This window comes from Kordiimonas aquimaris (assembly GCF_025574485.1).
Taxonomy (GTDB): Bacteria; Pseudomonadota; Alphaproteobacteria; order Sphingomonadales; family Kordiimonadaceae; genus Kordiimonas; species Kordiimonas aquimaris.
In genome coordinates this window covers 927275-984945 of sequence record NZ_JAOBPO010000001.1, presented here as the reverse complement: position 1 = coordinate 984945, position 57671 = coordinate 927275, and the positions used below count along the sequence as shown (strand labels likewise).

Below are 57671 nucleotides of genomic sequence, written 5' to 3'. Positions count from 1 at the left end.
TCTTTCCAGTGTGATTATTGGTACAAAAGATGTTGGTGAACAGATGGTGGACGACCCTCGCATCGCACTTGTGTCTGCCACTGGCTCAACAAATATGGGGCGCGAGGTTGGGCCCCGTGTTGCTAAGCGCTTCGGGAAATGCCTGCTGGAGCTTGGCGGTAACAACGCTATTATCGTGGCCCCAAGCGCTGATCTGGAAATGGCTATCCCTGGCATCGTTTTCGGCGCTGTTGGAACGGCGGGTCAACGTTGCACATCAACACGGCGCCTTATGGTGCATAACAGTGTTTATGAAAACCTGGTACCTCGCCTTAAAAGTGCCTTTGCCAATGTAAAAGTGGGTGACCCACTGGAGAATCATACCCTTGTAGGACCGTTAATTGACGAAACGTCGTTTACCACTATGCAGCAAGCAATAGAAAAAGCGAGAGCCGAAGGCGGCACCGTTTCAGGCGGCGAACGTATCGAAGAATTTAACCTGCCTAACGCATATTATGTGCGACCTGCGATTGCTGAAATGCCAGCACAAACCACGGGTATGTGCGAGGAAACATTTGCGCCAATACTTTATATTGTAAAATACGAAGAATTTGACGAAGCAATAGCTATGCAAAATGCTGTTCCTCAAGGCCTTTCAAGCGCTATTTTCACAACAGACATACGTGAAGCTGAGGCGTTTGTCAGCGTTGCAGGTTCAGATTGCGGTATCGCCAATATCAACATTGGTACATCTGGCGCCGAAATCGGTGGTGCATTTGGCGGCGAGAAAGAAACCGGCGGCGGCAGAGAAAGTGGCTCGGATGCGTGGCGTTCCTATATGCGCCGTCAAACATCAACGGTTAATTACAGTCACGAATTACCATTGGCCCAAGGTATAAAGTTTGAGTTGGATTAATTAGAAGTAGCTTACTACTCTGTTGCTTCTATCAGTCGCCATCCACGCCTGATTTCAGCTCCCAAACCATTACCACCAGTGCCATTTGTGAGAACTACCAAGCCATTCCCGGTTGATAGTTGTCCCTCAATCCATGCTCTGTAACTATTATTTACCCCGCCATGCGTAAACCACATATTATCTCCCTCACCTTCAATACGAGGGCCGGCACCATGTTCACCTGGTGCAACACGTTGCATCATACGGCGCACAAGTTCATGAGGTAAGAAGCTAGCTTCTCCTCTATGGCTCTGGATTAATGCAGCCACAAGCTTACCCATATCATTTGCCGATGACCACAGGCCTGATGCTGCCATTTCAGGCATCGCCTCATAGCCGCGCGGCAGAGCAACAGGCCTGCCACGGCTATTATGAGCCTTCGCCACATTCTGCGTCTGCTCCGGCAAAGGGTTTACAAAACTGCTGCGTTGCATATCAAGCGGCGCGAAAAGCGCAGTCCGCGCCAATTCAGGGAAGTCCATTTGAGAAACGTCTGAGAGAACCAGTTGCGCCAACGTATAGCCGCCACCTGAGTATTGATAACGTTGACCTGGCACAGCAATAAAACGCAGCCGACCATGGCGCGCGGGACTGGTTCCATTAAGAGTATCATACACCGTTGGCAATGTTGCTCCAGGTTCAAAATCGGCAAAACCATGAATATTAAAGCCCGCTGTATGAGAGAAAATACGCCGTAAAGAGATCAGTTCATCTGGAGCATCATCAGGCAACTGCCAACTCTTCAGATATGGGCGAATATCTACATCCAACGACAACACGCCATCCGCTTGCATTCGGTGCGCCAGCACTGCCGTTGCAACCTTACTGACCGAACCCATGGAAAACAGAGTATCAGCGTTGACTTGTTGTGCGGCGCCTACCTGAAGCACTCCGAAACCAGTTGCCTCAACAAGCTTGCCATCCCTGATAACGGCTATCGCAACACCTGGCACACCATAATGTGCCATTCGGTTTTCTAAAGACATTGGCGCACCGACGCCTAAAACGCCATCACTGCGCAAGTTGCTTGTTATCGCATTTATCCAAGGGGTTTCATTGCCTGTTGCCGAAATAGTGGCGAAAACTACAGAGCAAAGGAAAGCGAAAATGGCTTTGAACCGAAACACAACGCACCTCCATATCATGCACACATACTATTACGCGGAGCCAAAGGCTGTTCAAGCCAACTCACAGCACATCAGGAACAGTTCACCTCAAAGCAGGATCAGACAAAAGAAAACCCTTCGAAGCGTTAACTTCAAAGGGTTTAAAATTCTCTATAGCTTAGCTTGCGAAGTGTTACTTCGAAACCAAACCATCACGCTCAAGGCGCTTGCGCTCTAGCTTGCGGGCACGACGTACTGCCGCAGCCTGCTCACGAGCCTTCTTTTCAGATGGCTTTTCGTAAAAGCGACGCATTTTCATTTCGCGGTAAACACCTTCGCGTTGAAGTTTTTTCTTCAAAGCACGTAGGGCTTGATCCACATTGTTATCACGAACGGAAACCTCCATGGGTTTCTCACTCCTCTCAAAGCCATAATTTACGAGCAACGAATCAATCGCATTTCGCAGGGCTGGCGCGGTATAGCAAAGCCTGCCGTATGACACAAGTTAAAATAAGACCTTATTACCGCCAGCATTAAAAACTGCAGATCAATAAGGTGTTTAGACCCATATATGTATCATAAAAGCCGTCTCTCGGCAAACCTGCGTCAGGATGCCTCTCGCACGGCATGCCAACACATGTTATGAATATTGTGAAAAAATATGACATGCACTAACCATGCGTGCCTTTGACGTTGGATGGAAAGGTAGAATTGTGGCTGCGCAACCTATTGCCGAAAAGACACCTGAAGAATTGCAAGAACCGCTATTGGCGGCAATGTTTAATCACATCCCTTTCGATGGTTGGAGCGACAAAGCACTAAAAGCCGCAGCCCTGGATATAGGCACAACGCCTGAAATGGCAGAACTTTCATTCCCGCGCGGTGCGATAGAGGCACTTGAATTACACCTGCTGCATGCAGACCAGCATCTTGCTGCAACGCTTGAAACGCTAGATTTGCCTTCAATGAAGATCCGTGATCGGATTACGCTCGCCGTTAGAACACGCCTGGAGCAAAACACGGGCAACCGCGAAATTGTAAGACGCGGCCTCACATTGTTATCGCTGCCGCAACACCTTGTTACTGGTAGCAAGATATTATGGCGCACTGCTGATACAATGTGGAAAGCTGCCGGAGACACATCGACTGACCATAACTGGTATACCAAACGTGCTACGCTAAGTGCTGTCTACAGTGCCGTTTTATTATTTTGGTTAAGCGACGATTCTGAAGGCCACGCCGAAACATGGGCATTCCTTGACCGGCGAATTGAAGATGTTATGAAAATTGAAACTGCGAAATTCAAAATGCGTAAAGCCAGCGCAAATATGCCATCTTTTTCTCGGTTTTTGGGACGTCTTCGTTATCCTGAGGTTTAGTTCGCGGTGAAGCAAGACACCACAGCCTCAGCTTTCAATGAAGCATCTCTCACTAACGTTCATGCAGACCTCTCTGCAATGATTAAGCGATGGCGTCGCTATCTTGAAACTGAACGGCGTATGTCGCAGCACACCCTTATTGCATATGGGCATGACCTTGGATCATTTCTGCGTTTCTTGAGTATATATAAAGGCGAAATGATTACGACAGCATTACTGGAAAGTTTGCAAGTTAGAGAATTTCGCGCTTTTCTTGCGGCACGCCGCGCGGATGGCCTGTCCGCTGCATCAACAGCGCGCACTTTATCATCCGTGCGCAATCTATACCGCTATCTAGCACGCGCTGAAAGTATAGAGAACGATGCCATTGATGCTGTACAGGCGCCAAAAGTGCCACACAGAATCCCGCGTCCTCTCACCGAAGAAGCAACAAAATCAGCGATAGAAACATTACCGGAACTTGTGACAGACGACTGGGTAGCAGCACGCAATGTGGCTGTCATCTCATTGCTATACGGTTGTGGCCTGCGAATCAGTGAAGCTTTGGCTCTGAGTGGTGACGACAGGCCCCGCGGTGATACAATGCGTATTATCGGTAAACGCGGCAAGGAACGGGTCGTTCCCGTATTACCCGTCGTTCAGGATGCAATTGAAACATACACGCAGCAATGTCCATTTGCTTTGAAGCCTGATGGCCCGCTTTTTGTCGGGAAACGTGGTGGTAGATTAAACCCACGCATTATCCAGTCCGCAATGCAAGATGTACGTGCAGCTCTTGCTCTACCCGAAACAGCAACACCTCATGCACTCAGGCATAGTTTCGCAACCCACCTTTTGTCTCGTGGCGGTGATTTACGCACCATTCAGGAACTACTTGGACACTCCGACCTTAAAGCAACACAAGTTTATACAGAAGTTGATAGCGCGCGCATCCGTGATGTGTATGATCAAGCCTTCAAACGAAACTAACGTAATTGACGCGATGACTGATCAAGAAGAAAAACAAAAGAACGAAACCAGAGGTCAACGAGATATTCGAAAATCGTTTGCGACCTTACATGGATGGTCGCTGACATTTTTATATATTTCACTGGTCGCATGGTCGGTAATGATTTCATATGCACTTGTGAGATTTGATATGCTGAAGCTCACAGATGGTGCATTTATGCCTTGGCTCGTATTACTTGGCTGCATCGCAACTTTTTCAACGAGCTTAAATGCCAGTAAACAGTTTTGGCACGCAATGCGCACCAAACAACCCATACCCCCCGTTGCACTAATGCCCTTCATGGCCATCGCACTCACGATAGCAATTGCAGGCGCTGCTTTCAGCGAGTTGTAATATACGCAAACACAAAAAGGTCCGAAAACAGCGAGCTTATTATGTGATGGTACGTTATGTTTAAACCATGAACGCACAGTCACACATTGCAGATCGTCACGTCCTGTATCAAGCGTTGCTTAAACGCGATAAACGATTTGATGGCACACTCTTTTTTGCTGTTGTCACCACCGGGATATATTGCAGGCCTATATGTCCTGCACGCAAACCAAAGCCAGAAAATGTTTTGTACTTTGCTGATGCAAACACCGCTGCCCTCGCAGGGTTTCGCGCTTGCAAGCGTTGCAGACCAGAAAGCCGGCCAGGCAGCCCCGCGTGGCAGGGCACAGGTGCAACTGTAAGCCGTGCGCTAAGGTTATTAGCACAAGGCGATGGACCAACAAGCAACACTGCACTGGCAGACAAACTTGGCATAACAGACCGACACCTAAGGCGACTGTTTAAAGAACACCTCGGTCGATCACCGATGGAAATTCGTACCGAGAACAGGCTTTCCATTGCAAAAACATTACTAAGCGGCGGTGATGCAACCATTGCCGATATTGCATTTGCAGCTGGGTTCCAGAGCCTGCGCCGCTTTAATGATGTGTTCAAGAAAACATATAACTGTACCCCGACAGAATGGAGACACCAATGCAACACCCCTTAGTTAGAACAGAAATACCGTCACCGATTGGTCCTGTGGCTCTGGTTCTGGACGGCGATACGGTTGTCATATGTGAATTTGCTGATCGTGCATCACGTGTTGAGCGGCAATTAAGTCGATTTTATGGAGGTAGAGAAGTGATAACGGGCAGCGCTCCACACGAAGTGGCAGAGGCCTTCAAAGCATACTTTGATGGTGACCGTGATGCTTTGGATATACTGAAAACAAACCCTGTTGGCACAGACTATGAGCGCACGGTTTGGAAAGCCCTGCGTACAATCCCTGGCGGCACAACTGACAGTTATGGTGCGCTTGCAAAACGCCTGAACTCCAGCCCGCGCGCTGTTGGGCGCGCCAACGGCCGCAATCCCGTAGGGCTTATTCACCCGTGCCACCGTATTATCGGCGCAGATGGATCGCTAACCGGTTACGCTGGCGGCCTTGAGCGCAAGGAATGGCTGCTCGTTCACGAAGGCGCCATTATGGATTTGAAACTGCAGGCATAAAAAAAGCCCCGGCAAATACCGAGGCTTTCAAAAATCTGATCACAGGTACAAACCCTACATATGGATTGTACGGCCGTGCACAGCAAGTGCGGCTTCTTTCATGGCTTCAGTTTCGGTTGGGTGCGCATGACACGTCAGAGCAATATCTTCCGCTGATGCGCCAAACTCCATCGCTGTGGCCGCCTGTGCAATCATGTTACCAGCGTCAGCGCCAATGATGTGCACACCAAGGACACGGTCCGTTGCTTTATCAGCCAGAATTTTCACAAACCCCTCAGTTGACTGGTTTGCTTTGGCGCGGCTGTTTGCTGTAAACGGAAACTTGCCAGCTGTGTATGCAACACCAGCTTCCTTCAATTCGTCTTCGGTCTTGCCAACGCTTGCCACTTCAGGGAAAGTATAAACAACACCCGGGATCACATCGTGGTTAACGTACCCTGTTAACCCAGCAATGTTTTCAGCGCATGCGACACCTTCATCTTCAGCTTTGTGCGCAAGCATAGGTCCGGCAACGACATCACCAATGGCCCACACACCCGGTACGTTTGTGCCGAAATCATGGCCAATCTTGATACGCGAGCGTTCATCCATTTCAACGCCGATTGTCTCTAAGCCAAGGCCGTCAGTGTATGGCCTGCGACCAACAGACACGAGCACACGGTCTGCTTTAATGGTTTGGGCATCACCGCCTTTGACAGGCTCGAATGTCACAGCCACATCTTTCTTCGTGGCTTTAACACCTGTAACCTTGCTGGACAGTTTCAGCTTCATGCCCTGTTTTTTCAACACACGGCCGAACGTTTTACGTACTTCCATGTCCATGCCTGGCAACACCTGATCCATGAACTCAACCACAGTTACTTCTGCACCTAGGCGTGCCCACACGGAACCCAGCTCAAGCCCGATAACACCGCCACCAATAACAACCAAATGCTTCGGTACTTCCGGCAACTCCAACGCACCCGTTGAGGATACAACACGGTCTTCATCAATTACAATACCTGGCAATGTCGCCACATCACTGCCCGTGGCAATGATTGTGTTTTTGGCCTTAACCGTTTGCGTGCCGCCGTCGTTCAGCTTCACTTCAATTGTGTCTTTCGCAGAAAAACGTCCTGCGCCCTTGATCCAATCAATTTTGTTTTTCTTGAATAGAAACTCGATACCACCAGTCAAGCCTGTAACGGTATCATCTTTGGCAGACATCATTTTCTTCAGATCGAAGCTAACGCCTTTAGCGGTAATGCCATGCTTTTCAAAATCATGAGATGCTTCATGGTACAAATGCGACGAATGCAGCAGCGCCTTTGATGGCATACACCCAACATTCAGGCATGTGCCGCCCAGTGTCTCGCGTTTTTCAATACACGCCGTCTTGAGGCCCAACTGCGCCGCACGAATAGCAGCCACATATCCACCAGGGCCGGAGCCGATCACAACAACATCATAACTATCAGACATAAACTCTACTCTTACATATCAAGGAGAAGGCGGGTTGGATCTTCAAGCGCTTCTTTAACGCGCACAAGGAATGTCACAGCCTCACGGCCATCAATCAAGCGATGATCGTATGATAAAGCCAGATACATCATTGGACGAATAACAACATTCCCGCCAATCGCCATCGGGCGTTCCTGAATTTTATGCATACCCAAAATTGCAGACTGCGGCGGGTTGATAATCGGACTAGACATCAATGAGCCAAAAATACCGCCATTGGAAATAGTGAACGTACCACCCTGCATATCATCAATAGTAAGCTTACCGTCACGTGCTTTGCGGCCGTAATTTGCAATCCCGAGCTCGGTATCGGCAAATGACATATCCTGTGCATCTTTCAACACAGGCACGACAAGGCCATTAGGTGCAGACACAGCAACGCCGACATTTGCATAATTGTGGTAAACGATTTCATCGCCTTCAATAGATGCGTTAACGGCAGGCACTTCCTTCAGTGCCAAGCAACATGCTTTCGTGAAGAAACTCATGAAACCAAGCTTAATACCATGCTTGGTCGCGAACATATCCTTGTATTTGGCGCGCGCTTCCATCACCGCTGTCATATCGACTTCATTGTAAGTCGTCAGCATAGCGGCAGTGTTTTGTGCGTCTTTCAAGCGTTCAGCGATACGCTTGCGCATCCGCGTCATTTTAATGCGTTCTTCACGCGGGCCTGTCGGCGCCGCAGCAGCAGAGGCAGGCGCACTGAGTGTGCGTGCACTGCCACTTTCAATCGCTTTCAGCACATCAGCTTTTGTCAAACGACCATCTTTGCCGGTACCTTTAATGGAAGCAGCATCCAGATGATAATCTTCAACCATACGGCGGACCGCTGGTGACATTGGCATCAGGTCTTTACTTTGTTCCGCTGCTGGTGTCGGCGTAGGCGTAGCAGCAGGCGCGGCGGCTGTCGGCGCCGCTTTTTCAGCGGCAGGCGCAGGCGCGGCAGCAGGTTTGGCTGCAGCGGCACCTTCAGTATCAACACGCGCGATGAGTGCACCAATTTCAACCGTGTCGCCTTCAGCAACCAATTGTTCAATCAATACACCAGCAACAGGGCTTGGAACTTCCATTGCCACCTTGTCGGTTTCAACCTCAACGATAGGTTCATCTGCTGCAACAGCATCACCAACCTGCTTTAGCCATGTTCCGATTGAGCCTTCGGCCACCGATTCACCCATTTGCGGGATTACGATATCTTCAATTGCCACCTTGTGTGCTCCTAGTTTCCAAAACTTCTATTCTCATAAAACTCTAAAATCTTAACCTTCAAGTGCATCCGTAACGAGTGCCTGCTGTTGCTCAAGATGCTTCGAGGCTAATCCTGTTGCCGTTGATGCACTAGCCAAACGACCTGCATAACGTGCACGTGTTACCGGCATTTTCATCGTAACGAGCAATTCTTCTAGTGGCTCGTTAATGGTGCCCCAAGACCCCATATTGCGCGGCTCTTCCTGACACCAGATAATGCTTTCAACATTTTTGAACCGTTTTAGCTCGGTCTCAATTGCATGCGCCGGGAACGGATATAATTGTTCAACGCGCAGCAGGTAAACATCTTTCAACCCGCGTGCATCGCGTTCTTCAAGCAAGTCGTAATAAATCTTACCGGAACACATCACGACACGCTTAATTTTGCTGTCCGCCGCAAGCTTCATATCTGAAATATTGTTGTCCAGATCAGCATCATCCCATAGTACCCGATGAAACTGTGATCCGGGGCCAAACTCGGACAACTGAGATATACACTTCTTATGACGCAACAAAGACTTTGGCGACATCACAATAAGCGGCTTACGGAATGACCGATGCATCTGACGGCGCAGCACATGGAAATAGTTTGCCGGTGTCGTGCAGTTCACAACTTGCCAGTTATCCTCTGCAGACAATTGCAAGTAACGCTCCAAGCGTGCAGACGAATGCTCTGGTCCTTGACCTTCATAGCCATGCGGCAACAACATCACCAGTCCGGACATACGCAGCCATTTTGCTTCGGCTGAACAGATAAACTGATCGATAATGATTTGTGCACCATTGGCGAAGTCACCAAACTGCGCTTCCCAAAGAGTGAGCGAGTTCGGATTAGCCGTTGAGAAACCATATTCAAAGCCAAGCACACCAAATTCTGAGAGATGACTGTCCAGAACTTCAAAATGAGCTTCAGGGTTCACCTCTTTCAAAGGAACATGACGGCTTTCATTTTTTTGATCTACAAAAACAGCATGACGGTGACTGAATGTACCACGGCCGCAATCCTGACCTGAAAGTCGAACGTCATATTTTTCTTTAAGCAGTGTACCAAAAGCAAGCGCCTCAGCTGTTGCCCAATCAAAACCCTGACCGGTCTCAAACATCTTGTGTTTGTTATCAAGCACCCGTTTCAATGTGCGGTGAATGTTGAATTTTTCAGGATAAGTTGTGATTTGCTCACCAACTTCACGCAGCATCATCTCGGAAACGCCGGTTTCTGCACGGCGTTTCTCGTGATCTTCGTCTGCTAGGCCAAGGCCTTCCCACTTACCTTCAAACCAATCGGCTTTATTAACCTTATACTCTTTCGCAGCTTCAAATTCGTCCTCAAGATATTGGACAAATTCTGTTTCCATCTGCGTAAACTGTTCATCGGTCAAGATGCCTTCAGCCTTAAGCTTGTCAGCATATAGCTTGTCGACACTTGGATGCTTCTTAATAGCTGCATACATTAGCGGTTGTGTAAACGCAGGTTCATCAGATTCATTGTGCCCAAAGCGACGGTAGCAGAACATATCAATAACGACGTCGCGTTTGAATTCCTGACGGAATTCTGTTGCAATTTTAGTCGCAAATACCACAGCTTCTGGATCGTCACCATTCACATGGAAAATCGGTGCTTGCACCATTTTAGCCACATCTGATGGATAAGGACTTGAGCGGGCAAATTGCGGGCTGGTTGTAAAACCAATTTGATTGTTAACAATAAAGTGGATCGTACCACCCGTGTTGTAACCACGCAGCCCTGACATACCAAAACACTCGGCAACAATGCCTTGTCCGGCAAATGCCGCATCACCGTGCAACAACAATGATAGCGTGTCATTGCGTTTCGTATCGCCCTTCATGTGCTGCTTGGCGCGTACTTTACCAATGACAACGGGGTTTACGGCCTCAAGGTGAGACGGATTCGCATTCAATGACAAATGCACTTTATTACCGTTAAATTCACGGTCAGCGCTGGTGCCAAGGTGATACTTCACATCACCAGACCCTTGCACATCATCCGGCGTAGATGCACCACCGCGGAATTCATTGAAAATAGCGCGGTATGGTTTCTGCATTACGTTGGCCAGCACGTTCAAACGGCCACGGTGCGGCATACCAAGTACAATCTCCTTCAGCCCCATTTGGCCACCAGTTTTCATGATGCCTTCAAGTGCTGGAACAGCAGCTTCACCACCGTCTAGTCCAAAACGTTTCGTACCAGTATATTTTCGGCCAAGAAAACGCTCAAACTGAACGGCCTCAATAACCTTATTCAAGATCGCAAGCTTGCCGCGATCTGTGAACTGAATTTCTTTGTCGCGGCCTTCAATTTTAAGCTGCAACCATGCTTTTTCTTCAGGGTCATTGATGTGCATAAACTCCACACCAATGTTAGAACAGTAAGTACGCTTAAGAATAACAATAATTTCGCGTATCGTTGCTGTGTCGAGACCAAGCACACCATCCATAAAGATAGGACGGTCCAGATCGTCTGAGCCAAACCCGTATGTTCCGGGCTCAAGCTCGGCATGCATCGGCCGGTCTTCAAGGCCTAACGGGTCAAGATTTGCCATCAAATGGCCACGCACACGGTATGTGCGCACCATCATCAAAGCGCGAATACTGTCGATGGTAGCGGCGCGCACCTCTTCGGCAGATACACCAGCACCCGCAGGCTTTTTATTTGCCCCTGCCTCGATGAACATATCAGACCCATCAAGACCTGTGGTCAGGTCATCGTTTGGGCGCAACGGCCAGTCTGAGCGTGCCCAGCTTGGCCCTGTAGCCTCAATGGCATTTTCAAGAGACTGAAAATACTCCTGCCAACCAGCATCGACCGAGCTTGGGTCAATGTTGTATTGCTCATAGAGCGATTCAACAAATTGCGGACTAACACCTTCCAGTGCGGCAATACGATCTAGATCTGCACCCATACGATACGGCGCGACGCTTCCGCCGCGCCCCCTCTATATAATTAACCGATTGCTTCTAGAAGCGTTGTACCAAGGCCAGCAGGGCTGTCAGACACAACGATACCAGCAGAGCGCATCGCTTCGATTTTATCTTCAGCACCACCTTGACCACCAGATACAATCGCACCGGCATGGCCCATCGTACGACCCGGAGGCGCTGTGCGGCCAGCGATGAAGCCTGCAACAGGTTTCTTCACTTTGCTTTGCTTCAGGAATTCAGCGGCTTCTTCTTCGGCAGAACCACCGATCTCACCAATCATAATGATTGAATGCGTGTCATCGTCACCGAGGAACATATCCAGACAATCAATAAAGTTAGTGCCATTTACCGGATCACCGCCAATACCAATACACGTGCTTTGGCCAAGGCCCGCAGCAGTTGTTTGCGCAACAGCTTCGTAGGTCAAGGTACCTGAACGCGATACGATGCCAACATTGCCCGGCTTGTGAATATGACCTGGCATAATACCGATTTTACATTCACCTGGCGTGATAACGCCCGGACAGTTCGGCCCTACAAGACGCGAACCTGAATTACGTAGTGCGCGTTTCACACGCACCATATCCAGAACCGGGATACCTTCAGTAATACAAACAATCAGTTCGATCTCGGCATCAATTGCCTCAAGAATTGAATCGGCAGCAAATGGTGGCGGTACGTAAATAACAGAAGCGTTAGCATCTGTTGCCGCGCGCGCATCGCCAACTGTATCAAACACAGGCAGGTCAAGGTGCGTCATACCGCCCTTGCCCGGTGTTACACCACCAACCATGTTTGTGCCGTATGCAATAGCTTGTTCAGAGTGGAAGGTGCCTTGCGCGCCCGTGAAACCCTGACAAATAACTTTAGTATTTCTTCCAACGAGTACAGACATTACGCGGCCTCCTTCACGGCCTTAACGACTTTCTCAGCCGCATCATTCAGGTCATCAGCAGAGATAATCGGCAAGCCGCTATCCGCCATGATTTGTTTACCAAGCTCAACGTTTGTTCCTTCAAGGCGCACAACAAGCGGCACAGACAGTGCAACCTCGCGCGCAGCAGATACAACGCCTTCTGCAATGACATCACAGCGCATGATACCGCCGAAAATGTTAACAAGAATACCTTCAACGTTATCGTCGGAGAGGATGATCTTGAACGCTTCAGTTACACGCTCTTTGGTTGCCCCGCCACCAACATCAAGGAAATTCGCAGGCGAGCCACCTTTCAATTTGATGATATCCATTGTCGCCATTGCAAGACCGGCACCGTTCACCATACAACCGATTGAACCATCAAGGCTGATGTAATTCAGGTCATACTTGGATGCTTCGATCTCTTTTGGATCTTCTTCGCTTTCATCACGAAGCTCGCGCACATCTGCGTGGCGGAAGAGTGCATTACCGTCGAATGACATCTTGGCATCCAGCACAACCATGTCGTCATCTTCTGTAAGCACCAGAGGGTTAACCTCAAGCATCGATGCATCAAGCTCCGTGTAGGCTTTATAAAGTGAAGCCACAACTTTTTGACACTCTTTGGCAGCTTTGCCAGTAAGACCAAGACCAAACGCAACGCTGCGGCAATGGAAAGCCTGCAAGCCAGTTGCTGGTTCAATTGTTGTCGTTGTGATCTTCTCAGGTGTTGCCTCTGCAACTTCCTCAATATCCATGCCGCCTTCTGTAGAGGCCATGATAGCAAGCTGACCAGTTGCCCGATCAAGAAGGATAGCGAGGTAGAATTCGCTTTTAATGGCACAACCATCTTCAACGTACACACGCTTTACTTCTTTACCCTCTGGGCCAGTTTGGTGCGTTACGAGCGTTTTGCCGATAAGGTCTTTCGCTACAGCTTCAACGTCGTCTAGTGATTTAACCACTTTAACGCCGCCAGCTTTACCGCGACCACCTGCATGGATTTGCGCTTTCACAACCCAAACCGGGCCACCAAGTTTTTTTGCAGCGTCTACTGCTTCGGCTGCTGTGTATGCAACACCACCGCCAAGCACAGGCGCGCCGTATTGTTTCAACAGACCTTTCGCCTGATATTCATGAATATTCATATGTCCACTCGCTCTTTCATATCTGATTGGCTTTCATATCCGGTTATAAGTAAGAACCTAAGAAAAAGGATCGCTTAACCAAGCGATCCGTCAATTGCAGTACATGCTTCCATCAAGCCTTTAACGGCATCAACAGAATGGTCAAAGCCAGATTTCTCTTCGCCGATCAATTCAATTTCGACAACTTGCTCGATACCGTTCGCACCAATAATGACAGGTACACCGACATACATATCATTAAGGCCGTATTCACCGCTCAAGTATGCAGCACACGGCAGAAGGCGACGCTTGTCTTTAAGGTAGCTTTCAGCCATTTCAATGGCGCTTGTCGCTGGTGCATAAAAGGCAGAGCCTGTTTTCAACAAACCAACGATCTCGGCACCGCCATCACGCGTCCGCTGAACGATCTCGTCAATTTTTTCCTGCGTTGACCAACCCATCTTCACCAGGTCAGGAACAGGAATGCCTGCCACTGTTGAGTAACGCGTTAGCGGCACCATCGTATCGCCGTGACCGCCAAGAACAAACGTTGTTACATCTTCAATGGAAACATTAAATTCGTCAGCGAGGAAATGGCTAAAGCGCGAGCTATCAAGCACGCCTGCCATGCCGCACACTTTATGTGATGGCAAGCCAGAGAATTTTTGCAATGCCCATACCATTGCATCCAGCGGATTAGTGATACAGATAACAAATGCATCAGGTGCGTTTGCCGCAATACCCTCACCAACAGCTTTCATTACTTTCAGGTTGATACCCAGAAGGTCATCGCGGCTCATGCCTGGCTTGCGTGCAACACCCGCAGTTACGATAACAACATCAGCACCTGCAATTTCGGAGTAGTCATTGGCACCTTTCATAACGGCATTAAAACCCTCAACAGCAGACGACTGTGCCAGATCAAGTGTTTTACCTTGTGGTAACCCCTCAACGATGTCGAAAAGAACCACATCACCCATTTCTTTGAGGGCTGCGAGATGCGCCAGCGTGCCACCAATTTGACCGCCGCCGATTAGTGCTATTTTTTTACGTGCCATGAAATGCTCCAGCGAAATATTTAAGCGGCTATAAATCCGAATGCCGCAACTAAAACGAAAGAATAATATGCGAGGTAACTAGCGCGTTTATTCGGGGCAGACAACCCATCATTGCCCTAGCTTCCAACTGATTTATTGAGGAAACGTTACCTTAAGTAATTTTCACCCTTTTAAATGTATCTTTTTAGTCAATTCGCCATGTTTTTTGCGTATTTGCTCATATTTTCTAAATAAAAATACAGATTTTTTGCCAAAATCACTCCAAAAACATTACGTTTTTCTTCTAAAACTCATTATCCACACACGAAATCGTTACGCTTGCGACTCGAAAATGCCGTACATTTAACCTGATAGATTTTGACTATTGCCATCAAAATCATCACCTTCAGTGTTACCGACCTTACCGTGGCCACGCGCAAGATACTCCTCGGACTGCATTTCCATCAAGCGCGATACTGTACGCTCAAACTCAAATGAACCATCACCAGATGGATATAACTCATCCGGATACACTTCGGCAGAACACAGAAATTTAACGCCGTGTTCATACAGCGCATCGATAAATGTGACAAAGCGCTTTGCTTCATTACGTTTGTCTTTAGTTAACCGCGGTACGGCAACCATAATGACCGTGTGATAAGCGCGTGCTATAGTCAAATAATCTGCGGACCCTAACGGGTTTGCACATAAACGTTTGAATGAAAACACAGCCACGCCGCGGGCAGCTTTTGGTACAAAAAGCTTACGTCCTTGTACTGTTAGCGTTTCGGACGGTACTTTGTCAGCATCTTCAACATCGCGGTCAGTCAGCCGAAAAAAGGCATCTGACAATGCCTTAGTGCTTACTTCGTCAATGGGCGCATAATAAGTTTGCACCCCCTTAAGGCGATCATAACGATAATCAGTTTCACCGTTGAGCGTCCTCACATCAAAGGTATCTTTGATCATCTCGATAAATGGCAGGAAAAGCTGGCGGTTCAGCCCACCTTTATAGAGGTCCTCTGGTGGTCTATTTGAGGTGGATACAATAACAACACCACGCTCAAGCATTTCTTTAAACAAACGCCCCAGCACCATTGCGTCGGCAATATCTGTCACCTGAAGCTCATCAAAGCACAACAATGTAGCCTCGCGCGCAATTTGGCCAGCAACAGCAGGAATAGGATCATCTGAACTAGCGCGTCCACCAAGTGCCGCACGCTCCTTGCCTGACAATCCGCGCCACACCTTGATCCGCGCATGAATATCCAGCATAAATTCATGAAAATGCACACGGCGCTTGGCTTTAAGCGGTGCGACTTCATAGAATAAATCCATCAACATGGATTTGCCGCGGCCAACACCGCCGTATAAGTAAACACCTTTAGGCGGTGATTTGTCGCCGCCGGACCAGCGAAAAAAATGCGCCAAGCGCCAGCTTTTTATCGAAAGCCCCGCACGCCGATCACTTATTTCCGGATAATTAAGCAGCTCATCGTATAACCGGGCCAACCTGTCAACCACTCTTGCCTGATCAACATCAGGGCGTATCTCACCGTTCTGCTGGCACGCACGATAAACAGCCAGTAACGCATTTTCGTCGTCTGATTCCAAAGACTTCACTCAATTAACACTGCTTATTTTGTTCCTAACATGCTGACATACTATTCTCAAACATATCTGTAACTATTTGAACAAATGATCATGAGCGTTTGACTGCAGCACAGCGCACCCCACATCATGCAGGACATACATGACTAATAAACGGAGGCTCAATTGACGCATCAGCGGATTATCCAACTACCTGGTATAAAAAATTTCCGTGATATGGGTGGTTATACCAGCCATGATGGTCGCCCAATCAAATGGGGTCAGTTGTACCGATCTGGCCATTTCGCCGAAATGCAAGATGATGCAGTGTCACTTGTTGCCAAACGCAACATCTCTTCCGTCATTGATTTTCGCTCGCCGTCTGAGCTGGAACGCCAGCCCGCAATTTGGCCTGCCGCATGGCAACCCAATTATCATTCAACACCCATAGGGGGTAACGCAGCAGCTTGGGTACGTGAACTATATGAGCGCTTAGCAACAGCGCCGTTCCCCGCAACAGAGCTACGTGAACAATTTATTCTCGCATTTGAAACCATCCCGATTGCGAATGCTGACGGTATCAAGAAATTGTTCGATGTTCTTATTGATGAGCATGATGACAAGGCGGCTTTATTTCACTGCACCGCCGGCAAGGATCGTACAGGCATTGCTGGCGGATTAATTATGACTGCACTCAATATTGATGAAGATCAGATATTCGAGGATTTCATGCTAACCAATGACGCCGTTGATCTAGAGGCAACAACCACCCATTATGCCAAACTTATGAGTGAGAAAGCGGGCCGTGTTATCGCGGCGAAAGATGTGCACCCCCTTGTTGGTGTCGAGCCTGATTTCCTGCGTGCTGCACTTGCTATCATTTCCAAAGAATATGGTTCGGTTGACCAGTACCTTACAAATGCAATGGGACTAACACCTGAACGCAGGCTAAAACTACAAGCGCGGTTTTTGCAAGATTGAAGCTTATCGCCTGACACGTTATGACCATAGCGTGATCTAATAAAAAGGAGTTGGGCAGTGAAAGTAACTGTTTGCGAATTGAACCCCGGTGATGAAGCACGGGACGATAATCTGAAACGCCTGGCTGATCATATTGCGAAAGAAAACACTGACTTCCTTCTTTTACCAGAAATGGCTTTTTCCGATTGGCTCGCTGCAGATGAAACACGCAATGCCGCCAAGTGGGATGCTGCTGTCGACAGCCACACTCAATACATAAAGAGACTGAACACGCTCGGGTCAAAAGCTATTGTTAGCACACGCCCAGTTACCAAAGCGACCGGCAGTCCGCGAAACCAAGCCTATGTTTGGACAGAAAGTACTAGTGCTGTTGGATTTCATGAGAAAGTATTTTTACCTAATGAACCTGGTTATTGGGAACATAATTGGTATGATCGTGGTTCCAAAAACTTTGATACCGCGCACGCACTAGGTATGCGGATCGGCGTTCAGATATGTACTGAAATGTGGTTCTTCGAATGGGCGCGCCATTACAGCAAAGCAAAAGTTGACTTGCTCTGTGTACCACGAGCGACAACACATACATCCCTCGACAAATGGTTAGCTGGCGGCCAAGCAGCGGCCATATGCTCTGGTGCTTACTGCTTATCATCAAATTTGTGGCGACCGGTTGGAGACAAGGCTAATTGCGGCGGCATGGGTTGGATTATCGACCCAGACGGGAACGTATTGGCAACAACAAACAAAGACAACCCATTTACAACGTTAGAAATTGACCTTGAATTACCAAAAACCGCTAAAAACACATACCCGCGATACGTAGCTGAATCAGCTTGAATTACAGCTCAGGTCAAATTATCCGCCTGGGCCATATATGGCAAAAACTTCCGCACCTGTCATGTTTTTGGTATCTTCTGCAAACGTGTAATATGCTGGTTTTTCATCGATGAAAACCTGACGATCCATATTCACAAAAGCATCCTGCTCTTTGAACAAACCAGCGGCCATCATCAATTGTCCCGTTTCCTTGATGCGATAAAATACATGCGTGCCGCAACCTTGGCAAAACCCGCGCTCTGCCCATGTTGAAGACGAGAAAACCTTTATGTTTTCTTCACCACTAAATGATACGTCAGTGCCACAATCAACGGACATATACGCACCGCCACCCCATTGCCGGCACATATTGCAATGACACGCACCAACATGCGGGCTTGCCGACAATGTATGAATACCAACAGCGCCGCATACACACTTTCCAGACAATTCTATTTTGTCTTCAGCTCCAGTCATAATATTGCTTCTCCCCTTATGTCACCCGCGACCAGCTGTTACCTGCTGCCTTTAACAAACAAACGCTATCTACCGGAGTTGCGATCTCAGTAATAATTAAACATTCAATTGCGCAAAGATAGCGTATATAAACTGTTTGTTCTTCAAGAAACTGGAATACCGTGAACGATAACCCCAAGACGCCGCAAGAAGACGATACCCTTAATTTGGGTGAAACTGCTTTTGCAGGTGCCGCAATCATGATTGCAACGCGCTTTGTCGTGCGTTTGCTTGGGCTTGTTTCAGTTACTGTACTGGCTCGCCTACTTACACCTGAAGACTTCGGCCTCTTTGGAACAGCTGCACTTATTCTTGGCTTCTTTCTATTATTGAAAGAGACAGGCTTCAGTGAAGCTGTCGTTAAAGAAAAAAACCTAGAAAAACAGGATATTGATACACTTTGGACACTGCGCCTAATTCTGAGTGTCCTTATTGGTATTGCAGTATACTTTTTATCGCCTTTAATTGCCAACTTCTTAAAAGATGTGCGGGTCATACCATTACTACAAATAATGGCGATTATTCCCCTGATTGACGCTCTAGCTAGTCCCGCTGCTCCCATGCTACTACGAGAGCTAAAATTCAAAACGGCATTCATGTTAAAATCAGGCAATAAGGTTATTCAAGTAACAACTGTGATCATTGTTGCCATCATTCTCAAATCACATTGGGCACTGGTTTTCGGCGCAATACTGTCCTCGAGCTCAAATGTAGTAATTACGCACTTTATTCGACCATATAAACCACGCTTATCACTAAGCAGACTCAGCAAACACAGTAATTTTGCTTTCTGGACTTATGTAAGAAGTTTGGCTTCATATTTTTCAAATACGTCAGATGAGTATGTCATTCGCAGTACCGCCAGCACCGCCTTTTTTGGCATTTATCATATATCACGCGACTTAGCACGCGTACTGATAGCAGACATAATCGGCCCCGTGAGAGAAGCCATGTTACCTGCACTTTCTCGTATGAAAAACGACACAAAAAGACATGCTGCTGCAACAGCAAATATTTTTGGTGCCGCACTAATCATAGCCACTGGACTATCATTCGGCATTGCAATGACAGCCGATGAACTAGTACTGGTGCTGCTTGGGAACCAATGGACTGAAGCAGGGCCATTCCTAACATTGCTAGCGATTGGAACAGCGTGCCAATCTATAGGGGAAATAAATCAAAGCAGCTTTGCGACGGCAGGACTGCAAAAAAAAGCCGCTTTCTTCTGGGTTGGTCGCGGATGTAGCTATTTAATCGGTTGCGTTTTAGCTGGAATTTTATACGGACCAATCGCCGTAGCGATAACATATTCGTCCTTATCGTTTTTGGTGCTGATAATCGAAACGCGTTATCTTCTCAACAAACTAGATTCCAATATTAGCATATTTACATTGGGTTTACGGCCAATTATTGCAGGGCTCACTATGGTGGGTGCGTTGTATATACTACCTGCATTCGCAGAATGGCCCACATTAGCTGTTCTAGCCCTGAAGGTAGGCATTGGTAGTTCCGTTTATGGGGCAATGTTGCTGCTGTTATGGAAACTAAACAATTTTTCTGATGGCCCGGAAAATATCCTGTACATTAATTTACCTGCAAGGGTACAAAACTTGATCCCGTTGACTTTTCGAAAACAAATTCAGACGCACCCTCCACGTTGATATAGGCTCCCAAAAAATAAAAAGAGCGCTCACTTTGCAATGAACACTCTTTTCAACATCAACCCTTAGAGAAAATCAACCCTGACGCTCAACCATCATCTTCTTAATCTCTGCAATTGCCTTGGCCGGGTTAAGGCCTTTCGGGCACGCATTTGCACAGTTCATAATGGTGTGGCAACGATAGAGACGGAACGGATCTTCCAAGTCATCCAACCGTTCACCCGTTGCTTCATCACGGCTATCGATCAACCAACGGTATGATTGCAGCAACACGGCAGGACCCAGATATTTATCATCGTTCCACCAATAACTTGGGCAAGATGTTGAACAACACGCACACAGGATACACTCATATAGACCGTCCAGCTTTTCACGGTCTTCGTGGCTCTGCAGCCGCTCTTTCTCAGGTGTTGGTGACTGTGTCTGCATCCATGGCTTGATCGATGCATACTGCGCGTAAAAGTTGCTAAGATCCGGCACCAAGTCTTTCACGACCTCCTGATGCGGCAGCGGTGTAATAGCAACATCACCTTTGGCGTCTTCAATCGCCGTTGTACAAGCCAACCCGTTTTTGCCGTTGATATTCATGGCACATGAACCACAAACACCTTCGCGGCAAGACCGGCGGAACGTCACTGTGCTGTCCATCTCGTTTTTGATTTTGATCAACGCATCCAAAACCATTGGCCCGCAGTTATCCATATCTACCTCAAAGGTATCCATATGCGGATTTTCACCGTCATCAGGATTCCAACGATATACATGGAATGGACGTACATTGGTGGCACCGTCCGCTTTCACAGTTTTGCCTTTGCCAACCGTTGAGTTCTTGGGAAGTGTAAATTCAGCCATTGTCTTAATTCCTTCCCTTAATACACACGCGCTTTGGGTTTGATATATTCGACTTCTTCACTGAAGGTATAATCATGCACAGGGCGTTCGCCGAGCTTCACGTCTTTACCATCATACCAGCACGCTGTGTGCTTCATCCAGTTTTTGTCGTCCCTATCAGGGTAATCTTCATGCATGTGCGCACCGCGGCTTTCCTTGCGCGCTGCCGCGCTGTGCATCGTCAGCACGGCTTGTCCCATCAGGTTATCCAGCTCAAGGGTTTCAATCAAATCACTGTTCCACACAAGAGAGCGATCCGTTGTTTTAATGTCACCGAGGCCAGCAGAAATTTCGTCAATTTGCTCAACGCCTTCGGCTAGCACTTCTTCTGTTCTGAACACTGCACAGTTATTTTGCATCGTGCGCTGCATTTTCAACCGCAGTTCTGCTGTGGAAATGCTGCCATCTGCATAGCGAGCCTTATCAAGGCGACCAAGCGCCATGTCAGCGTAACCTGCAGGTAATGGTTTCTGCGTTTCACCAGCCTTCACAAGCTCAGGTACACGCTTACCAACCGCACGGCCAAACACCACCAGATCAATCAATGAGTTCGAACCTAAACGGTTTGCACCATGGACAGACACACACGCGGCTTCACCAATCGCGAACAAGCCTGGCACAATATTGTCAGGATTACCCTTGGTCGGGTTGATCACTTCGCCGTGGTAGTTCGTCGGAATACCACCCATATTGTAGTGAACAGTTGGCAAGATCGGGATTGGTTCTTTGGTAACATCCACACCTGCGAAAATTTTTGCGCTTTCGGAAATACCTGGTAGTCGCTCATGCAGCACTGCAGGATCAAGATGATCAAGGTGCAGATACATATGATCCTTCATCGCGCCAACACCGCGACCTTCCCGAATTTCATTGGAGATCGAGCGTGACACCACATCACGGCTCGCCAAATCTTTAGCGGAAGGTGCATAACGCTCCATGAAACGCTCGCCTTCCGAATTGATCAGAATACCACCTTCACCGCGTGCACCTTCTGTGATCAACACACCTGCACCGTAAATACCGGTTGGATGGAACTGAACGAACTCAAGGTCTTGCAGGCTAAGGCCTGCACGCAGCACCATACCGCCGCCATCACCAGTACATGTATGGGCAGATGTGGCCGAGAAATAGGCACGGCCATAACCGCCTGTCGCCATCACGGTCGCTTTCGAGCGGAACGCATGCAGCGAGCCATCTTCCATGTTCATCGCAATCACACCGCGACACTCACCATCTTCCATGATCATATCGATCGCGAAATATTCGATGTAGAAATCACTGTCATACTTGAGCGACTGCTGATAAAGCGCGTGCAACATGGCATGGCCTGTTCGGTCAGCTGCGGCACATGTGCGCTGCGCTGCTGGCCCTTCACCAAATTCCGTGGTCATACCGCCAAAGGCACGTTGGTAAATCTTGCCTTCTTCTGTACGCGAGAAAGGCACACCATAGTGTTCCAGCTCATAAACGGCAGCGGGTGCTTCACGCACCATATATTCGATAGCGTCTTGATCACCAAGCCAGTCTGAGCCTTTAACAGTGTCATACATGTGCCACTGCCAAGTATCCTTGCCCATATTGCCAAGGCTGGCAGCAATACCCCCCTGCGCGGCAACAGTATGGGATCGTGTTGGAAAAACTTTAGTGATACATGCAGTTTTCAAGCCTGCTTCTGCAAGGCCCATAGTAGCACGAAGGCCAGAACCACCTGCGCCGACGACAACGGCGTCATAGGTGTGGAGTGTAATGGGATAGGCGTTCGACATAATAACTTATCCCCCAAACGCGATACGAAGAATTGAAAAAATACTAAGCGCACCAATCAGCACGCAAGCGAAAGTAATCAGGATCATACTGGCAAATTTGGTGCCATGGTCATGGACATAGTCCTCAATGACAACCTGCAAACCAAGGCGCATATGATAAACCAAATTAGCAACGAACAGGATCATAAGTACAGAAACAACAGGTTGTTTAAGCCAGGCAACCCATTCCGCATGGCCTTTACCGGCATTGCCTACAAAAGAAACCACAACGAACAAGATCAATGGAATATTTGCAATAGCTGTTACACGCTGGCTTAACCAGTGATGTGTGCCGTCTTTGGCAGAGCCAAGACCGCGCACTTTAGCGATAGGTGTTTTCATATCTGTCATCTCAAAGCACTCCCATCACTTTATAGGCAGCAAACCAAGTGCCCAGTGTCGCCAGTACGGAGAATATGAAGGTAAATCGCGCAGATGATGTATTGATTTTCAGGTCATACATTCTGCCTGTGTCCATAAAGAGATGGCGAATACCACCTGCCAAATGCTGCATCAGGCAAAAAGTCAGGCCAAATAATACAAGCCGTCCAATCATGGACCCAGCATAGCCTTGCACTGTTGCAAAATATTCGTGACCAGTTGCCATGGCAACAAACCACCATGCCAACAAAATAGTACCAACAGCGAGCGCAACACCTGTTGCACGGTTAATAATAGACGCAGCCATATGCCATCCCCAGCGATAAACCTGAAGATGCGGAGAAAGCGGGCGCTTCGCTTGTGCCATGTATTGTCCCCTGACAGAAATTAATACACCATATGTTTGCCGTTCAGCCCTGCAAACATATGGGCCCAGTTTCTTACTGGATTCGCCAATTTGTTTTAGACCTGTCCTTCCTGCCTTTCAAGCAGAGATGTAACATTTGTACGCTGGGGGCTCGTTTGTGGTTTTCTGAAAAATTTACAACTTTTGGGTGTTGATTTTGCACGTTTCCGGCGTTTATGTTTTCGACAGGGCTAATTATGACATTTCAGGGATACTATTTATGCAAACGCATTACCGTGCTTTCATTAGTGCCGCAGTAATAAACTTTAGTTATATTTTATCGTCGTTTTTGTTACCTGCACATGCGCAACCTTCATATGCTTCACCTGCGGACATCCCGGCTGAAGCATTTGCTGCACTGCCAGGCTTTGTTGATGCGAGGCTTTCACCATCAGGTAAAAAACTTGCCTATTTCGTTGAACTAGACGGAGAAAAAACATTCTTTGTCCAGAACACAAACGGCGACAACCCGATGCAAATGACACCACCAGAGAAAACGAGTTATCTAGATTTCGTTTGGGCCAACGATAACGTTGTACTTCTTCGTGCGATACTCACTCTGAACCGGCATGTTTTCAGAGGAAAAACAACGGAAACACGTATCTTTTCATTGGATTTCGAGAACATGCGCCTTGAATGGCTTGGAAAGCCAGACAAACGCGATTCTGGTGCCCGTACGTCTCAACATGAGAGAATAGTAGACATGTTGCCTGACGACCCTGATCATATACTCGTCCAGCTTGATTTCGAGTTAGACGGAAAGGCTGATGTCTATAGAGTAAATGTCAGAAACGGCCGTCGAAGATCAGCTAAAATTGGGAACGAAGGCATTCAAAACTGGTACGCAGATCAAAACTCTGAGATTAGGCTAGGTTACGGTTATCGAGGCAAAAAATGGACTGTGAAATTCAGACAGCCCGGAGGCAATTGGATTAATCTCAACAAAACTGAGTGGTTCCAAAAAGCCAATATAGAAGGATTTTCTGAGGACCCGAATACACTCTATGTAAGCGGCACCAGTGAATATGGTACTAAAGGGCTGTATAAACTTGATATACCTAGCGGCGAAGTCACAGAGCGCTTATTCGCTCATCCGGAAGTAGATATTGATGAAGTGGCACTACACCCGATAACAGGTCAAGTTGCTGGCGTGGTATACACAAACGATTACACTAGAGTGGAGTATTTTGATAAGGAGTTAAGAAAAGTACAACGCATAATTGATAAGGCGTTACCTGACACAATCAATACCATCATGAATTCAGTCGCTCAAAAAGATTGGTATTTAATTCGCGCAGAAAATGATCGTGACCCTGGTGTTTACTATATATTTGATCGCGCTAAAAAGCAGATTCATTTCATGACAACTGTGCGTCCGCAAATTGACCCAGAAATGATGGCAACTGTTAATAAAGTATCTATCCCCACACGTGATGGCGCAGAGATACCAGCTTATATGGTTTTACCCAAAGGCAAAGACCACAAAAATTTACCTACTATTGTACTGCCACATGGCGGCCCTTGGGCTCGAGACGATGCTTCATGGGATTATGAAGCACAGTTCTATGCCAGTCGAGGTTACCTTGTATTGAAGCCAAATTTTCGCGGGTCCGAAGGCTATGGCTATGCATTCGAAAACGCAGGTAACATGCAATGGGGCGGTTTAATGCAAGATGATGTCACTGACGCAACCAGGTGGCTAATCGATGAAGGCTATGCCGACCCTGATCGTATATGTATTGCAGGCTCGTCATATGGTGGATACGCATCCCTAATGGGCGTGATAAAAGAGCCAGGATTATATAAATGTGCCATATCGGTAAACGGCGTTACTAATTTGGTGAAGCTGAAAGTAGGTGATAAAAACACTATCGGTGGCCGAGTATGGATAACACGTATGGGACTAGAAGGCGCTAGTGACAAAGACGTCTCGCCTTATCACCGTGCCGAAGATATAAGTGCACCGGTTCTTTTAATGTCTGCTGTTGATGATGCTCGCGTTCCTTACAAGATGTCGCGTGACCTACACAAAAAGCTCAAGAAACTCAAAAAGACGAGCCAATATGTGAAAATAACAGAAGGTACACATTACATGGTGACCGCTCAATCACGCTTAACACAGTTAAAAGCATCAGAAGAATTCTTGGCAAAACATATTGGCCGGTAAACCATACGCCCATTGACAGGTGGTGTTAGTTTTCGTCTTTACTAAAGCATATGCTTTAGGTGCATAATTATGACCACAACAGCTTCATTAAAATGGAAACTGTTTCCATAGGGCGACAATTTCATGATCACACATGAGCGACTAACGGTATCTGGAGTACGACTACTAATTATTATTTTGGTAGTCGTAGCCGCACCGCATTCAAGAGCTAACGAAGCAGCGATTACACCTTCTGATATTCCTGTGGAAGCCTTTGCAGCACTACCAAGCTTCAGTAATGCCCGCATCTCACCAAATGGAGAGAAACTGGCTTTTTTCACTGAAAAGAATGGCCGTAGAAATTTGGTTATACAAGAATTAGACGGCGAAAACGCTTTTCAGGTACCGTCGCCTGCCATGGCAAGTTTCAGAACGTTTCGCTGGGCAAACAATAACTATATTCTCATTCAGAGTAGCATGACATTAGAACGGGAAATTTTTGATGGTAAAACATCAGAAACACGCTGGTTCAGCCTAAGTCTTGAAACACAGGAGTTCACCTGGCTCGGAAAACCAAAAGCATCACAGAAAGAATTGGTTTCCCAAAGCGAACGTATTGTCGACATGCTCCCCGACGACCCCGATCATATCTTGCTGGAACTGGATTTAAATCTGGATGGTCTCGCGGAAGTATACCTGACCAACTTAAAAGAAGGGCATCGCCGCCTTAAAAGGCATCCCATTAACGGCATACAAAATTGGTATACGGATAACAATTCCAGGATGCGTCTCGGCAATGGATACTTAAAATCCAGATGGGTCGTAAAATACATGCAGGATGGTGGGTTTTGGAAAGACTTAAAAAAAACAGAGTGGGGTGAAAAATACAATATTGAAGGATTTTCATCCAAGCCCAATACCTTATATGTCCGGGGCCCATCTCAACACGGCACGATGGGCATTTATGAGCTCAATCTGGAAACCGAGGAAATAACAGATACCGTTTTTGTGAATGAAAGTGTTGATATTAATGGAATTTTTGAAAACCCAGAAACAGGCCGCATTGAAGGTATTGTATTCACTAACAATTTCACAAGGGTTCAATACATTAGCGCAAATATGGCGACGATTCAGGCCACAATTGACCGCGCCCTACCAAGAAGTGTGAACACTATATTAAGCCATGTTAAGTCCAAAGACTGGTATACTATCTTGTCCAAGAACGACCGAAACCCAGGCGATTACTACATTTATGACCGACCCAATGGCGAATTGATGCTTTTGGGAAATTCGCGGGAAAAAATTGACCCCGCTTTGATGGCAACTGTTAAGCCAGTAAAAATTCCGGTACGAGATGGCAGCAAAATACCCGGATATATAGTGGTCCCTCAAGGCAAAGAACTCAAGAATTTGCCTACAATCGTAATGCCTCACGGTGGACCATTTGGTGTACGTGATACCGCCGAATGGGATTATGAAGCACAGTTTTATAGCAGCCGTGGCTATTTGGTTTTGAAACCAAACTTTAGAGGCTCCGGAGGATATGGTCCTGCATTTGAACAAGCGGGGCACAATCAATGGGGCGGTTTAATGCAAGATGATGTAACCGACGCAACTAAATGGTTGATCACAGAAGGTTACTCCGACCCAAATCGTATTTGCATTGCAGGCTCATCTTACGGAGGTTACGCTGCCATAATGGGTGTAATCAAAGAACCCGATATATATAGATGTGCTATATCAGTTAACGGTGTAATGAATCTGCCCAAACTCAAAAGCGGTGATCGCAAAAGCGCCATTGGCGGCCGCTCATGGACACAGCGCATGGGCTTGGAAGGCTCGAAAGACGCCGAAGTTTCACCATATCATCGCGCTAAAGATATTAATGTCCCTGTTTTGTTGATGTCATCCGTCGACGATGCACGAGTGCCCTGGGAAATGTCACAGGACATGCATAAGCGCCTGAGAAAACTCAATAAAGATAGTACCTTTGTTAAAATTACAGACGGCACTCACCATATGGTAACAGCTCAATCCAGGCTGACTGCATTAACGGAAGCAGCGCAATTCCTAAATAAACATATCGGGCAAAACCTGGAAGAGACTCGCTCCGGTGATATTACTAACTAGGCCCTGATAAGGGTTATCGCTCTTTAATTGCCTCGGCCATAGCAGTAACACGCCGCGCCTCAACAAGGTGCAACTCCTCAATCATGCGCCCATCCAGCACAGTAACGCCCTTGCCTTCTGCTTTAGCCGCTGTAAACGCCTCTATCATACGCTTTGCCTCATCAATCGCAGCAGCATCAGGCGCGAATATGCGATTAGCAGTGTCAACCTGGGCTGGGTGAATGAGTGTTTTACCATCAAAGCCCATAGCGCATGCCTGTTTGCATTCCGCAGCCAGACCAACATCGTCATTGAAATCGTTATAAACACCATCAAGCACTGTAAGGTTATGCGCACGCCCAGCCAGAAGGGCCATCCCAAGTGCTGTAATGACAGGTTCACGCCCTTTCGTATGCGAGGCGCGTAAATCTTTAACCAGATCATTTGTACCAATAACAAGCGTTGTCAGCCGCGGGTGCCCGCTCGCAATATCTGCTGCATTCAAAAAACCAAGCGGCGTTTCCATCATGACCCAAATCGCGGATGTATTATTTGGTGCATGCCGCGTAATTTCTGCAACAACATGAACGATCGTTTCCGGTGTTTCCACTTTAGGGACGACAATGGCTGATGGATTAGCCTTAGCAATTGCCGCAATGTCCTCCTGCCACCAATCTGTATCCGTGCCATTAATGCGAACAACACGCTCTCGGTGACCATAATCATCTGATGATAACGCAGTAAGCACCAATGAACGCGCATCCGACTTAGCTGAAGGAGCAACAGCATCTTCAAGATCAAAGACAATTGTGTCCGCATCAATTGTCTTTGCTTTTTCATGCGCACGAGCATTGGAGCCCGGCATAAACAAAACGCTTCGTCGCGGAGTAACCATTCCATCATCTCTCAATATTGTATTTACGTATATAGTTTCATCGAAGCAGAGGCCGTAACGCAATAAAAAAGCGGCAACACCTTGTGCAACCGCTTTAGCTTAATTCTTATAACTGCACATACCTAGTCAGCAGATAATAAGCCCTGATTCAGCATAGACTCTGCAATTTGGATCGCATTCAACGCTGCGCCTTTGCGCAAATTATCAGAAACAACCCAGATGTTAAGGCCATTTTTAAGCGTCGCATCTTTGCGAATGCGCGACACATAAGTGGCAAAATCACCGACACAATCGATAGGCGTGATATAACCACCATCTTCGCGTTTATCTACAACAAGACAACCCGGGGCATTGCGCAATGCTTCACGCGCTTCATCTTCACTAATCGGTTTTGCAAACTCAATATTAATTGCTTCAGCATGACCGATGAAAACCGGCACACGTACCGCTGTCGCTGAAACTTTGATGTCCGGGTCCAGCATTTTGTGTGTTTCCGCCATCAGCTTCCACTCTTCTTTGGTGTAGCCATCATCCATGAAGACATCGATATGAGGGATCACATTAAAAGCGATTTGCTTCGAGAAGTTTTCAACTTCAATGTTGTCATTTACAAACACAGCACGTGTCTGGCGAAACAACTCATCCATTGCAGCATTGCCCGCACCAGAAACAGATTGGTAGGTGGACACGACAATACGCTTGATTTTCGCGACATCATGAAGAGGCTTCAAAGCGACAAGCATTTGTGCCGTAGAACAGTTTGGGTTTGCTACGATGTTTTTCTTGGCAAACTTCTTCAGGTCTTCCGCGTTTACTTCAGGTACAACCAACGGTACGTCGGGGTCCATACGGTAAAGAGAGGAGTTATCAATAACGACAGCGCCTGCTGCGGCAGCTTTCGGCGCAAACTCTTTGGAAACGCTGGAACCAGCAGCAAAAAACGCAACATCAATATCTTTGAAGTCAAACGTATCCAGTGCAAGGATCTTCAGTTCCTTATCGCCGAAATCGACGATTTGGCCCATTGAGCGACGCGAAGCGATAGCAATCACTTCCGATGCCGGAAAATCACGCTCTGCAAGGATATTTAACATTTCACGACCGACGTTACCGGTCGCACCAACAACAGCGACACGAAAACCCATTTAATTTCTCCTAGAAGATAGCTTGGGGAGCTTGTTTGCGCCGTCTATAACCAATGGACGCACAAGAGTCAGTTAATATTTTTGTGTGAGCCAGATTAGCTTTTAAGTGCTGTCATAATGGCATCACCCATTTCATGTGTACCCACACGTCTTGTACCTTCGCTCCAGATATCCGGCGTGCGCGCGCCTGTCTCCAAAGTTTTGGCAATTGCCGCTTCAACTTGATCAGCCGCATCGCCCATATCAAGAGAATAACGCAGTGCCATTGCGAAACTGAGAACCGCCGCGATCGGGTTTGCAAGATTTTGGCCCGCAATATCAGGTGCAGATCCGTGAACGGGCTCATACAAACCTGGTCCGCCATTACCCAAAGACGCTGAAGGCAACATGCCAAGCGAACCAGTAAGCATAGCGGCAGCATCCGAAAGCAGATCACCAAAGAGGTTATCCGTTAGAATAACGTCAAACTGCTTCGGGGCTTTAACAAGCTGCATCACGCAGTTGTCTGCAAGAATATGCTCAAGTGCAACATCACTGTATTCAGCAGCATGAAGTTTGGTTACTTCTTCGCGCCACAACAGGCCGCTTTCCATCACGTTAGATTTTTCGGCACTATGAACACGGCCACTGCGTTTGCGCGCCATATCAAAAGCAACACGGGAAATTCGGATAATTTCTACATCAGTATATCGCTGTGTATTGATCCCTACACGACCGCCTCCCGGCAAATCCTCGATACCACGTGGCTCGCCAAAATAAACACCGCCTGCCAGCTCACGCACAAAAAGAATATCCAAGCCAGCGACAAGTTCATGTTTCAGGCTGGACGCATCCGCAAGTGCATCAAAGCACATAGCAGGGCGCAGGTTCGCGAACAAATCAAGCTCTTTTCGCAGACGCAGAAGGCCAGCCTCAGGACGTTTGGCATACTCAACTTTACCATCCCACTGCGGGCCGCCAACAGCGCCCATAAGAATAGCATCTGACGCGCGTGCGATACTCAGCGTGTTATCAGTCAAGGGCTCGCCGTGTTCCTCATATGAACAGCCCCCAATCAGGCCTTCGGTTACATTGAAAGATACGTCGAAAGCATATTCTACCCAGTTCATTACGCGGCGTACTTCACGCATGATTTCCGGGCCGATACCGTCGCCCGGCAAAATTGTAATCTTATGAGATGTCATATTATTGGTGCCTTTGGGGAGTTTCCAGGCCTCAGCGATACAGCCAAGGTGTCATCATTTTCTGTTTCGCTTCAAACGAGGTGATTGCTTTTTTTGCCGTTAATGTTTGTCCAATTTCATCAAGACCCTGCATCAACATATCCTTGTGCGTTGGGTTAAAGTCAAACCGGTACAAAGCATTTTCACAAGTGACTGTTTGTTCTTCAAGGTCAACGGTAATTTGATGCCCAGCTTCGGCCGCAACAACCAAAGCATCAACATCGCCTTGTGATAAAGTGACAGTGAGAATGCCATTTTTAATACAATTTCCAGCAAAAATATCGGCAAAACTAGGCGCTATAATACAGCGGTATCCAAGCTCGTTAATTGCCCACGGCGCATGCTCCCTGCTGGAACCACAGCCAAAATTATCGCCTGCAATCAGGATATTCGCACCACTATAGCGCTTGCTGTCAAAAACATTGCCTTCAACACGGCTTCCATCCGCGTTATAGCGCACGCTTTCAAAGGCATGTTCACCGAAGCCTGTACGCTTTATCGATTTCAAGTGCTGCGCTGGGATGATGATATCCGTATCTACATTCGCGCGTGGAAACGGTGTAGCAATTGATGTAATTTTGGTAAATTTTTCCATTCTCGCTACCCTTCACCCTGAAAATCGCGCACATCGACAAAATGGCCCGCAATACCTGCCGCAGCTGCCATTGCCGGGCTGACCAAATGCGTGCGCGCGCCTGGCCCTTGACGGCTAACAAAATTACGGTTGCTGGTTGATGCAACATGCTCACCTGCGCCTGCTTTGTCAGGGTTCATGGCAAGACACATGGAACACCCAGGCTCGCGCCACTCAAAACCAGCATCAATGAAGATTTGATCAAGGCCTTCTTCTTCTGCTTGTGCCTTCACCAGACCAGAACCCGGTACAACAAGTGCCTCAATGACGTTTGCTGCTTTCTTTCGGCCCTTAACAATTGCTGCCGCTTCGCGCATATCTTCAATACGGCTATTGGTACAGGAGCCAATAAATACGCGGTCAACATTAATATCCGTGATCGCCTGCCCCGCAGAAAGGCCCATATAGCTGAGCGCCTTCTCTGCTCCTTCTTGTTTGGATGGCTCATCAAATGTTTCAGGTGCCGGTACCTTGCCTGTTACTGGCACAACATCTTCCGGGCTTGTTCCCCATGTAACTTGCGGCACAATATCATCGCCCGATAGGAAAATCTCTTTGTCAAATAGCGCGTCGTCATCGCTGCTGAGTGAGCGCCAATGAGCAACAGCAGCGCTCCACTGTCCCGCTTTCGGCGCGTATGGTCTTCCCCTAAGGTAATCAAACGTCTTTTCGTCTGGTGCCACAAGGCCGGCACGTGCACCAGCCTCAATTGACATGTTACAAAGCGTCATACGGCCTTCCATAGACAAAGCTTCAATAACGGAACCCGCATATTCAATAATATGGCCTGTACCACCCGCTGTACCAACACGGCCAATGATTGCAAGGGCTACATCTTTTGCAGAACAGCCAATCGGCAAAACACCGTTAACGGTAACACGCATGTTTTTGGCTTTTTTCAACAACAACGTTTGTGTGGCAAGCACATGCTCCACCTCACTTGTACCAATACCGAAAGCAAGCGCACCGAATGCGCCGTGTGTGGACGTATGACTATCGCCGCAAACCATCGTAATACCTGGCTGAGTGAAGCCCTGCTCAGGTCCTATAACATGTACAATTCCTTGGCGTACATCATCGATTGGGATGTAATCCAGGCCGTAAGCTAATGCATTTGCTTCTAGCGCTTCCAGTTGCGCAATAGACATTGGATCCGGGTTTTTCAGGTAACGGTTTTTGGTGGGCACGTTATGATCAGGTACAGCAATAATAGAGTCGCGCCTGTGAATATCGCGCCCTGCAGCCTTCAAGCCATCAAACGCTTGCGGGCTTGTAACTTCATGCACCAGATGTCGGTCAATATAAATAAGCGCAACATCTTCACCACGATTCTCAACCAGATGATGTTTCCAGATTTTATCGTACATGGTTTGCGGCATGGTATTAGTCTCAAAATACAAAAAGGGAGTGAGATAAACTCTCAACACCGTCCTTATCTAGCTGATCAGGTTTACGCAATATATTAAAAGCAAAAAGTGTCAATTTGAAATATTATTACGCAAAATATAAGGCGTGTTGAGCAATTTGCTAAATAGGCTTTCGCATCTTTATTAGCGGCACTTTAACACCGTTCGAAGCAAGCGCATCTTCCTTTGTCACTGTTTCATAGCCACAACTTCGGTATAATGGTTCACCTGCCAGTGTCGCCATCAATTCACAGCTTGAAAACCCATGCTCTGCTGCTTTCGCCTCACAAAGGTCCATGATCAAACCACCAATACCGCGGCGAACATGACCTGGGTGCGTATACATTGCCCGAATACGCGCGGCATCACGGACTGGGTCTAAAAGAGTTCCGTCTCTACCTTTGGTACTGTTGTTTCCATAAAGCGTTGCGCGATTAGACCAACCGCCGCACCCAACAATATTGTCGCCTTCAAGTATCAGATAATACATACCGTCTTTGATAAGCTGTGTATCCAGACCCATGACTTCATGAGAAGCTTCCACCTGATCAGCGCTCAGGAAATCATTCATAAGCTCGGAAATGGCGGCTTCCATTACGGCAGTCACCGCAGGGATATCATCCATTTCAGCTTTGCGATAAGAAAAGTGAGATGTGTCTCTTCTGCTCATTGCATTCTCCTACAATGAACATATAGCAATAAAAAAAGAGACAGGAAATTATCCTGCCTCTTTTTATTCTCGCTCATTCCGGAACGCTTGTTTAAATAAGCACCGTATGGCTGCGGACGATTACTTACGTCCGAAATCTTTCTTTTCAGCGATACGTGCTGATTTACCAGTACGACCACGAAGGTAGTATAGCTTCGCACGACGTACTTTACCGCGGCGTACAACAGTGATGCTTTCAACAACAGGACCATAAAGCGGGAACACACGCTCCACACCTTCACCGTATGAAAGTTTGCGTACTGTAAAGTTTGAGCTGATACCTTTGTTGGCGCGTGCGATACACACACCTTCAAATGCCTGAATCCGCTCACGCTCGCCTTCGCGAATTTTAACTGCAATGCGTAGTGTATCACCCGCAGCAAATTCTGGAATTTCTTTACCTTCTGTGAGCTTCGCGATTTGCTCTTGCTCAAGCTTTTGAATTGTATTCATCGTATTAGACCTTTTCTTTCTTGTCCCGCACATAGGACGACCACATGTCTGGCCGGCGTATCCGGGTTATCTCTTCTGCTTTTGTCTGTCGCCATTCAGCGACTTTACCATGATGGCCGCTCGTCAAAACGTCCGGTATCTCTCGTCCTTCCCAAACCTGTGGTCTGGTATAGTGCGGGTATTCAAGAAGCCCGCTTTCAAAACTTTCCTCAACCAGTGTTTCGGCTGCACCCATAATACCGGGCAAAAGCCGCACAACTGCATCGAGCATAACAAGCGCTGCTGGCTCACCGCCAGACAACACAAAATCACCGATGCTTATCTCCTCAACATCGCGGGCCTCAAGAACGCGTTCATCAACACCTTCGAAGCGTCCGCACAAGAGCGTCACACCACCTGCCTGTTGCCACCTTTTCGCCTCGGCTTGATCGAATTTTCGACCGCGCGGCGACATATAAACAACTGGCCATTTAGGGTCTGCGCCTGCTTTCGCAGCATCAATCGCTTTACCCAAAATATCGGCTCGCATTACCATCCCCGGGCCACCGCCTGCGGGGGTATCGTCCACCGAGCGGTGCTTATCGCTCGAAAAATCTCGAATGTCCAGTGTTTTTAGTGCCCATTTTCCTGCCTCTAACCCGCGCCCAGCAAGCGATGCACCAAGTGGGCCCGGGAACATTTCCGGGAACAGGGTTAAAATTTGTGCTGTGAACAATGGATTCACGAGCTACCGCCTTGATCCATCTGGCTTTCTGCCTGTTTTCCGGTTTGTGTTTCCTGCCAATCAGTGAAAGCAACAGTAAGGAAGCCGCCCTTTATATCTACGGTCGGAACTAACAGCTTACGGAAAGGTATTAGAGCAAAACGTCCCAGTCCTTTTACCGGTTCATCGAGAATCAGTTCGATCAAGTCTTCAGCGCCGAAATTTTCGACAGCTTCAACTACTCCAATTCTAGTGCCGTGCTCATCACGCGCTTCAAGGCCGATCAAGTCTGTGAGATAATACTCATCATCAGCAGCCTGAGGCAGGAAATCGCGGCGGATATAAAGCTGTTTGCCAGAAAATGCAGCAGCGGCCTCAGGCGTGTCGAAACCATCAATATGAACAATGAAGCCATCTTTATTCTTGGCTTTCTTGGACAATAAAATAGCCTTGCCATCCGCACCTAATCGTAGGTCCTTAAATTTAAAAATAGATACTGGGTTTTCTGTGAACGACTTCAGGCGTACATCACCTTTGACGCCGTGCGGCGCAGCAAGAGCCCCAACGCAGATCCAGTCTCCGTCAACGCCCGCTTTATCATATGTGTTTACAGCTTTAGCCATCGATGAACCTTTCTAAATTCATTCGCGGCATATCTATGACCCTACGAATATTGAGTCAACGCTATTGATTCTAAGCCGTTTTGACGAAATCAATTAGAAACTGTGCAGAATCAACCACTGATTTGCCAGATGTATTAATCGTCAAATCATAACATACACCTTCATGAACCGTTTCTAATTGAGACTCTGCCAGCCCAATTTTTCTATCACCGCGTTTCTTTTCTCTTTGCTTCAAGACCCTAAGGTCACATTCGACCTTCACCGTAACCTTCTTAATGCCATCAAGCGCTTGATTCATCTCAAACTGAGTTTCTTCTCCAGAATAGATTGTATCAACAATCACATTATGACCTGTTTCAACCAATGCTCTGACGCACTGAGCCATAGCAGGTTTTAATTTAGGAAAACTAACTGAGCTAGCTGGCACCATTGGAGGTGTCATATTCCAAAACATATCTAAGGAACAACGTAAGTAGTTCTCTGAAAGCTGTCGCTGCAACTCCAGTGCAAGGGTCGTCTTTCCAGAACTGGAAACACCATTTAAAACAATAACTCTACTAGTCATGCTGACTGATCAACCATACTTAATTTTCAACAGATACATTTTTGTAGAATACATGACTACCAATAACCATAGTTACTTCTGCATCCGAAAGATAAGTTGGTGGTTCAATTTTATCATGATGAAAATAAGTCGCGCCGTCGGTAATATCCCACAATAACCCCAGTTGGGCGAATGTGGCTAATCTCACAGCATGCCTAAACTCAGGATCGGTTTCTTCAACGGCCTCAAGCTTATTTTTATTGGGATCATCTGTGTTATAGGCTGAAAATTGAAATGGTTGCCGCGCTACACTCGCCAAACTATTTGGGAAGCGTGGATCGCGTTTGCGGTTGGCCATTACGTTCAGCACGGCCTGCATTCCCCCGTCAGGCTCACCACGCGCTTCCCCCCATGCAACACGCGCCGCCCATTCGATATTATGCTGCCAGTATAACCACGTCCCGATTAACGCCGCCAACAACAAGCCGATAGCGATAAGCTTAATTTTAGTCATGAGGCGCAAACTTCTCATAAGCTTTATGTGGTATTGCACCCGTAAAATTAAACCCCGCCGTTTTGCACTAACCTTTTGATAATCATTTGCATGTTGGTTCCCAGTCCGGCGGCATAACAAGGGCTTTCATTTTATTTGTGAACCCCGGCGTACGCGCAATGCGCTTGGCGAGCCATATAAAACCACAGAAGAAAACCTTAAACGGGTTTACACTCATTATTTGCTCTGTCAGGCCATAAACGACCTTCTCCTTTTCTTCTTCGAAGGTGCCGAACATTCTGTCCCATATGATCAACATACCACCGTAATTCTTATCTAAATACTGAGGATTGGAGCCATGATGAACTCGGTGATGTGCTGGCGTATTGAACACGGCTTCAATAGGGCGCGAGAGTTTACCGATGGTTTCTGTATGCAAAAAGGTTTGGTATAATAAAACAAAGGCTTCACCAAACAATACAACTGCGGGGTGAAAGCCGAGCACGACCATCGGCAGAAAGAAAGCGATCGGAAACAAGCTATCAATGGGGCCAAAACGGTAAGCGACAGAAATATTGAAATATGGAGAACTGTGGTGCACCGCATGAGTTGACCAACCAAGACTATTTCTATGTTCGAAGCGATGCTCCCAATAATAAATAAAGTCTGCAAAAATGATACCTGCAACAATGGTCCAACCATTGATTGGAAGCTGTGTAATGCTCCAGTATTCAAACATGTAAAACTGGAGGCCAATGCCAACACCAAAAATCGCAAACGCTATGATTATGAAACCGACCTGCGTAAGAAAGTTGGAAACAGTATCGCCAATCATATTCCATGAAAGCATCTTTTTGACAGCTAGCCTGAGTAGCTCAAACCCCAGAAAAGCAAACGAGACGATATAGAACCAGTCTCCAAGCTCAACTTCCCACGCATAAAGCTGTGTTTCATCAATCAGGGTATTCATAAATTCCATCATGCCTATCTCCAATAATCTGGCAATGTACATACAACAATTGAAGCCGACATGCCTTGGCAAAGGACTGATATACAAGGCGCTTTACGCAAATGGTCCGATGATGTTCGTCAGTCGTCTAACATCATCGTCATCTGTCATCCATTCAGGTTGACTGTTTACTTCGCAGCAAGCGTGACTAAATATGAAAGAAGACTTCCATCTAATGCGGAGATGAAATAGTGGTGCTGAAATTGCTGGTAGATTTCTGGAGCACACAAGACGGCAAAGGCCGAGCACACAAATGTGGATTGTTGCTGCTAACAGCAACAATCCTTGCCTTCCTTTTACCTTATGACAGCAACGGCGAGTTGGATTTTGTGCTCGGCGCAGGAGAATGGCTTGGTCATGCACTAATACTGATGGCATCAAGCGGAATAACCGCAAGATGGTTATTCCCGCGCTTGACAAATACTAACACGCTTATCGCTATGACACTCTATTCCGCGATAAATGCAGTTCCTGTTTTGCTGCTCAGTATCGTTTTTGACTATATACTTGTTTCTTACAACACACCTTTAAGCTACGGCGCAGATATTTATCTATGGTGGATAGCGGAAAGTTTTGTACTGACGCTGCTTGTTATCGGCAGCATCAGTATTGTCGCGATTAAATTTGAATTTTCAGAGTATGAGACAAAAGCCACAACAAGCCCTCAGCCAGGGCAAAAGTTTTTGAATCGGCTGTCGCCTGAGATGGGTGCCGACCTTATATGCCTTGAAATGGAAGATCATTATCTCAGAGTCCACACAGCTAAGGGAAGCATACTAGTACATATGAGAATGACGGATGCAGTGAATGAACTGGAAAACTTTCCCGGCTTTCAAGTGCATCGCTCATGGTGGATTTCTGCTGATGCAATTGAAACCATAAGCAAGCAAAACCGGGATTACAAAGCACAGCTTAAGAACGGTATGATGATACCTATTTCCCGTAGCCGCGTGGACACCTTAAAAGAAAAAGGCTTCTTATAAGAAAAGCGCGCTGGAACACCAACGCGCTTCAATTGTTCGTAAAAGCGGAATTGCTTATTCAGCAGCGGCTTCTTCTGCTGGCCCTTCTTCTGCAGCAGGCTCTTCCGCTGGTGCAGCAGCAGCTTCTGCAGCCGCAGCAGCTAAAGCTTCAGCTTTTTCTTTTTTCTCTTCGATACGCTCTAGCGCTTTCGTACCAGGCTTCGCTTTATTTGGATTATCGCGCTTCTTGGCGTCAAGAACACCAGCAGCTTCCAAAAAACGAGAAACACGGTCAGAAGGCTGCGCGCCTTTAGCCATCCATTCTTTGATACGATCAACATCAAGCTTCACGCGACCTTCATCACCTTTAGGAAGCATTGGGTTGTAAATGCCTACTTTTTCAATAAAGCGGCCGTCACGGCGCCTGCGGCTGTCAGCAACAACAACACGGTAGTAAGGACGTTTCTTTGCGCCACCACGGGCCAAACGAATTGATAGTGCCATTTTAGTTTCCTTTCAGATCCTGCCATCATCGGCATGGATATTCTCAAGTTGGTTCAGATTTCTCAGGACCTAGTTCCTGAAGAAATTCGGTTAAAGCATTCTCTATGAAAGCAATTTGTCAAAACCCGGCGGCAATCCGCCTGGCATACCGCCCATTCCTGGCATGGTTGGCATGCGCCCACCTTTGCCCATCTTGGACATTTTTTTCATCATTTTTGCCATCTGCATATGCATCTTCAGCAACTTATTAACTTCAGGAACAGAAGTTCCTGAACCTGCAGCAATACGTTTTTTGCGCGATGCGTTAATTACTTGCGGTTTGATACGTTCAAGTTTCGTCATGGATGAGATGATCGCCTCCTGACGTTTGAAAACTTTATCATCAACGCCGGACTGGTTCATTGCGCTCTTCATCTTGCCCATACCAGGCAACATACCAAGTACGCCTTTCAGGCCACCCATTTTGGACATTTGCTGCAACTGAGACCTTAAATCATTAAGATCAAACTGACCTTTGGCCATCTTCTTGGCCATCTTTTCAGCGTCAGCCTGTTCGATGGTTTCAGCCGCTTTTTCGACAAGGCTGACAACATCGCCCATGCCAAGAATACGGCTTGCAACACGCTCAGGATGGAAATCCTCCAGCGCGTCCATTTTTTCGCCAGTACCGGCAAGCTTTATCGGTTTGCCCGTGACAGCACGCATGGAAAGAGCTGCACCGCCGCGACCATCACCGTCCATCCGCGTAAGCGCAACACCTGTGATGCCGACCTGAACGTCAAACTCTTTTGCAACGTTAACCGCATCTTGTCCGGTCAGGCTATCAGCAACCAGCAAAGTTTCTGTTGGTTGCGATATGTCTCTGACAGCAACAACCTCAGCCATCAGGCTTTGATCAACATGCAAACGGCCAGCGGTATCGAGAATAAGAACATCAAAACCCTGAAGCTTAGACGCCTCAATAGCACGTCGTGCGATATCCGTTGGCATTTGGCCTGCAATGATAGGCAGCGTTTTTACGCCGACTTGCTCGCCAAGAATTTTTAGTTGCTCTTGTGCAGCTGGGCGGCGCACATCAAGCGAAGCCATCATGACCTTTTTGTTTTCTTTTTCGGTAAGACGCTTGGCAATTTTAGCGCTGGTAGTTGTTTTACCAGACCCCTGCAGACCCACCATCAGATAAACAACCGGCGGCACACCTACTGTGTTCAGCGCTGTTGCGCCGTCACCCAGCATGGCGACCATCTCATCATTGACAATCTTAACAACCTGCTGACCTGGCGTTACTGATTTCAGAACGTCGTGACCAATAGCTTTCTTTTTAACCGCAGCAACGAAGTCTTTTACAACAGGCAGTGCAACATCAGCTTCCAGTAAAGCAACACGCACTTCGCGCAATGCTTCTGTTACATCTGATTCTTTCAGCGCACCACGGCGCTTCAAGCCATCAAATATACCGCCTAGACGATCTGATAAATTGTCAAACATGCGTGCAACGTTCCTCAGTCATAAGCATCAACAAACCGATAAAATCATGACAAACAAAGAGTTTTGGCACCAGTGGGCGAAACTCGCTGACTGGTGTGCACCTTTGCTCTGGTCAAATGGTGCTTGCTATGTTTTCAATTTCCTACCGGAATTTGCGTGCTTAGTACTGAAAGCACGTTGGTATGTCAAGCTAAACTGCGGGATTGACGTCCTTTAGCGTTTTCAAAAATAGTATCTAAAAAGGAAGCATGTAATAAACTGATCAGAAATGAACTTTAGCCGTGATCACTTTATCCACTTCTTGCTTTAATTTTTTAGCGTCTACCGGCTTCCCAATAACAGTCAGCATACCAGCCTCTATATAAGTTTGTGTATCTTCTTCACTCGTATTAGCTGTCAACGCAACAATCGGCGTATTGGCGCGAAACGGTGGCATTTTCTTGATGATCTTGGTCGCGGTCACCCCATCCATTTCAGGCATGCGAATATCCATCAAGATTAAATCGTAAGGCAAATTCTCTTCAACACACCGGACCGCAGCCTCCCCGTTTTCAGCGATATCAAGCGACCAATTAAATTTACCAGCCAGCTTCTTCACAAGCATTTGGTTAATACGATTGTCCTCTGCCAAAAGAATACGAACGCTATCATTTTCACTTGTTTTGCTTTGATGATCATCAACAATTCTATTGTCGACCAATTGTTCAGGTTTCTGCACATCAGTTAAAATAGCTGGTCGCGAAACCAAACCAAGATCAATATCCTCAATATCGTGAGCCACAGGAAGTGTTACAGCAAAGGTAAATTCAGACCCCTGACCCGCAACACTATCTACAACGATATTACCATTCATATGCTTCGCGATACTCTGGCATATGGAAAGGCCAAGTCCGGCACCTTCAGCTTGGCGAGTCGCGGAATTATCCAGTTGTTCAAATCGGGCAAACAAGCGCCCCCAGTCTTCTGCATCAAAACCCACACCTGTATCACGCACCATAACAGAAACGGTTTTGTAATTATTCAGGTTCCCGCTCGCCCCCTTTGTCTCGGATGTAGCAGGTAATGACTTGATAGAAACAGTGATAGCGCCCTGTTCCGTGAACTTAATAGCATTATCAAGCAAGTTCAGCAGGATTTGACCAATTCTAACAGGGTCGCCAATTAAAGGAGTGTCAACGGCATCTAGTCCAATGACATTTAGCATAAGCCCTTTGGCTTCCGCCTGCGGCCGGAGTAAATCAGCCACATGCCTTGTTACTATTTGCAGTGAGAACGGCAGTGCCTTTAATTCGAATGTACCTGCGTCAATTTTCGCCAAATCCAGCAGATCATTAATCACCACTAGCAACGTACGTGCACTAAACTTTGCTGCCGTTACTGCTTCTTCCTGTTGTTTTGTCAGACCTGTGTCATCAAGAAGGTCAAGCATACCCAGAACACCTGTGAGCGGCGTCCTCAGTTCGTGCGTAGTATTGGCAAGAAAAGCATCCTTGGCTTTGTTAGCCTGCTCAGCGCTTGCCGCGGCAATTTGTGCCTGCTCGGTTTCTTTTTGCATCTGCTTGGAAACCATAACGAGCTGCGATGTTTTATGTCGATTGGCAACGAGCAAACGTTGTGCGCTGTGCGTCGTGCGGTAGCGTAAAACGAAACATAGAACACCAAGCGCACCTGCTGCGAGATACATGAAAGCAAAATGCGCTGTATAGGGACCAGGCATGGATAAGAGAACGCCAATATAAAGCGCACTGCTAATCACGAAAAACAACGTGAAGACACGCCGCGACAAGGTAAGAAAACCAAAAGCAAACAGAATTAAAATTCCGTTGGTTAGCTGCAATTGGTCCTCAGTTAAGAAGATATGCGTGTAAACGGCGGCAATCGCAATTAGCCCAACTGGAATAAATGCGGCATGCGTTTGACTATGCCGTAAAAGGTGAGCCCTGATTAGAAAATACACCAAGCTACTAGATAACGCCGTTAACGTAGACACAAACATTACAGCTGCACGGATGTCTTCAGCTATGAAGAAATAATGTGATACGGTAATGAAGGAATAATAAGCTATCACTACCAATAGAATTTTCGATAACTGCTGGCTATAGATGCGATCAATAGAGCGCTTCACGCGCAATGCTGCATCTTCCTTAACTTGTCCTTCCATGTATTTTTTTGATGCGCTCATGAGGGCATATGCTGACTAATTGTTTGATAGAACAATTCAAGCTTAATGGGTTTAGCGATAACATCGTTCATACCACTGTCCATATATCGTTCAACATCTTCACTTAAGCAGTTGGCTGTTAATGCTAGGATCGGCGTTTTCTGATTGCACCCACTGCGTTTTCTAATTTCTTCAGCTGCAACATCACCAGACATTTTCGGCATCTGGATATCCATCAAAATTAGATCAAACGGCGTTTTAAGCGCAGCGTCCAATGCAGCTTCACCATCATTTACAAATGTAGTCTTCCAAGACGCTTTTTCCACAAGTTTACCTATCAACATTTGGTTAACCGGGTTGTCTTCAGCAATCAAGACATGCATAGGCTTCGTTGATTTCTGACTTGGGGCTTCCTCCGAAACATGCCTTACGCTCATCATGGCCACAGCATCAGCAGGCGCACGTTTTAAAACAAGATCAACCCAAAAAACAGACCCTTTACCGAGTGTACTTTCCGCCTGTACGCGCCCTCCCATTAACTGGGCAAGTTCCTGAGAAATGGCAAGCCCCAAGCCTGTACCTGCATGACCACGTGTCGCAGAACTATCGATCTGTTCAAATCGATCAAACAACCGAGCCATATCATCTGGCGCAATACCAACCCCTGTGTCTTCAACCTGAAAACGGACAGTTATAGCATCATCAGCCAAGTCCAACAGGATCAGCGACAGAACCACCTCACCTTTTGAGGTAAACTTGACCGCGTTACCTGTTAAGTTGAACAAAATCTGCCGTAAACGAGCCTGATCACCAATAACAAAGGGTATATCCTCCAGCGGCAGCTTTAAAGCGAGTCCGATACTTTTCTTCGCGGCAGCAACACTCATCATTTCAGACACTTCTGACGCAAGTAACCCCAGCTCAAATGGTGTATCTTTCAGTTTCAGCTTACCTGCATTCAGCTTTGATAAATCAAGGATATCATCAATAACCACACGTAGCGTTTCCGCGCTGGATTTTGCCGTCATAAGGTGATGTTTGTCTATTGGCCGCAAAGGGGCATCTTCCAGCAAATCTACCATACCCATAAGTCCAGTTAACGGTGTTCGCAACTCATGGCTCATATTGGCAACAAATTCATCTTTTGCCCGAGCCAGCTGTTCCATCTTTTGTGCACGCTCCTGATTCACAAGCGTCAACCGAATTTGTTCAAGAACTGAATTATGCCGCACAGCAAACCCGGCATAAGAAATCATGGACGCACCAACACCCAGAACAATCAGTGGTCCACTTTGATTACCCAGTAACGAGTATGCAGCCCCAAAATAAAACAGACTTGCGAAAGGTACCAGCAACCAGAAAATCCAAGGCAGTAAAGAAACAATGCCAAACGCCACAATCAGCAATAAACCCCGCAACATCATATTGACATCGTCATAAATGATAACGTGACAATGCACGTTGATAACCATTGCGATAGAGATGGGGATGGGCGTCAGGTATATATTGTCAGCGTTGATAATACCTTTTTTTTCCATGAAAAAGGTTGTAGCAAGCAATCCCAAAACCGCTAGGTTCGCAGTGTTAAGTATCCAAGAAAGTTCAGGATGCGGATATAGGAAATCTTTAACTGTTACCAACACATAGTATGCTGCTGTCAAAGCGAGCAAGATTGAAAATTGACGGTAATAAAGTTCGCCAACAACAGCGCGAATTTTCGCAGCAGATATGCTGTCTCGCATATCCTGCTCTGGTGTTTCCGCGTTCATTTGCTCTTCACTAGTACTCATCGTTAACGACCACACCTGCGACCTTAGCTCTCGAGACTAATACGCACCCACCCCCATTTAGAATGTTTACCCTAGTTGTATAAATAAGTATCCACAAGGTATGTAAACACATATAGAGTATTAGTTTCATGCCTTCGAGCATAAAACTAATGGGCCAAAGCGTGGGGGATAACGTTTTATGGCAATGACGAATGCGGTGCCAACATCAACGCGCGCGAAGTATCAGGACGTTGGACTGCTGCTAGGGCCCATTGTTTTTTTAATTCTATTATTTCTGGATAAGCCCGCGGCATTAACCGTTGATGCATGGCATGTTGTTGCCATAACAAGCCTTATGGCTGTTTGGTGGGCAACCGAGGCACTGCCTGTTCCGGCGACAAGTCTGGTGCCACTTATCTTGCTGCCTATGATGGGGATTTCTTCAGCTGGCGAAGCCTCAAATCCTTATACAGACCCTGTCATTTTTCTACTTTTAGGTGGCTTCATTGCCGCAATGGCAATGCAAAGGTGGGGATTGCACCGCCGCATAGCTCTGAACATTCTATCTAAGGCAAATGGTCATCCCGCGTCATTAATTGGCGGGTTTATGGTTGCAAGTGCCGTACTTTCAATGTGGATATCCAACACTGCCACAACGCTTATGATGGTACCAATCGCCCTTAGTGTGGCGGAAACTGTTCTCGGTGAACGAGCGAGAGAACACCGCTTTACAATCGCATTATTGCTTGGTTGTGCATGGGCATCATCAATTGGAGGTCTGGGCACCATCATTGGGACACCCCCAAATGCATTTGTTGTCGCTTTTATGGAACAGGAAACGGGGCGTGCTATTAGTTTTCTCGACTGGATGCTGTTTGGCGTTCCTGTTGTGCTCGTTATGGTGCCTGCCGCGTGGGTTGTTCTGACAAAAATTGTTTTCCCTGTTAATGCTGAAGAAGCATCCGGCGGGGATGTTGTTGTCGCTGAAGAAATCCGCCAGCTTGCCCCAATCAGTGCAGCGGAAATACGCGTTTCGATTGTTTTTGCATGTATGGCAACCGCCTGGATTTCTGTCGAGGCATTAAAGAAGTTTGAGGCGTTTTCGGGCTTGAGTAACATGGTAGTGGCTGTTGCCGGCGCACTCGCAATGTTTTTGATACCAGCCAAAACACAAGACCGCGCACGCTTACTGGATTGGGAAACTGCCGTTAAATTGCCTTGGGGTGTGATTTTATTGTTTGGCGGGGGCCTTAGTCTTGCTGCTGCCATTAAAAAAACAGGCCTTGCGATATGGCTTGGTGAAAACATGGCTGGCATGGCTGGTGCACCACTTATTATTTTGATCTTTGCCATCGTGGCTCTTGTTATCTTCTTAACAGAATTAACAAGTAACACAGCTACCACAGCAGCACTTGTGCCTGTACTGGCCGCGGTTGCCGCGGTTGGAAATTTTGATCCAATTATGCTCGCGGCACCAACAGCAATGGCTGCAAGTTGTGCTTTTATGTTGCCTGTAGCCACAGCACCCAATGCTGTGATTTATTCAACAGGACATATTAATATACCAACAATGGCACGAGCTGGTCTGTGGCTGAATGTATTTGGTATGTTTCTGGTTACAGCGGTTTGTTATGCACTGCTCCCGCTCGTTTTCGGATAAGCTAACCCCATACGGCACTATTCGAAATGACCGATTCATGGTTTAGAAATTCATTATTTTGATCTTCAAGCACTGCAAGAAACGAGTTGCGGTCAGATGCTGAAAACCCAAGCTCAACAGGCTTCGAAATTTCACTTATCAACTGTGAACGCTGTTGGGGCGTTATCTGATCACCCAATTGCTCTACAAGTGCTGCACAATCTATGAGGGACGCTTGCTTCGCATCAAATACCTGACTTCCATCAATTCCCATGCGATTACACGCCAGTATAAAAGTTAATGCCTCCGGATCATGGCGTCGATTACCGCGCAACCTTTGAAATTCCATATCTTCAACATCAGATATTTCCAGAAACCGGGCGGCTTCTTTGGCCGCACTGTCGCCGTGCCACATTTCAAGTGCTGCAATTTTCACATTACAAACATCACGTAAGTTAATCAGCTGATCCAGAAACGGCACCCAAGATAATGATGATATATCAATTTGTGCGAGAAAGTCATTAAAGCCAAGCGTCAAACCTCGTGATACACGAAAAGCATATACAGACTCCAGATAATGATCTTGCCGCCTGACCACCAAGCGCGGGCAAACCGTCCACTCAGGTGCAAGCCGCTCGACCAGAAATGCAAAGCTACCAATTAAACGTGGAAAATAAGGATAAAAATCCGGACTTAATACACCGGGCATGGTGCCCATGATATTTTCTTCACTAACAACAATTGTGTGACTTGCAGACCTTTTTATATCGTCGGCCAAACGCCGAAGCTTATAGATCCACATCGGATTTAAGCGATTAAAGCGATGCAGTCTTCTGAAATCTAAAACGCCGCGCTCCATATCACTGCGCATAACAATGCTTATATTGTTTTCTTCGAATTTAGATCGCAGGCCATCAAGCATTGTCTGAATTGCAGTGGAGCCACATCGATGAGTTCCAATATGCAGAATTAGCTTTTTCAATGCACGCTCACTTTATGTTCAGACAGGCCTATTCTTATTAAAAAACATATTGGGAAGAACAAAAGCAATTGCCAATGTATCAAAAAGGATAGACTCGTCACTATCAGACCCCATATAAGCGCCTCATGACAACTGATACATACATATACCCGTTTGTTAAAATGCATGGCCTTGGCAATGATTTTGTTATCTTCGATGCACGCAAGCAATCGCTAGAGATGACAAAAGAGCACACGCGCCTTGTTGCCAACCGGCGGCACGGCGTTGGTTGCGACCAGTTGATTGTGATGCATAGCTCTGAAACAGCAGATATCCGAATGGAAATATGGAACGCAGACGGCACACAAGCAGGCGCTTGCGGTAATGCAACACGCTGTGTTGGCCAAATCTTGCTGCAGGAAACAAACAAAAAATCAGTAAGTATTGAGACAATTGCAGGCCTGCTAACTGCACAAGCAGATGATACTTTGATCTCTGTCAACATGGGGAAAGCAAATCTGGAGTGGCAATCCATTCCGCTTGCACAAGCCATGCCTACAGACACACTGGATTATCAAAAAGGTCCACTGTCTGCACCAGGCTGCGTTAACATGGGCAACCCACATGCTGTATTCTTTGTAGATGACGCTGAAGCCATTGACCTTGAACGTTGGGGCCCAGAAATTGAGACTGACCCATTATTTCCTGAGCGCGTTAATGTATCGATTGTAAGTGTATCTGACGGTGTACTGAGGCAACGCGTGTGGGAACGCGGCGCAGGTATTACAGAAGCATGTGGTTCAGGCGCTTGTGCTGCATTGGTCGCAGCATCACGGCGTGGCTTGGTGGGACGCAAGGCTACTGTCACTCTTGATGGCGGCGATCTTACAATCGAATGGCTCGATAATGGAACAGTGCAAATGACTGGCTCAGCCACTCACAGCTTTCACGGCGAGATAAGACTGTGACAGCCAAGCCAGAAATTGTTACTTTTGGCTGCCGGCTAAACGCATACGAATCCGAAGTAATGCGTCGCCACGCCGAAGATGCTGGCCTTGAAGATATTGTTATCGTTAACACATGCGCAGTGACCGCAGAAGCCACACGACAGGCAAGACAAAGTATTCGCCGCATGAAGCGCGACCGACCCAACACGCCCATTGTTGTCACAGGATGTGCTGCGCAAATTGACCCTGAGCAGTTTGCCAACATGGATGAAGTGACATCTGTGATTGGCAATCAAGAAAAACTGGACGCACGTTCTTTCAGTGGCCTCAATCTAACCCACGCCGAACGTGTTCAGGTCAATGATATTTTCTCCGTTAAAGAAACGGCAGGGCATCTTATTGACGGCTTCGGGGAACGCTCACGGGCATTTGTTCAAATTCAAAACGGATGCAACCACCGCTGTACGTTCTGCATTATCCCTTATGGCCGCGGCAACAGCCGCTCTGTAGCAATGGGCGAAGTGGTGAACCAAATCAAAAGTCTGGTCGATCAAGGCTACAATGAAGTGGTGTTAACCGGTGTTGACATCACAAGCTTCGGCGAAGACCTTCCCGGCAATCCAACGCTTGGTATGCTTGTACAGAAAATTCTGACACTTGTGCCTGACCTGCCGCGCCTGCGCATTTCGTCTATTGATAGTATTGAAGTAGACGAACCGCTTTATGATGCCATCATAGGTGATAAGCGGCTTATGCCTCACTTGCACCTCAGTTTGCAGGCAGGCGACAACATGGTGTTGAAACGCATGAAACGCCGCCATATGCGAGAGGATGCTATCGCGTTTTGTAACCGTGTCAGCAAAGCGCGACCTGACATGGTTTATGGTGCCGATATTATCGCTGGTTTCCCCACAGAAACCGATGCCATGTTTGAAAATAGCCTGAAGCTGGTCGAAGAATGTGACCTGACATGGCTGCATATCTTCCCTTACTCAGAACGCGAAGGAACACCTGCAGCAAGAATGCCGTCTGTTCCCAAAGCCATCCGCAAAGAGCGTGCAGCAGCTCTGCGTGCCGCTGGTGAAAATCAGGTACAAAAATTAATGCAGCGCGCAACCGGCAAAACAGCAAACGTGCTGATTGAACGTGCATCTGAAACCGGCATAATAACGGGCCACAGCGAACAGTTTATTCCTGTTGCAATTGACGCAGGCGCCGCAGCTTCTGATTTGGTAGGGCACATCGTTCCTGTTACCTTGAAAGCAGGCGACGGGCATGCCATGTCTGGTTCACTGAAAACACCCTAAAACAGGTAGAGATACAAACCGTGAGTGAGAAAAAAAGCTGGTTTCAACGCTTCAGAAGCAAAAAAGCCGACAAGACACCTGAGCAAATGCCTGTTGAAATAACAACGGATGTGACCGCTGATGTTGATACTCCTCACGTTGAAGAACCAGTTTCAACTCCTGAGATATCAGGAGAAAACACACCCGAACATCCGGTTGCCAAACAAATAGAAACACCAACCATACCTGAGCCTGAGCCTGAGCCTGAGCCTGAGCCTGAGCCTGAGCCTGAGCCTGAGCCTGAGCCTGAGCCTGAGCCTGAGCCTGAGCCTGAGCCTGAGCCTGAGCCTGAGCCTGAGCCTGAGCCTGAGCCTGAGCCTGAGCCTGAGCCTGAGCCTGAGCCTGAGCCTGAGCCTGAGCCTGAGCCTGAGCCTGAGCCTGAGCCTGAGCCTGCAAAGGCTACCTCGCCCACTGAAGATGGCAACAAGAAAAGTTGGTATCAGCGCTTAAAAGGCAGCCTCAAAAAGTCAACCGGCGCCATCTCGGGCGGCATTACCGGCATCTTCACCAAACGCAAACTTGATGATGATACACTTGAAGAACTGGAAGACCTTCTCATTACAGCAGACTTGGGCGTAAGCGTTGCCGGGCGTGTGGCAGCAGCACTTTCCAAAGATCGTTTCGACAAAGAAATCTCCGATGAAGAGGTCAAAACCATTTTGGCCAATGAGATTGAAACCATTCTTGCCCCAGTCGCCAAACCACTTGAAATCAATGCGGCCAACAAGCCGCATGTTATCCTGATGGCTGGTGTTAACGGTGCAGGTAAAACAACAACCATTGGCAAGCTTGGCAAAAAATTTAAGGATGAAGGCAAATCGGTTATGCTGGCAGCGGGTGATACGTTCCGCGCGGCAGCTGTTGAGCAGCTTCAAGTGTGGGGCGAACGTGTCGGTGTACCAGTTATAACCAAAGAGATTGGTTCTGACGCCGCCGCCCTTGCCTACGAAGCAATGGAACGTGCAACACAGGAAAATGTGGACGTATTGCTGATTGACACAGCCGGACGCCTTCAAAACCGTGAAGAGCTGATGGAAGAACTGGCCAAGGTTGTGCGTGTTATTGGTAAAAAGCTGGACGGCGCACCGCATGACACCATCATTGTGCTGGATGCCACAACAGGGCAAAATGCCGTGCACCAAGTTGAAGTCTTTCAGAAACTGGCAAACATCTCCGGCATTGTGATGACTAAATTGGATGGGTCAGCGCGCGGTGGTGTCCTTGTCGCCTGCGCGGATAAATTCGGTCTGCCCGTTCATGCTATCGGCATCGGCGAAGCCATCGAAGACCTGCAACCATTTGACGCTAAAGAGTTTGCAAATGCCCTCGTTGGGATTGATGACTAATGCATCTAACGACATGTTTACTGGTGAGTGTACATGCACACAGTTAGGGTGAAACTTCATCCCTGATTGAGGTCGCCGCACATGATACGTTTTTTCTTTTTATTATTGATTGTCTTCAGCGGCACACACCCCTCCTTTGCAGCAGCCCGTGATTTCGATATTCGCCTTGCGCACGACACGGCCCGCGAGCGCGCAGCAGCGGCACAGCTTAGGCGCTTACTTGACACATATAATGTGCGCCCTTTTACATTCACATATTCAGTCTACATAGATCAGGAGGATGCACCGCACAGCCATCCTATTCTCACCCTCAATGACTATTTCATCAACGATGATGCAAGCGCACTGTCTACGTTCATTCACGAACAGTTTCATTGGTTTGGTTTAGTACTTGAACCACAAATTAATGCGGCAATTCAAGACCTGAAACAGATGTATCCTGATATGCCAGAGAAAGGCCGTGGCGGCGGGCAAAATGCTCGTGAAACCTTCGTTCATCTCATTGTTGGATCACAGGAATACCAAGCAACCGCATCACTGCTTGGACCAAAAGAAGCTCGCCGCGTGATCGCCGGAAAAACATGGTATCGCTGGATTTATCGCGAAGTGCTGGAGAATGAAGTGCAGCTGCTTGAAGTTTTAAAAAAGCATAACCTGCATTTTGAAACTGATAACTCTTAAAACTTACCTTATATTCCACTGTTTATTTATTACTGGCGGGTACATGTTTTCCCCTGTATAACCCGCCGCCATGAGCACAGACACACATACAACACCGCCTAAAGCAGCCTCATCAAAGGTTGGTTTCGTATCACTTGGCTGCCCAAAAGCGCTGGTAGACAGTGAACGCATCCTGACCAAACTTCGTAGCGAAGGTTACGAGATTGCGGCAGAGTACGAAGGTTCTGATGTCGTTATCGTTAACACTTGTGGCTTTATTGACAGTGCCAAGCAAGAAAGTTTCGGCGCTATCAAGGAAGCGATGAACGAAAACGGCAAAGTCATCGTGACAGGCTGCCTGGGCGTGGATGAAGGCGCTGTACGCGAGGTGGCGCCTGACGTGTTGGCCGTTACGGGGCCGCAACAATACGAACAAGTCGTCAGCGAAGTTCATAAGGCAGCACCGCAACCACACGAACCTTACGTGCACCTGGTGCCACCCGCAGGCTTAAAGCTTACACCGCGCCACTATGCTTATGTGAAAATTTCTGAAGGCTGTAACCATCGCTGTAAATTCTGCATTATTCCTAGTTTGCGCGGCGATCTGGCTTCCCGTCCTGTTCGGGCTGTTTTGCGTGAGGCAGAAAAATTAGTGGAAACCGGCACATCAGAATTGATGATTATCAGCCAAGACACATCTGCTTATGGGTTGGACTTAAAACATCAGACAGAGACATGGAAAGAGCGCGACATACGCGCCCACATGACGGACCTTGCAGACGCACTGGGTGATCTCGGTGTATGGGTGCGGCTTCATTATGTTTATCCATATCCGCATGTGGATGATGTCATTCCCTTGATGGCAGAAGGAAAAATTCTGCCGTATCTGGACATTCCATTCCAGCATGCCAGCCCCAAAATATTGCGTGCCATGCGCAGGCCGGCCAACGAAGCAAAAGTGCTGGAACGCATTAAAAAATGGCGTACCATCTGCCCTGAAATTGTTATTCGCTCTACCTTTATTGTTGGGTTCCCCGGAGAGACCGAGGAAGATTTTCAATACTTGTTAGACTGGCTGGAAGAAGCACAATTGGACCGCGTTGGCTGCTTCAAATACGAAGCGGTTGAAGGTGCTGTAGCAAACGACTTGCCAGATCCGGTGCCTGAAGAAGTAAAACAGGACCGATGGAATCGTTTTATGGCCATTAGTCAAAAGATATCGTCTGACAAGCTTAAAAAACGTGTTGGCATGGAAATGGCTGTACTGATAGACAGCGTTGACGAAACTGGCGGCGCAATTGGCCGGACATATGCGGATGCACCTGAAATAGACGGTCAGGTTCATTTATCTGGAGCAGAAGGTTTATCCGCTGGTGATATGGTCATGGCTTATATTGAGGCCAGTGACAATTATGATCTGTTTGCAACAGTTGTTCATGAAGAAAATGATGATGAGTGGGACTGGTAGAAAACGCTAGCCTCATTCACTTTTTGTCAAATCAAGCAAACTATAGGCACCGCTGTCTAACAATGCGCCGTAGGCTGTGCGAATTTTGTTACGAACATCAGTCGACAGCTCTCGGCTACCGGCCAAATAAAACCCCGTCTCAACATCCAACTTCATTACAGGCTTGGTTAATGAAACATCATATCCTTCAAGCTTTCTCAGCTGATCGTTCACCACAAATTCACTAACGTAAAAATCTGCTCGCCTTGCAATCACCATTCGAAAATCGCCCGTGCTTTGTTTCAGGTTGGGTATAATTTTTTCTGTTGGCATACCTATCCACGCTAATAACTCGCAGGATATATCACTTACTATACAGCTACCCGTGTACGCACCTGCCCGCAATGCTTCTGATGTCATTTCACGGTTATCACCCGCACGCATGTAAACATGAAAGTTTGTAGGTGCAAAAGGCACCAACCAATGAAAGTCTTTCTCTCGCGAAGGCGTACGTGTGATTGTATAGATAAGCGCATTATCTTGTGTTTTTGACAGCTGCATCGCACGCGGCCACGGCACCATATGAATATCATACGTAATATTTGCAGCATCAAGAATTTGCTTAACCTTTGCCGTGGCTAAGCCATCAACTTCACCATTTTCATTCAAATAATTGAATGGTGGATAATGCTCCGTATAAACAACAACATCCTGCGCGAACACGCCTCTAAAAGCGCCGCACATTAGGGCAACAGATAGTAACATCCCGATTTTGATGTACCGAAACTTATTCACTTAAATTGATCATCCCAACTTGCGAATACAATTATTCACACCTTCACTTACCCTCAAAAGGTTAAGATATAGTAGATGCTGTAAAATAGACGAATTCAAGGCAACCAGCGTCGAACAAGCAACCAGTTCATTTTGATTGAAAAAGTTTGCCAATAACACGTAGCCAACCTACCTTACTGCGCAGCAAAGGTATTGGGGGCTTTAGCTATTATGATTTTGGCAAGTAAATTGCGCATGCATTTTGTGTTCGTGCTAATGCTACTCAGTGGCTTTTTGTTTGGTGCCCATGCAGCTAATGCAGAAAATACACCTTTAAATCTGTTGCCTTCCGCTTGCCATTTCGAAACAGATAGCATACCAAAATTTCCTTCTATGCTGGAACACCTGAGCGAAGCAGACTGTAAAAGCCGACCGCAACAATCACAGAAAGTCGTTTGGCTGTCGCTCGACGTAGACCAGATCAAACCCAAAGTTGATACAGACTATGAGCTTGCTATACTGAGGCATTGGACAGAACGCGCGATCATTCAATTCCATTACGCCGACGGCTATATGCTTGATTACGATGTCGGCGCCTATGATTTTGATACGTATTGGTCAGTTGGCAACTATGTCACGTTCCCTGCGCCAGCTAGAGCATCGCCCGTTCAACATATTCTAGTCGGCTTTGAAAATGCCTCGTCCATCAAATTGTTCCACGAAATAAGTTTTACAACGAGCCAAAATTGGCAAGTCCGTAAAACATCGGGCATTCTGCTGACGATGATAATCACCGGCATCTTACTCGCGATGTTGTTCTATAACGTCGCACTGGCAACGGTTTTACGCTTCAATTTCCACTTTCATTACTGCCTCGTGGTATTTGCTGCGCTCACATACAATATTGTCAATTATGGGTTTCTCTCATACTTGGCTCCGGGCTTGGTGAGTTACAGCGCTCAGATGAACATCACCATTCTCGCGCTCGGCTTGAACGGTCTCGCGGGTCTACTGTTTTTATGCAGTTTTCTGGAAGAAGGTATTTTAACAAGTCGGTGGAAGCAGGTCGCACGCACTCTTGGCTACAGCTTTTTGGGCTTGGCAATTGTATTCGTCAACATGCGCGGTCCATACACAGAAACATTAGAAACAGGGCTTCATGTTGTTTCTTTCGTTGGTGTTTTATTTGTTTTTGCAGCACTAGTACGTGCCATCAAAATGCACAGCCAAGCAGCAATATTTTATGCGGTGGGCTGGCTATTGCCGGTTATCGGTGTACTGGTTAGAAACATGCGAGAGTTTGGCGTGATCCAGCATTCTGACATGGTTGGATATTCAGTTTCAATTGGCATAGCTCTAGAAACCGTCATCTTTGCAGTCGGCATTGCTCACAGAATCAGTAAGATCAGAAATGAACGAGACATTGCCGAACTTGAGAGTGCAAAAGCAAAAGCCGCCAATCAAGCTAAAACCGACTTTGTCACGCACATGAGCCACGAAGTGCGTAACCCTATCAATGCAATCATTGTACTAAGCGACCTAATGTCATCAACCACCCTCGATAAAAATCAACGTCAATTTATGCATAACATACAAAAATCCAGCAGTGTTCTAATGGATTTGCTTGATGATACACTGGATTTTTCCAAGATCGAAGCGGGCAAGGTTTCAATTGAAAAAATCAACTTTGCTATCAAAGATGTTCTGGATAATGTTCGCGCTGTTATCAGCCCGAAAGCGGATGAAAAATCGATTGCCTTTGTTATTGAAGGCGAAAACGCATTACCTCAAATAATGGTAGGTGACCCGACACGTTTAAGCCAAATACTGATTAACTTATCAAGCAACGCTGTAAAATTTACGGCTGAAGGCTCTGTATCTGTTTCTTTGTCATACACATCCATCAATGATACATCCGGGAAACTGCGCTGCGAGGTTACGGATACAGGTATCGGCATGACTGAACAACAGATATCAAACCTTTTTCAGTCCTATAATCAGGCCGATGATACAGTCACCAGAAAATATGGCGGAACCGGCCTTGGCCTCGCTATATGCAAACAGCTTGTGGAGCTGATGGGCGGTGAAATTGGTGTGACGAGCATACCAAACCGAGGCAGCACTTTCTATTTTGAAATGCCATTTTCTGTGTCATTAGATAACGAACATATCAATACGGACACTGCAAATTGCAATACGACACTGTTAGGTGACATCCGGATACTTGTGGTTGACGACAACACAGTGAACCATCTGCTTGTCTCAAAGATTTTAGATCGTGCAAATGCCCAAAACGACCTTGCGTCAAGCGGTGAAGAAGCGATCAATATGGCAAATACTAATCAATACGACATCATTTTAATGGATGTAAATATGCCAGACATGAATGGTATGGAAGCAACACAAATCATCCGTTCACAACAAAAAAATAAACTTGTACCAATCATTGCCATGACAGGTAGTAATGACCTTGAAACCCAGCAAGCCTGCAGGGATGCAGGTATGGATGACCACCTCTCTAAACCCTTCAAACCAACGACAATACTGTCAGCAATTGAAAAATGGCTCCCCGAACAACATAGAAAAGAGCATCACAAACTATAAAATCTGCCGTTTGCTTCGCTAAAACCTCGTTGTTAAGGTACTATTTCATATTAGGGCATATATGGAAGGTTTGCGCACATGAAGAAATTGCTGATTGGTGGCGGTATCACCGCAGTTTTGTTTGGCGGCCTGCTACTTGAAACCATGCACAGTGCTGGCGTTTTTCGCACGATAGAGCCTCATTTTTCCGGTATGTGTACACGCGTGGAAGGTGTGATCGGCGCTGAAGACATAACCATCGACCACGCCACTGGTATTGCATATATTTCCGCTATGGACCGACGTTCGCTTGGCGCAACAGGAAAATACGATGGTGGTATTTATCGTTATATGCCCGGCTCGTTCAAGCGCCCCATAAAACTAGAAGCAGATACTAACGACACTTTTCATCCCCATGGCATCAGCTTATGGAAAAATCAAAGCGATAATGACCGCCTGTTCGTTGTGTCTCATCCACCAAGTGAAATAGACCCTAAAGTGGCAACAAGTCAGGTCGATGTTTTTGAAATCGACGGTGATCACTTGCGCCATATTCAAACAGTTGAACCTGATGAGCCAATTAGCCTAAACGATGTAACTGCCGCTGGACCAGACAGCTTTTACGCATCCATTGATCAAGGCAGTGTGACACCGCTGGGGCGTACGCTGGAAACATATGGCAGATTGGCTCGCGCTGGTATTATGCGCGGTGAAAACGGCAAAATGCGGCGCGTTTTAAGCGACCTTATTTACGCAAATGGTATACAAATCAGTGTCGATAAACACACACTTTACGTAGCAGAAACAACGGGCAAACGACTATCCGCATACAGCATTGAACCTCAAAACGGAGCACTTGACCTTCAGGTTGACCAACAGATCAATTCTGGCCTCGACAACATCGAAATAGATAGCGATGGCAATCTTTGGGTTGTTGGTCATCCAAAAACTTTTGATTTTCTCGGACACGCGGCCGACGCCACAAAACGATCCCCTTCCCAAGTTTTCATGGTCAATATCTCGAACAATGAGATAGAAACAAAAGAAATCTATTTGAACGATGGAAACCCCATATCAGGCGCAAGTGTTGCTGCGCCTGCTGGAGACAGGTTTCTTATAGGTTCAGTATTTGAACCTTTCATTCTTGATTGCAGCCTCTAAAAGGCAAGCACAAACTCAGTATTTAATTGCTGCAACAGCCTTGCAGCAATTAAGAGTGAATATCTCTAGCCTTTTGGACCGTGGATATATTCCCCGCCGC

General features: G+C 47.1%; 53 protein-coding genes (2 of these 53 running past the window's edge). 20 read left to right on the top strand and 33 right to left on the bottom strand.

Annotated features, from left to right (window positions below; all coding sequences use genetic code 11):
* Nucleotides 1-895: the 3' portion of an L-piperidine-6-carboxylate dehydrogenase gene (gene amaB, locus OEU88_RS04675; RefSeq protein ID WP_262693950.1), read on the top strand. 617 nt of this gene lie to the left of the window's left edge; only the last 895 of its 1512 coding nucleotides appear in the window; its start codon lies off the left edge, out of view; its stop codon occupies nucleotides 893-895.
* A 14-nt stretch (nucleotides 896-909) separates the two neighbouring features.
* On the opposite strand, the gene OEU88_RS04670 is transcribed toward amaB, so the two are convergent.
* Nucleotides 910-2061, bottom strand: a complete 1152-nt coding sequence (locus OEU88_RS04670; protein WP_262693949.1) for a serine hydrolase domain-containing protein — start codon at nucleotides 2059-2061, stop codon at nucleotides 910-912.
* A gap of 172 nt (nucleotides 2062-2233) precedes the next feature.
* Nucleotides 2234-2446, bottom strand: coding sequence for a 30S ribosomal protein S21 (gene rpsU / locus OEU88_RS04665; protein ID WP_262693948.1), 213 nt, complete (start codon nucleotides 2444-2446; stop codon nucleotides 2234-2236).
* A 307-nt stretch (nucleotides 2447-2753) separates the two neighbouring features.
* On the opposite strand from rpsU, the gene OEU88_RS04660 reads away from it, so the two are divergent.
* The 5 genes from OEU88_RS04660 (at nucleotide 2754) to OEU88_RS04640 (ending at nucleotide 5913) form a co-directional block, all read left to right on the top strand.
* Complete coding sequence (locus OEU88_RS04660) at nucleotides 2754-3419, top strand: COQ9 family protein (protein WP_262693947.1); 666 nt, start codon at nucleotides 2754-2756, stop codon at nucleotides 3417-3419.
* Nucleotides 3420-3425: 6 nt separating this feature from the next.
* On the top strand, nucleotides 3426-4388 hold the full coding sequence (locus tag OEU88_RS04655; RefSeq protein ID WP_262693946.1) for a tyrosine recombinase XerC: 963 nt from the start codon (nucleotides 3426-3428) through the stop codon (nucleotides 4386-4388).
* A complete protein-coding gene (locus OEU88_RS04650) occupies nucleotides 4363-4761 on the top strand; it encodes a hypothetical protein (protein ID WP_262693945.1) in 399 nt (132 codons plus the stop codon). Before OEU88_RS04655 ends, OEU88_RS04650 begins: the two co-directional genes overlap by 26 nt.
* 67 nt (nucleotides 4762-4828) lie before the next feature.
* The gene (locus OEU88_RS04645; RefSeq protein WP_262693944.1) at nucleotides 4829-5410 is read left to right on the top strand and encodes a bifunctional transcriptional activator/DNA repair enzyme AdaA; all 582 of its coding nucleotides are present in this window, start codon (nucleotides 4829-4831) and stop codon (nucleotides 5408-5410) included.
* Nucleotides 5395-5913, top strand: coding sequence for a methylated-DNA--[protein]-cysteine S-methyltransferase (locus OEU88_RS04640; RefSeq protein ID WP_262693943.1), 519 nt, complete (start codon nucleotides 5395-5397; stop codon nucleotides 5911-5913). Before OEU88_RS04645 ends, OEU88_RS04640 begins: the two co-directional genes overlap by 16 nt.
* Nucleotides 5914-5967: 54 nt before the next feature.
* On the opposite strand, the gene lpdA is transcribed toward OEU88_RS04640, so the two are convergent.
* The 7 genes from lpdA to zapE form a co-directional block, all read right to left on the bottom strand.
* Nucleotides 5968-7374 (bottom strand): dihydrolipoyl dehydrogenase, encoded by a 1407-nt coding sequence (lpdA, locus tag OEU88_RS04635; RefSeq protein ID WP_262693942.1) that lies wholly within the window; start codon nucleotides 7372-7374, stop codon nucleotides 5968-5970.
* A gap of 11 nt (nucleotides 7375-7385) precedes the next feature.
* A complete protein-coding gene (gene odhB, locus OEU88_RS04630; protein WP_262693941.1) occupies nucleotides 7386-8624 on the bottom strand; it encodes a 2-oxoglutarate dehydrogenase complex dihydrolipoyllysine-residue succinyltransferase in 1239 nt (412 codons plus the stop codon).
* 51 nt (nucleotides 8625-8675) lie between these two features.
* A complete protein-coding gene (locus tag OEU88_RS04625; protein WP_262693940.1) occupies nucleotides 8676-11585 on the bottom strand; it encodes a 2-oxoglutarate dehydrogenase E1 component in 2910 nt (969 codons plus the stop codon).
* 41 nt (nucleotides 11586-11626) lie between these two features.
* A complete protein-coding gene (gene sucD / locus OEU88_RS04620; protein ID WP_262693939.1) occupies nucleotides 11627-12499 on the bottom strand; it encodes a succinate--CoA ligase subunit alpha in 873 nt (290 codons plus the stop codon).
* On the bottom strand, nucleotides 12499-13668 hold the full coding sequence (gene sucC, locus OEU88_RS04615) for an ADP-forming succinate--CoA ligase subunit beta (protein ID WP_262693938.1): 1170 nt from the start codon (nucleotides 13666-13668) through the stop codon (nucleotides 12499-12501). The genes sucD and sucC overlap by 1 nt, the downstream gene beginning before the upstream one ends.
* A 74-nt stretch (nucleotides 13669-13742) precedes the next feature.
* On the bottom strand, nucleotides 13743-14705 hold the full coding sequence (gene mdh, locus OEU88_RS04610) for a malate dehydrogenase (protein ID WP_262693937.1): 963 nt from the start codon (nucleotides 14703-14705) through the stop codon (nucleotides 13743-13745).
* 342 nt (nucleotides 14706-15047) lie between these two features.
* Nucleotides 15048-16298 (bottom strand): cell division protein ZapE, encoded by a 1251-nt coding sequence (gene zapE, locus OEU88_RS04605; protein WP_394805230.1) that lies wholly within the window; start codon nucleotides 16296-16298, stop codon nucleotides 15048-15050.
* A gap of 162 nt (nucleotides 16299-16460) precedes the next feature.
* Here zapE and OEU88_RS04600 point away from each other — a divergent pair, with 162 nt between their 5' ends.
* Nucleotides 16461-17255 carry a tyrosine-protein phosphatase gene (locus OEU88_RS04600; RefSeq protein WP_262693935.1) on the top strand — a complete coding sequence of 265 codons (795 nt, stop codon included), beginning with the start codon at nucleotides 16461-16463 and terminating at the stop codon, nucleotides 17253-17255.
* A 57-nt stretch (nucleotides 17256-17312) separates the two neighbouring features.
* A complete protein-coding gene (locus OEU88_RS04595) occupies nucleotides 17313-18092 on the top strand; it encodes a carbon-nitrogen hydrolase family protein (RefSeq protein WP_262693933.1) in 780 nt (259 codons plus the stop codon).
* Between the two features lie 18 nt (nucleotides 18093-18110).
* Here OEU88_RS04595 and OEU88_RS04590 read toward each other — a convergent pair whose 3' ends face one another.
* On the bottom strand, nucleotides 18111-18548 hold the full coding sequence (locus OEU88_RS04590) for a GFA family protein (RefSeq protein ID WP_262693932.1): 438 nt from the start codon (nucleotides 18546-18548) through the stop codon (nucleotides 18111-18113).
* A gap of 161 nt (nucleotides 18549-18709) precedes the next feature.
* Between OEU88_RS04590 and OEU88_RS04585 the strand changes: the two genes are divergently transcribed.
* On the top strand, nucleotides 18710-20248 hold the full coding sequence (locus tag OEU88_RS04585) for a lipopolysaccharide biosynthesis protein (RefSeq protein WP_262693931.1): 1539 nt from the start codon (nucleotides 18710-18712) through the stop codon (nucleotides 20246-20248).
* A 75-nt stretch (nucleotides 20249-20323) separates the two neighbouring features.
* Here OEU88_RS04585 and OEU88_RS04580 read toward each other — a convergent pair whose 3' ends face one another.
* From OEU88_RS04580 to sdhC, 4 genes are read right to left on the bottom strand one after another with little or no spacing between them, the layout of a single operon-like run.
* Entirely contained in the window at nucleotides 20324-21100 is a 777-nt protein-coding gene (locus OEU88_RS04580; RefSeq protein ID WP_262693930.1) for a succinate dehydrogenase iron-sulfur subunit, read from the bottom strand.
* A 17-nt stretch (nucleotides 21101-21117) separates the two neighbouring features.
* Nucleotides 21118-22905, bottom strand: a complete 1788-nt coding sequence (sdhA, locus tag OEU88_RS04575) for a succinate dehydrogenase flavoprotein subunit (RefSeq protein ID WP_262693929.1) — start codon at nucleotides 22903-22905, stop codon at nucleotides 21118-21120.
* A 6-nt stretch (nucleotides 22906-22911) separates the two neighbouring features.
* Nucleotides 22912-23295 (bottom strand): succinate dehydrogenase, hydrophobic membrane anchor protein, encoded by a 384-nt coding sequence (gene sdhD, locus OEU88_RS04570; protein ID WP_262693928.1) that lies wholly within the window; start codon nucleotides 23293-23295, stop codon nucleotides 22912-22914.
* A 1-nt stretch (nucleotide 23296) separates the two neighbouring features.
* Entirely contained in the window at nucleotides 23297-23692 is a 396-nt protein-coding gene (gene sdhC / locus OEU88_RS04565) for a succinate dehydrogenase, cytochrome b556 subunit (protein ID WP_262693927.1), read from the bottom strand.
* A gap of 259 nt (nucleotides 23693-23951) precedes the next feature.
* Between sdhC and OEU88_RS04560 the strand changes: the two genes are divergently transcribed.
* Together OEU88_RS04560 and OEU88_RS04555 are read left to right on the top strand one after the other, a co-directional pair.
* Nucleotides 23952-25898 carry an alpha/beta hydrolase family protein gene (locus tag OEU88_RS04560; protein ID WP_262693926.1) on the top strand — a complete coding sequence of 649 codons (1947 nt, stop codon included), beginning with the start codon at nucleotides 23952-23954 and terminating at the stop codon, nucleotides 25896-25898.
* Between the two features lie 123 nt (nucleotides 25899-26021).
* Complete coding sequence (locus OEU88_RS04555; RefSeq protein WP_262693925.1) at nucleotides 26022-28007, top strand: alpha/beta hydrolase family protein; 1986 nt, start codon at nucleotides 26022-26024, stop codon at nucleotides 28005-28007.
* 13 nt (nucleotides 28008-28020) lie between these two features.
* On the opposite strand, the gene OEU88_RS04550 is transcribed toward OEU88_RS04555, so the two are convergent.
* The 12 genes from OEU88_RS04550 to OEU88_RS04495 form a co-directional block, all read right to left on the bottom strand.
* Nucleotides 28021-28881 carry an HpcH/HpaI aldolase/citrate lyase family protein gene (locus tag OEU88_RS04550; protein WP_262693924.1) on the bottom strand — a complete coding sequence of 287 codons (861 nt, stop codon included), beginning with the start codon at nucleotides 28879-28881 and terminating at the stop codon, nucleotides 28021-28023.
* A gap of 122 nt (nucleotides 28882-29003) precedes the next feature.
* Nucleotides 29004-30026, bottom strand: coding sequence for an aspartate-semialdehyde dehydrogenase (locus tag OEU88_RS04545; protein WP_262693923.1), 1023 nt, complete (start codon nucleotides 30024-30026; stop codon nucleotides 29004-29006).
* 95 nt (nucleotides 30027-30121) lie between these two features.
* Nucleotides 30122-31210, bottom strand: coding sequence for a 3-isopropylmalate dehydrogenase (leuB, locus tag OEU88_RS04540; protein WP_262693922.1), 1089 nt, complete (start codon nucleotides 31208-31210; stop codon nucleotides 30122-30124).
* Between the two features lie 31 nt (nucleotides 31211-31241).
* Nucleotides 31242-31844, bottom strand: coding sequence for a 3-isopropylmalate dehydratase small subunit (leuD, locus tag OEU88_RS04535; protein WP_262693921.1), 603 nt, complete (start codon nucleotides 31842-31844; stop codon nucleotides 31242-31244).
* A 5-nt stretch (nucleotides 31845-31849) separates the two neighbouring features.
* Nucleotides 31850-33262, bottom strand: a complete 1413-nt coding sequence (leuC, locus tag OEU88_RS04530; protein ID WP_262693920.1) for a 3-isopropylmalate dehydratase large subunit — start codon at nucleotides 33260-33262, stop codon at nucleotides 31850-31852.
* 148 nt (nucleotides 33263-33410) lie between these two features.
* Nucleotides 33411-33959, bottom strand: a complete 549-nt coding sequence (locus OEU88_RS04525) for a GNAT family N-acetyltransferase (protein ID WP_262693919.1) — start codon at nucleotides 33957-33959, stop codon at nucleotides 33411-33413.
* 120 nt (nucleotides 33960-34079) lie between these two features.
* Nucleotides 34080-34451 (bottom strand): 50S ribosomal protein L19, encoded by a 372-nt coding sequence (rplS, locus tag OEU88_RS04520; RefSeq protein WP_262693918.1) that lies wholly within the window; start codon nucleotides 34449-34451, stop codon nucleotides 34080-34082.
* A gap of 4 nt (nucleotides 34452-34455) precedes the next feature.
* On the bottom strand, nucleotides 34456-35175 hold the full coding sequence (gene trmD, locus OEU88_RS04515) for a tRNA (guanosine(37)-N1)-methyltransferase TrmD (protein ID WP_262693917.1): 720 nt from the start codon (nucleotides 35173-35175) through the stop codon (nucleotides 34456-34458).
* Nucleotides 35172-35777: a ribosome maturation factor RimM gene (gene rimM / locus OEU88_RS04510; RefSeq protein WP_262693916.1), complete on the bottom strand. Its 606-nt coding sequence runs from the start codon at nucleotides 35775-35777 to the stop codon at nucleotides 35172-35174. Before rimM ends, trmD begins: the two co-directional genes overlap by 4 nt.
* Before the next feature lie 70 nt (nucleotides 35778-35847).
* Complete coding sequence (locus tag OEU88_RS04505) at nucleotides 35848-36342, bottom strand: chloramphenicol phosphotransferase CPT family protein (protein ID WP_262693915.1); 495 nt, start codon at nucleotides 36340-36342, stop codon at nucleotides 35848-35850.
* A gap of 19 nt (nucleotides 36343-36361) precedes the next feature.
* Entirely contained in the window at nucleotides 36362-36835 is a 474-nt protein-coding gene (locus tag OEU88_RS04500) for a cell wall hydrolase (RefSeq protein ID WP_262693914.1), read from the bottom strand.
* 82 nt (nucleotides 36836-36917) lie between these two features.
* The gene (locus tag OEU88_RS04495) at nucleotides 36918-37793 is read right to left on the bottom strand and encodes a sterol desaturase family protein (protein ID WP_394805229.1); all 876 of its coding nucleotides are present in this window, start codon (nucleotides 37791-37793) and stop codon (nucleotides 36918-36920) included.
* Nucleotides 37794-38014: 221 nt separating this feature from the next.
* Between OEU88_RS04495 and OEU88_RS04490 the strand changes: the two genes are divergently transcribed.
* Nucleotides 38015-38806, top strand: a complete 792-nt coding sequence (locus tag OEU88_RS04490; RefSeq protein WP_262693912.1) for a LytTR family DNA-binding domain-containing protein — start codon at nucleotides 38015-38017, stop codon at nucleotides 38804-38806.
* A gap of 54 nt (nucleotides 38807-38860) precedes the next feature.
* Here the strand turns inward: OEU88_RS04490 and rpsP are convergent, their stop codons facing one another.
* The 4 genes from rpsP to OEU88_RS04470 form a co-directional block, all read right to left on the bottom strand.
* On the bottom strand, nucleotides 38861-39289 hold the full coding sequence (rpsP, locus tag OEU88_RS17670; RefSeq protein WP_394805209.1) for a 30S ribosomal protein S16: 429 nt from the start codon (nucleotides 39287-39289) through the stop codon (nucleotides 38861-38863).
* A 102-nt stretch (nucleotides 39290-39391) separates the two neighbouring features.
* Entirely contained in the window at nucleotides 39392-40777 is a 1386-nt protein-coding gene (gene ffh, locus OEU88_RS04480; protein WP_262693911.1) for a signal recognition particle protein, read from the bottom strand.
* Between the two features lie 262 nt (nucleotides 40778-41039).
* Nucleotides 41040-42959: an ATP-binding protein gene (locus OEU88_RS04475; protein WP_262693909.1), complete on the bottom strand. Its 1920-nt coding sequence runs from the start codon at nucleotides 42957-42959 to the stop codon at nucleotides 41040-41042.
* On the bottom strand, nucleotides 42956-44728 hold the full coding sequence (locus OEU88_RS04470) for an ATP-binding protein (protein WP_262693908.1): 1773 nt from the start codon (nucleotides 44726-44728) through the stop codon (nucleotides 42956-42958). Before OEU88_RS04470 ends, OEU88_RS04475 begins: the two co-directional genes overlap by 4 nt.
* Before the next feature lie 178 nt (nucleotides 44729-44906).
* Here OEU88_RS04470 and OEU88_RS04465 point away from each other — a divergent pair, with 178 nt between their 5' ends.
* Entirely contained in the window at nucleotides 44907-46367 is a 1461-nt protein-coding gene (locus OEU88_RS04465; RefSeq protein WP_262693907.1) for an SLC13 family permease, read from the top strand.
* A gap of 1 nt (nucleotide 46368) precedes the next feature.
* On the opposite strand, the gene OEU88_RS04460 is transcribed toward OEU88_RS04465, so the two are convergent.
* Nucleotides 46369-47328 carry a hypothetical protein gene (locus OEU88_RS04460; protein WP_262693906.1) on the bottom strand — a complete coding sequence of 320 codons (960 nt, stop codon included), beginning with the start codon at nucleotides 47326-47328 and terminating at the stop codon, nucleotides 46369-46371.
* 125 nt (nucleotides 47329-47453) lie between these two features.
* On the opposite strand from OEU88_RS04460, the gene dapF reads away from it, so the two are divergent.
* The 5 genes from dapF to rimO all read left to right on the top strand — a co-directional run bounded on the left by dapF (nucleotide 47454) and on the right by rimO (nucleotide 53074).
* Nucleotides 47454-48275: a diaminopimelate epimerase gene (dapF, locus tag OEU88_RS04455; protein WP_262693905.1), complete on the top strand. Its 822-nt coding sequence runs from the start codon at nucleotides 47454-47456 to the stop codon at nucleotides 48273-48275.
* Complete coding sequence (mtaB, locus tag OEU88_RS04450) at nucleotides 48272-49561, top strand: tRNA (N(6)-L-threonylcarbamoyladenosine(37)-C(2))-methylthiotransferase MtaB (RefSeq protein ID WP_262693904.1); 1290 nt, start codon at nucleotides 48272-48274, stop codon at nucleotides 49559-49561. Before dapF ends, mtaB begins: the two co-directional genes overlap by 4 nt.
* A 20-nt stretch (nucleotides 49562-49581) precedes the next feature.
* Nucleotides 49582-50946 (top strand): signal recognition particle-docking protein FtsY, encoded by a 1365-nt coding sequence (ftsY, locus tag OEU88_RS04445; protein ID WP_262693903.1) that lies wholly within the window; start codon nucleotides 49582-49584, stop codon nucleotides 50944-50946.
* An 81-nt stretch (nucleotides 50947-51027) separates the two neighbouring features.
* Complete coding sequence (locus OEU88_RS04440) at nucleotides 51028-51627, top strand: hypothetical protein (RefSeq protein ID WP_262693902.1); 600 nt, start codon at nucleotides 51028-51030, stop codon at nucleotides 51625-51627.
* A gap of 70 nt (nucleotides 51628-51697) precedes the next feature.
* On the top strand, nucleotides 51698-53074 hold the full coding sequence (gene rimO, locus OEU88_RS04435; protein WP_262693901.1) for a 30S ribosomal protein S12 methylthiotransferase RimO: 1377 nt from the start codon (nucleotides 51698-51700) through the stop codon (nucleotides 53072-53074).
* A gap of 12 nt (nucleotides 53075-53086) precedes the next feature.
* Here rimO and OEU88_RS04430 read toward each other — a convergent pair whose 3' ends face one another.
* Entirely contained in the window at nucleotides 53087-53848 is a 762-nt protein-coding gene (locus OEU88_RS04430; RefSeq protein WP_262693900.1) for a substrate-binding periplasmic protein, read from the bottom strand.
* Between the two features lie 210 nt (nucleotides 53849-54058).
* On the opposite strand from OEU88_RS04430, the gene OEU88_RS04425 reads away from it, so the two are divergent.
* Entirely contained in the window at nucleotides 54059-56431 is a 2373-nt protein-coding gene (locus OEU88_RS04425) for an ATP-binding protein (RefSeq protein WP_262693899.1), read from the top strand.
* Nucleotides 56432-56509: 78 nt separating this feature from the next.
* The gene (locus tag OEU88_RS04420) at nucleotides 56510-57571 is read left to right on the top strand and encodes an SMP-30/gluconolactonase/LRE family protein (RefSeq protein ID WP_262693898.1); all 1062 of its coding nucleotides are present in this window, start codon (nucleotides 56510-56512) and stop codon (nucleotides 57569-57571) included.
* A gap of 65 nt (nucleotides 57572-57636) precedes the next feature.
* Here OEU88_RS04420 and OEU88_RS04415 read toward each other — a convergent pair whose 3' ends face one another.
* Nucleotides 57637-57671 carry the end of a glutathione S-transferase family protein gene (locus OEU88_RS04415; protein WP_262693897.1) on the bottom strand. 598 nt of this gene lie beyond the right edge of the window, so the window shows 35 of its 633 coding nt (coding positions 599-633); its start codon lies off the right edge, out of view — the gene reads right to left on this strand; the stop codon is at nucleotides 57637-57639.

Excerpts from the sequence above, each read along its gene's own strand:
- OEU88_RS04560 (WP_262693926.1), top strand. The coding sequence starts at position 23,952 with ATGCAAACGCATTACCGTGCTTTCATTAGTGCCGCAGTAATAAACTTT.
- OEU88_RS04425 (WP_262693899.1), top strand. The coding sequence starts at position 54,059 with ATGATTTTGGCAAGTAAATTGCGCATGCATTTTGTGTTCGTGCTAATG.
- sucC (WP_262693938.1), bottom strand. The coding sequence starts at position 13,668 with ATGAATATTCATGAATATCAGGCGAAAGGTCTGTTGAAACAATACGGC.
- leuB (WP_262693922.1), bottom strand. The coding sequence starts at position 31,210 with ATGACATCTCATAAGATTACAATTTTGCCGGGCGACGGTATCGGCCCG.
- OEU88_RS04475 (WP_262693909.1), bottom strand. The coding sequence starts at position 42,959 with ATGAGCGCATCAAAAAAATACATGGAAGGACAAGTTAAGGAAGATGCA.
- sdhA (WP_262693929.1), bottom strand. The coding sequence starts at position 22,905 with ATGTCGAACGCCTATCCCATTACACTCCACACCTATGACGCCGTTGTC.
- OEU88_RS04545 (WP_262693923.1), bottom strand. The coding sequence starts at position 30,026 with ATGGGTTTTCGTGTCGCTGTTGTTGGTGCGACCGGTAACGTCGGTCGT.
- OEU88_RS04550 (WP_262693924.1), bottom strand. The coding sequence starts at position 28,881 with ATGGTTACTCCGCGACGAAGCGTTTTGTTTATGCCGGGCTCCAATGCT.
- lpdA (WP_262693942.1), bottom strand. The coding sequence starts at position 7,374 with ATGTCTGATAGTTATGATGTTGTTGTGATCGGCTCCGGCCCTGGTGGA.
- OEU88_RS04465 (WP_262693907.1), top strand. The coding sequence starts at position 44,907 with ATGGCAATGACGAATGCGGTGCCAACATCAACGCGCGCGAAGTATCAG.
- mdh (WP_262693937.1), bottom strand. The coding sequence starts at position 14,705 with ATGGCACGTAAAAAAATAGCACTAATCGGCGGCGGTCAAATTGGTGGC.
- rimO (WP_262693901.1), top strand. The coding sequence starts at position 51,698 with ATGAGCACAGACACACATACAACACCGCCTAAAGCAGCCTCATCAAAG.
- OEU88_RS04470 (WP_262693908.1), bottom strand. The coding sequence starts at position 44,728 with ATGAGTACTAGTGAAGAGCAAATGAACGCGGAAACACCAGAGCAGGAT.
- OEU88_RS04440 (WP_262693902.1), top strand. The coding sequence starts at position 51,028 with ATGATACGTTTTTTCTTTTTATTATTGATTGTCTTCAGCGGCACACAC.
- rpsP (WP_394805209.1), bottom strand. The coding sequence starts at position 39,289 with ATGGCACTATCAATTCGTTTGGCCCGTGGTGGCGCAAAGAAACGTCCT.
- sdhC (WP_262693927.1), bottom strand. The coding sequence starts at position 23,692 with ATGGCACAAGCGAAGCGCCCGCTTTCTCCGCATCTTCAGGTTTATCGC.
- OEU88_RS04580 (WP_262693930.1), bottom strand. The coding sequence starts at position 21,100 with ATGGCTGAATTTACACTTCCCAAGAACTCAACGGTTGGCAAAGGCAAA.
- OEU88_RS04420 (WP_262693898.1), top strand. The coding sequence starts at position 56,510 with ATGAAGAAATTGCTGATTGGTGGCGGTATCACCGCAGTTTTGTTTGGC.
- ffh (WP_262693911.1), bottom strand. The coding sequence starts at position 40,777 with ATGTTTGACAATTTATCAGATCGTCTAGGCGGTATATTTGATGGCTTG.
- leuD (WP_262693921.1), bottom strand. The coding sequence starts at position 31,844 with ATGGAAAAATTTACCAAAATTACATCAATTGCTACACCGTTTCCACGC.
- OEU88_RS04525 (WP_262693919.1), bottom strand. The coding sequence starts at position 33,959 with ATGAGCAGAAGAGACACATCTCACTTTTCTTATCGCAAAGCTGAAATG.
- leuC (WP_262693920.1), bottom strand. The coding sequence starts at position 33,262 with ATGCCGCAAACCATGTACGATAAAATCTGGAAACATCATCTGGTTGAG.
- OEU88_RS04625 (WP_262693940.1), bottom strand. The coding sequence starts at position 11,585 with ATGGGTGCAGATCTAGATCGTATTGCCGCACTGGAAGGTGTTAGTCCG.
- OEU88_RS04555 (WP_262693925.1), top strand. The coding sequence starts at position 26,022 with ATGATCACACATGAGCGACTAACGGTATCTGGAGTACGACTACTAATT.
- OEU88_RS04505 (WP_262693915.1), bottom strand. The coding sequence starts at position 36,342 with ATGACTAGTAGAGTTATTGTTTTAAATGGTGTTTCCAGTTCTGGAAAG.
- OEU88_RS04640 (WP_262693943.1), top strand. The coding sequence starts at position 5,395 with ATGCAACACCCCTTAGTTAGAACAGAAATACCGTCACCGATTGGTCCT.
- sdhD (WP_262693928.1), bottom strand. The coding sequence starts at position 23,295 with ATGACAGATATGAAAACACCTATCGCTAAAGTGCGCGGTCTTGGCTCT.
- rpsU (WP_262693948.1), bottom strand. The coding sequence starts at position 2,446 with ATGGAGGTTTCCGTTCGTGATAACAATGTGGATCAAGCCCTACGTGCT.
- OEU88_RS04645 (WP_262693944.1), top strand. The coding sequence starts at position 4,829 with ATGAACGCACAGTCACACATTGCAGATCGTCACGTCCTGTATCAAGCG.
- rimM (WP_262693916.1), bottom strand. The coding sequence starts at position 35,777 with ATGGCTAAAGCTGTAAACACATATGATAAAGCGGGCGTTGACGGAGAC.
- OEU88_RS04500 (WP_262693914.1), bottom strand. The coding sequence starts at position 36,835 with ATGACTAAAATTAAGCTTATCGCTATCGGCTTGTTGTTGGCGGCGTTA.
- dapF (WP_262693905.1), top strand. The coding sequence starts at position 47,454 with ATGACAACTGATACATACATATACCCGTTTGTTAAAATGCATGGCCTT.
- OEU88_RS04590 (WP_262693932.1), bottom strand. The coding sequence starts at position 18,548 with ATGACTGGAGCTGAAGACAAAATAGAATTGTCTGGAAAGTGTGTATGC.
- sucD (WP_262693939.1), bottom strand. The coding sequence starts at position 12,499 with ATGTCTGTACTCGTTGGAAGAAATACTAAAGTTATTTGTCAGGGTTTC.
- OEU88_RS04495 (WP_394805229.1), bottom strand. The coding sequence starts at position 37,793 with ATGGAATTTATGAATACCCTGATTGATGAAACACAGCTTTATGCGTGG.
- OEU88_RS04650 (WP_262693945.1), top strand. The coding sequence starts at position 4,363 with ATGATCAAGCCTTCAAACGAAACTAACGTAATTGACGCGATGACTGAT.
- rplS (WP_262693918.1), bottom strand. The coding sequence starts at position 34,451 with ATGAATACAATTCAAAAGCTTGAGCAAGAGCAAATCGCGAAGCTCACA.